Genomic DNA, 57,671 nt, shown 5'->3' with positions numbered 1-57,671 from the left:
AGCGGAGGATTAGTCAGTCAGGATTATCAGTCAGCAGCCTGGCGGGCCGACATCAGGCTGACAGAGACCCTCCTGAGCACCCTGACCCAGACCCTTTCACTGGCGAAAGACAGCCAGGAGCAAAGCGGTCACGTTAAAGGAATTAAAAACCAGGCTTCACTGGCTTATCCCGTAACCGGGTATTTATCGGCAAACGCCGTGGCAAGTTTTTACAGCCAGAATTTCCTGGAGCCGGGCAGCGCCATGCCTTATCGCCGGACCGTCGCTGAAACGGGGCAGATCAAAACGCAGTATTCCACGGGTCTGAGCTATAGCCATCCCGTACTGGGAAGCCTGTCGCTCTCTGGCACCGTAACGCACAACTACCGTTCTTCCGATGTCATCGGTTACGTGATGAATTGGGGAAAAAGCATTGACCGCACCAATATTAACGTTGGCCTGCAGAAAAACCGACTGACCACTGACGGCAGACGCTATGACAATCGTTACCTCTATCTGAACCTTTCCATCCCGCTGGGCGAAAACCTCAGCCTCAGAAGCTGGGCCAGCAATACTCACAACCAGTCTCGCTATGGTGTTGGCTTTGATCAGACGGTCAATGAAAAGCTGACCTGGAACATGAACAGCGAGAAGAGTTCACAACGCGATCCGTCCGTATCCGCCGCTGCGACCTGGACCAGTAAATACAGCAAGCTAAACGGCAGCGTATCGAAAGGCGACAGCAACAGTTATTCCCTGGGCGCGCGCGGAGGAGCGGTAGTGCACAGTGAAGGGCTCACTTTCACCCCACGCCAGGTTTCCGATACGTTTGGCATCATTTCGCTTAACAGCAATCAGGCGGATGTGGAAATCACCACACCACGGGGCAAAGTGTGGACCGACCGTCAGGGCTACGCCATCGCCTCGTGGACACCCTGGCAAAAGAATACCGTGCAAATCAACACCCGCAGCCTGAAAAAAAATGTTCAGGTGCAGAGTGGTATTGCTGAAGTTACCCCTTACCGTGGTGCCGTCCTGCCGATCAGTTTACCGGCCCACGAAGTTCGCCGCGCGCTGGTTTCATTCGTGCCGGGCGTGCAGCTGGCTCCGGGATCGCCGGTCAAAAATGACCAGGCTGAGCTGGTTGCCTTCGTGAATGAAGATAAAACCATCTTTTTTGACGATCTGCCCGAGGGTGCTCTCTTTGGCCAGACCACAACAGGCACCCGTTGCCGGATTGAACTGAACAGCCCCTGGCAATACATGCCGGATACCCTTTATGCCGCTCTGACTGCGAGATGTGAATAATGAAAATCCAGCCCGTTCGCCACTCGCTGCTCGCTCTGTTGCTGAGCATTGCCGGTTTACCGCTCGCCCATGCTGAGTGCTCAGTTCAGTTGAGCGATGCTGTAATTGATTATGGATCGCAAACCCGGGGCGATTTGCTGCAGCAAAACGGGAACGAGCTGACGTCTGCGGAATTAAGCCTGGGTGAAGAGCGGATTATTGATGTCAACATCACCTGCGATCGTCCGGCTCCGCTCAGCCTGCAGTTCATTGCGCCAGCACGGGACAGCCAGAGCTATAGTTTTGGCCCTTCAGGAAAAGCCGTACTGAAACTCTATGATGCCTCAGTGGATAATCAACCGGCAGAGATTGCCAGTAATCTCGCCGGAACAGACCGCAGCCAGGCGATAATCCTGGCTGCCGATAAGCGTCTGACCTTCTGGCGGGAAGGTACCCGCCTTTCCGGCTCCTCACTGCGGGCTAAAGTGGCCATCAGCACTTATCTGCCTGCCGGTCAGACCCGCGTCAGCGACAGGCAAAGCTGGCAGTTAAACGGCAACTTCATCGTCAGCGATACGGAATAGGCCAGCGCCATTGTTATTGACTCAGCCCGACTTTCAGCAACTTGCCGTCACTCTCGTCCGTCAGCACGTAGAGATAGCCATCCGGTCCTGTGCGCACATCGCGGATACGCTCTCCGCGATCTTTTAACAGACGCTCTTTCTCCACCAGATGCTCACCATTTACCGTCAGGTGGATCAGGCTTTTCTCTTTCAGCGCCCCGACAAACAGCGAGTTTTTCCACTCACTAAAGCGGTCGCTGTCATAAAACGCCATGCCGCTGACGGCCGGAGAAACTTTCCAGTAGAAAACGGGCTGTGCCGTTCCGGGGACTTTTCCCCCTTTTGAACCCGGCACTTTCTCACCGCTGTAATCGATCCCCCAGGTGGCGATCGGCCAGCCGTAGTTCATGCCTTTACGGGGAATATTCACCTCATCCCCACCCCGTGGACCGTGCTCCGTTTCCCACATTTCATTCGTCCAGGGATTCAGCGCCAGCCCCTGCGGATTACGCATGCCGTAGCTCCAGACTTCCGCTCTGGCATTTTTTTTACCGACAAAAGGATTATGTTTCGGAATGCTGCCATCGGCATTGAGCCGGATGATTTTGCCGGTCAGCGCCTCCGTGTTCTGCGCGCTTTCGGCCTGGAAGTTGTCACCGAAGGCTATCCACAGATAGCCCTGACGATCGAATGCCAGCCGCGACCCCAGATTTGCCCCGCTGGAGAGTTTAGGTTCCTGCGGCAGGATCACTTTAAAGTCGCTGAGCTGGCTGTTCTCTTTGTTCAGCGTACCGTATCCCACCACTTCGCCTGCCCGTCCAGCGCTGTCGGCTTCCGTATAGCTGAGATAAACATGGCGGCTTTGGGCAAAATCAGGTGCCAGAGCCACATCCAGCAGCCCTCCCTGACGGTGCGCCCAGACTTTTGGCACACCGCCGATCGGTGGCGATAGCCCTTTCCCGGCCTGCCAGCGGCGCAGCTGACCGGAACGCTCGGTGATCAGCAGCCCCTGATTATCGGGCAGAAAGGCCACTGCCCAGGGATGATCCAGCCCTTTCTGCAACTGTTCGACAGTAACACTGGCAGCCAGCGCCTGCTAACCCAGCAGAAGGCAACCAGCCAGCAAACAGCCTTTAACTAAACGGGACATATCTTCCCTCCTAAGGTTGCGCCTTCAGATACACCACGCTGTTTTGCATCCGGTGACCGGAAACCGCCATGGTGCTGGCAATCACTGCTGCAACCGGCACGACTTCGCAGAACTTCATATCCTGATTTTCAGCGCTGACCGCCGTGATTGCCGTTTTCATAATCAGCGTACACTGTCCAGCAGAGCTGACCAGCGGTTTACGCTGAGCCACCGCGGCTTTCATCCGCTTATCGGTATAATCGCGGAAAATAAGGAGAGACTTCTGAAGCATAGCGGTCAGATGAGGCTTTGCCATTCTCTCAGGGTTAAAATGTGAATGTCCGCACTCTTCATATTGCTGTATAAATTTTGCTTCGACATCGGTAAAATCCCGCGCAAATTGCTGTGCTGAACTGGAAATGAGTAATGTCGCAAAATACAACAATGGCTCCCCGCATCGGTTTCGTCTCGCTGGGCTGCCCCAAAAACCTCGTCGACTCTGAAAGGATCCTCACCGAGTTGCGTACGGAAGGATACGAAGTGGTGCCGCGTTATGATGACGCGGAAATCGTTATCGTCAACACCTGCGGCTTTATTGACAGCGCCGTGCAGGAGTCGCTGGAAGCGATTGGTGAAGCGCTGAATGAAAACGGCAAGGTAATTGTCACCGGCTGCCTGGGCGCGAAAGAGAACCAGATCCACGAAGTGCATCCTCGCGTGCTGGAGATCACCGGACCGCACAGCTACGAGCAGGTGCTGTCGCACGTGCATCAGTATGTGCCCAAGCCTCAGCACAACCCGTTCCTCAGCCTGGTGCCGGAACAGGGCGTAAAGCTGACGCCGCGTCACTATGCCTACCTGAAAATTTCTGAAGGCTGCAACCATCGCTGCACCTTCTGCATCATCCCTTCCATGCGTGGCGATCTGGACAGCCGTCCGATTGGCTCAGTACTGGATGAAGCGAAGCGCCTGGTGGAAGCCGGAGTGAAAGAGCTGCTGGTGATTTCGCAGGATACTTCGGCCTATGGCGTGGACGTGAAGCACCGCATCGGTTTCTGGAACGGATCGCCGGTAAAAACCAGCATGGTCAGCCTGTGCGAGCAGCTGGCGAAGCTGGGCGTCTGGGTGCGCCTGCACTACGTTTATCCTTATCCGCACGTGGATGACGTTATTCCGCTGATGGCGGAAGGCAAAATCCTGCCGTACCTGGATATTCCCCTGCAGCACGCCAGCCCGCGTATTCTGAAGCTGATGAAGCGTCCGGGTGCCGTTGAGCGCACGCTGGAGCGCATCAAACGCTGGCGTGAAATCTGTCCGGAGCTGACGCTGCGTTCGACCTTTATCGTCGGCTTCCCGGGCGAAACGGAAGAAGACTTCCAGATGCTGCTCGACTTCCTGCAGGAAGCCCGACTGGATCGCGTGGGCTGCTTCAAATACAGCCCGGTGGAAGGCGCCACGGCTAACGATCTGCCCGATCAGGTGCCTGAATCCGTTAAGGAAGAGCGTTATGACCGCTTTATGCAGTTGCAGCAGGCGATTTCTGCCAGCCGCCTGCAGGAGAAAGTCGGCCGCGATATTCTGGTGATCATTGATGAAGTGGATGAAGAAGGCGCTATCGGCCGCAGCATGGCGGATGCCCCGGAAATCGACGGTGCGGTTTACCTGAACGGTGAGAAAAACGTCAAACCGGGCGATGTGATCCGCGCGCACGTGGAGAATGCCGACGAGTACGACCTCTGGGCCACTAAGCTCTGATGTCCGTCCAGCCCGCTTCCTTAGCCAGCGGGCTGGTCGCTACAGATAATACCCTGAGTTTGCTCCGCAGCCTCCACTATTGGTCCGTCACCTTAACTGGCCACACCTCTTCATAACCCAGCCCCGTTAAATCCTCGACAACGGCCCGGGTTTCATCAGTGACATCTTCACGTAAACCGTGGTTTTTAAGGCGCTCCACTTCATCAACGAAGATCTTGTGCGTTCTCTTGTTCAGGTGAAATGTGAATGCCTGCCACAGTGCCAGCACCAGCAAGCCGACAGTCCCTGCAAAGAGGGTAATCGCGATGGTATTGATGGCCTCCTGCGGTTGGAACTGACTTCCCTTAATAAAACCACCAAGCTGCAGAACTAACCCAATCACAAAAGTCGCTATCGCCAGGGTCGTTTTACGGGAAAACGTCATTACTGCGGCAAAAAGCCCTTCCCTGCGCTGGCGGGTGATCATCTCATCAATATCAGGAATAAACGGAAATATGTTCCAGGGAGTAAATTCAAGGACGCATCGGCCAATCTGATAAACACAGGCAAATACGATCAGCAACAACGCATTTTCTGCTGGCGGATAGAGATAGACCATCAATAATCCCGAGAGACACAATATCATCAGAGCATAGGCAAAAATATAAAGCCGGGCAGGCCCTTATTTTATTAAAGCGAAACCAGCAATCAACGTCACCGGCAGGCCGATAATACTCATTGAAAGCAGGCTTCCCGCAAAGCTTGATGAAATATTCAGGCAGTAAACACAAAAGAAGACAAACAAGGTATTATAAATATCTTTTGCGATGAATGAGTAAAGGTAAATAGCCAGATGCTTGCGGAACGCTCTGACTTTCAGCGTTGATAAATAATCGCTAGAAAGATTTACAGCCTGTAAAATACATTGTTTAAAATTAACGGAAACCGGCCTTTTTTCCAGCTCAGCCAGCATAGCTGGCGTTAACTCTCTCTCCCATGTCACTTTCCATGAAATAAAAATACACATCATAAAAAGCACGGAAAAGAACAGTCCGTTCAGCAGATAAGCATCGGGATTATTTTCCCCATGCACGCCAATCAACACGCCGGGGATAAACGTTGCCAGAAAGGTTCCGCCAGCCGAGAGGAACATGCGGCATGTTGACAGCTTGGTGCGGGAGTTAAAATCTTTGGTCATTTCGGAAGGTAGTGTTTCCCAGGGAACAGTACCATCGCAGCGACTATTTCAAAAGCCAGATAGACCGTCAGGTAAAACCAGTAATCCATGCCGTTAAGCCAAAGCAGTGAATAAACCAGCATCAGAGGGGAACCAATCAACAGAAAAAAACGGCGGCGACCAAATTTTATGCCTAATCTTTTTTTATAGAAATGGTCGGTAAAAGTGCCCATAAAAAGACTGACGATGGCATCGACAATACGGGCGATAGCGACAATCGAAGCGGCCTCCATCGGCGAAAGCCCGACAAAAGTCGTGTAATAAAATAATAACCAGGCACCAATAACAGTAAAGGCTCCGCCCCCCATTATATCCGTGAGTCCATAATCAATACTGACGGGAATTGTGATCTTGCGTGTGACACCAGACATGATTTCATCCTTCCTGGAGAATAATTAATATATCCCTGACAACGAAATTATCTGGATCAACTTATACGCCAAAAAAAATCAAGTCTACTAGCATACATGAGCATAAATAATATTTGTGAACGGAGTCTGAAAAATACCCCATAACGAAACACTCTTCAGCCAGTCGGAAGCCGTTTTCAGCCGTATTGCGCCTGATGCTTTTTCTTACGGGCAAGATAATCTTTATCCGCGCGGATTTTGTCCCACCAGCCTTTGAAGATAGCGGCGGAAGCCGCTTTCTCCTCATTCACGCTAAACGGCAGCAGCTCGCCGTCCGGCCTATACTTTTTTCCGCCTTTATGATTGGCGTAGCGGCGCGCACGGGTATAACCCATCTGGATAAATTTGCGCGCCATATCCATGCCGACAAAGTCATCCGCTACGCGATACTGTTCAAACAACCGCATAATCTCCTGCGCTGAAGCTTCGGCCATTGCCGGTGTTTTGAAGCGCCAGTGCGGCAGGATTTCGCTCTTATAAGGTTCAACCATCAGCACGCCCTGCTCGCCCCGCCCTACCTGGTAGCGATCCGGATGCTGGCGAAAGTCAGTATTTTTGAAGTCCTGCTGGTAATCAAACGCCTTCATCCCGCTCCTCCTTAAAACCTGGCCCGGAAACGGCCAGGCGGCTACTCGTTGTCAGTCAGGTCTTCAGTTTAGGATCGAGCGCGTCGCGCAGGCCATCTCCCAGCAGATTAAATGCCAGCACGGTCAGAAAAATCGCCAGACTGGGGAAAATGGCTACGTGCGGAGCCATCACCATATCGGCCCTGGCCTCATTCAGCATCGCGCCCCATTCCGGCGTGGGCGGCTGTGCCCCCAGCCCCAGAAAGGAGAGGCTGGCTGCGGTGATAATCGAGGTGCCGATACGCATGGTGAAATAGACCACAATCGAAGAGATGGTTCCCGGAAGAATATGGCGCATGATGATAGTGAAATCAGAGGCGCCGATACTGCGGGCCGACTCGATATAGGTCAGATGCTTCAGCACCAGCGTGTTGCCACGCACCAGGCGGGCGAAGGCCGGGATGCTGAAAATCGCCACCGCAATAATCACGTTGGACATGCCGCTGCCCATAATCGCCACCACGGCAATCGCCAGCAGAATGCCCGGGAAAGCAAACAGCACGTCACTGATACGCATAATGATGCGATCCCACCAGCCTTCATAATAACCTGCCAGCAGGCCAAGAAAGGTGCCAGTCGCCGCGCCCAGCGCCACCGAGAAGAAGCCGGAGATCAACGAAAGCCGGGTTCCCAGCAGCACGCGGCTGAAGATATCGCGGCCCAGCGAATCCACGCCGAACCAGTGCATTGCCGAAGGCCCTTCGGTCAGGCGGTCATAGTCAAAATAGTTTTCAGCATCGAACGGGGCGAGCCAGGGCGCAAAGATCGCCACCACAATTAACAGCACCACAAACACACCAGCCGCCATTGCCACCGGCTGACGACGAAAACGCCGCCAGAACTCCCGCCAGGGCGTGCGCACGCGATGCTGATTAATGGTTGGCATGGCGGACAAAGCCGCTTTACGTCGCCAGTTTTTCATCGCGGGTCCTTATTTGTAGCGTAGCGCCGGGTTAATGGCGGCATACAGCATATCGACAATCAGATTGATCAGAATAAACTCCAGCGAAAACAGCAGCACTTCAGCCTGCACCACCGGGTAATCGCGCATTTCCACCGAGTCCACCAGCAGGCGACCCAATCCGGGCCAGTTGAAGACCACTTCCACCACGATCGAGCCACCCAGCAGGAAACCAAACTGCAGCCCCATCATGGTGATGACCGGGATCATCGCGTTGCGCAGGCCGTGCTTCACCACCACCAGCGACTCGCGCACTCCTTTGGCCCGCGCGGTGCGCATGTAATCTTCCTGCATCACTTCAACGAAGGAGGCTCGGGTAAAACGGGCCATCACTGCGGCTACGGCAGCCCCGAGGGTGATGGACGGTAAAATGTAGTGCTGCCAGCCATCAGCCCCGACGGTCGGCAGCCAGCCCAGCTCAACGGAGAAGACCTGCATCAGCAGCATTCCCAGCGCGAAGGCAGGAAAAGAGATCCCTGACACCGCCAGCGTCATGCCGAGGCGATCGGGCCATCGGTTGCGCCAGACAGCAGAAACGATACCGATAGCCATGCCAAAAATCACCGACCACACCATGCTGCTTAGCGTAAGCCACAGAGTGGGTAAAAAACGCTGCGCGATCTCCGAGGAAACCGGCCGTTTGGAGACCATCGACTGACCAAAATCGCCCTGTACAGCGTCACTGATAAAGTGCCAGAACTGATGGATTAATGGCTGATCCAGCCCGAGCTGCTGACGCACCAGTGCCACTACCGTGCTGTCCGCTTCCGGCCCGGCCACCAGCCTTGCCGGATCGCCCGGCAGCATATGAACAAACAGGAACACCAGCACTGCCACAATCAGCAGCGTGGGGATCAGTCCCAGCAAGCGTTTAATAAAATAGTTGAGCATAAGTTATCCTGCGCTTATCACAGCCGCGCCTCTCACAGGGAGAGGCGCGGTTGGTTTTCAGCGGGGGTTTACTCCAGATCGGCGTCATCAAAACTGAATGAGGTATCAGGCATGACGTAGAAACCGGTCAGGTTTTTGGTGTTGGCTGAAACCAGTTTCTCCACCACCAGCGGTGCCCACGGCTGATCTTTCCAGATGAGGTCCTGAGCATCTTTATACAACGCAGCTTTTTTGGTGCCATCGGTCGTTTTCAGCGCGTCGTCCAGATCTTTATCCACCTGGGTATTACTGTAGAACGCGGTGTTAAAGATGGCTGGCGGCCAGGATCCGGTGGCAAACAGCGGCGTCAGCGCCCAGTTGGCTTCGCCGGTAGAGGCTGACCAGCCGGTGTAGAACATCCGGACGCCGCTCTCTTTCTGCCCTTTGTCTTCCACTTCTGCCGCACGCTGTCCGGCATCCATCGCGGTGATCTTCACTTTGATCCCCACCTGCGCCAGCTGCTGCTGGGTAAACTGCAGCACTTTCTGCGCGGTACTGTTGTTATGTGAAGACCACAGTGTGGTGCTGAAACCGTTCGGGAAGCCTGCTTCCTTCAGCAGCTCTTTCGCCTTCGCCGGGTTATATTCCGGCACCGGGTAGCTTTGCGAATACTGAATGGAAGGCGGCACAATTCCCGTCGCCGGAGTGGCGTAACCGGCAAAGGCCACTTTCACCAGCGCCTGGCGGTTGATGGCGTAGTTGATCGCCTCACGCACTTTGGCGTTATCAAACGGCTTCTGCGTGACGTTAAAGCTGAGGTAACGCTGCATGATCGAAGGCGAAGTCACCAGCGCCAGCTTGCTGTTTTTCTCCAGCAGTTTGGCCTGCTCGTAAGGGATCGGGAACGCAAAATTCGCTTCACCGGTCTGCAACATGGCCGCACGAGTGTTGTTGTCGATCACCGGACGCCAGGTAATGGTATCGAGCTTCGGGTACCCCTTCTTCCAGTAGCCGTCGAATTTCTTCACCTTGACGTAATCGGTCTGGTTCCAGTTATCCAGCACGAACGGTCCTGTCCCCACAGGATGGAAGCCGATTTCCTTACCGTACTTTTTCAGCGCGGTCGGGGAGATCATCGCCGCCGCCGGGCTGGCCAGGGTGTTGATAAACGCGGAGAACGGCTGTTTCAGCGTGATTTTCACCGTGGTCGGATCGACCACTTCGGTGGTGGCAACGGACTTGAACAGGTTATAGCGCTTCAGGTGGTTGTCCGGATTGCTGGCACGATCGAGGTTGACCTTCACCGCCTCAGCGTTGAAATCCGTGCCGTCCTGGAACTTCACGCCGCTCTTAAGCTTAATGGTGTAGGTCAGCCCGTCTTTGCTGGCGTCATAACTGTCCGCCAGCACGTTGACCAGCTTCATGTCCTTGTCGAAACCAAACAGCCCCTGATAGAAGGACTTGGCGACTGCCTGCGACAGCGTATCATTTGCGTCGTAAGGATCGAGCGTAGTGAAATTGGAGCCGACGGCGATCACCGCGTCTTTCGCTGCCCAGGCCGGTAGGGCAGCAAAACTGCTCAGTAAGCCGGCAGTGAACAGTATGCGCTTGCTTTGATTCATCATTTTGCGTGTTTCTCCTGTCGTTCCTTGTTGTTGTTTAACAGCAATTCAGGCACCGCCAATCGCATGACGGGCAACGTAGTGTCCGGTGCTGACTTCCACCAGCTGTGCCACTTCCGGCTCGTCATCAAGCGCCCGGATCGGGCTGGGGATCTCATCCACCAACAGCGCTCTCTCCCGACGGCGATGGCGCGGATCGGCCACCGGCACGGCAGACATCAGCTTGCGCGTGTAGGGATGTTGGGGATTTTCAAATACCGACTGGCGTGGGCCAATCTCCACGATCTGGCCGAGATACATCACCGCCACGCGGTGGCTGATACGCTCCACTACTGCCATATCATGGGAAATAAACAGGAAGGCAATACCCAATTCCCGCTGCAGATCCAGCATCAGATTAACGATCTGCGCCTGGATAGAGACATCCAGCGCGGAAACCGATTCATCAGCGATCACCACCTTCGGGTTGAGGGCCAGCGCTCTGGCAATGCAGATACGCTGACGCTGGCCACCGGAAAATTCATGCGGATAACGCCGTGCATGTTCCGGCAGCAGGCCGACTTTCTCCAGCAGCCAGGCCACCCGTTCTTCCGCTTCCTGGCCTTTGGCAATACCGTGCACCAGCAGCGGCTCCATGATTGAGAACCCTACCGTCAGCCTCGGATCGAGGGACGCATAAGGGTCCTGGAAGATAAACTGAATATCGCGCCGCAGGTGAGAAAGCGCTGCGCCGGTCAGGTTGTCGATACGCTGGCCGTTAAAAGTGATGGTGCCGCCCTGACTTTCCACCAACCGCAGCAGTGACCGACCGGTGGTGGATTTTCCACAGCCGGACTCGCCAACCAGCGCCAGCGTTTCACCCGGCCACAGATCAAAACTGACCTTCTCTACCGCATGAACACGACGGGTAACGCGGTTGAAGATCCCACTGCGGATATCAAATCTGGTGACCAGATCGCGTACCTTCAGCACCGGTTCAGCATCCGCAAAGACGGTATCCTGAGGCAGCGATATCTCTTCTGCGCAGGTGTTCAGCAACGGGAAACGGGCCGGATAAGGCTTGCCGGTCATCGCCCCCAGCCTTGGCACCGCCGCCAGCAGCGCTTTCGTGTATTCCTGTTGCGGGTTGCTGAAAATAGCTTCAACCGGGCCGGTTTCCACCACATCCCCGCGATACATAACCTGCACGCGGTCGGCCATTTCCGCCACCACGCCCATATCGTGGGTGATAAAAATCACCCCCATATCCATCTCTTTTTGCAGGACGCGGATCAGCTGCAGGATTTGTGCCTGAATAGTCACGTCCAGCGCGGTGGTGGGTTCATCGGCGATCAGCAGCGCCGGACGGCAGGAGAGCGCCATCGCAATCATCACGCGCTGACGCATGCCGCCAGAAAGCTGATGTGGAAAACGTGACAGCACATTTTTGGCTTCCGGAATACGCACCAGATCCAGCATCCGTTCCGCCTCTTTCAGCGCTTCACGGTGGCTCTTTCCCTGGTGCAGCCGGATAGATTCCGCAATCTGCTCACCGACGGGAAAGACCGGGTTAAGCGAGGTCATCGGCTCCTGAAAAATCATCGCCATATCGGCACCACGGATACCCCGCAGCTGCGACTGTCTGGCCTGTGCCAGGTCGACAATCTGATTGTTGCGCCGCCGCAGCAGCATTTCACCGCTGTCGATAAGGCCACCGCCCTGCTCCACCAACCTCATTAAGGCCAGCGAGGTGACTGATTTCCCCGATCCGGATTCGCCGACAATCGCCAGGGTTTCCCCACGATTTACTGCCAGCGAGAGGTTTTTCACTGCCCGCACCACTTCTCCCTGGTGGCTGAAGCTGACGCTGAGATCTTTTATCGCTAATACCTGCCCGGCAGGCAAGTTGGACCCGTTGGTCACTGCCATCCTGCCTCCACTATTCTTCGCGGTAGATACCCACGTTTGGCGCATCGCCGACATAACCGTAGCCGCGGTACATGCCTTCACTGTTGAATGGCAGCGCCACATTGCCTTCACGATCTACCGCGATGACTCCGCCGCTGCCTCCCAGCACCACAATTTTTTCCATCACCACCCGCTCGCTGGCTTCTTTCAGCGAAAGTCCGCCATATTCCATCAGCGCGGCAATATCGTAAGCGGCCAGCGTGCGCATAAAGATCTCACCCGTGCCGGTACAGGAGACCGCCACGTTGGCATTATTGGCATAGCAACCCGCACCAATAACAGGAGAATCCCCGACCCGACCAGCCTGTTTGTTGGTCATGCCGCCCGTTGAGGTGGCTGCTGCCAGATTGCCGTTCAGATCCAGTGCCACTGCGCCGACGGTGCCAAATTTGCGATCGGGATCGAGCGGATCGCCACTGGCCTGTGCGGCCCCATCATGATCCAGTATCATCTGGTCGGCGGACAGAGCACGCTGCAGTTGGTCCCAGCGCTCCTGAGTAGAGAAGTAATCAGGTTCGACCAGCTCCAGGCCCTGAACAGCAGCAAATTTTTCTGCTCCTTCGCCAATAAACATCACATGAGGACTCACTTCCAGCACTGCACGGGCTGCAAGAACAGGATTGCGGATACGCGATACGCCGGCAATGGCGCCCGCTTCAAGTGAACGGCCATCCATGACGCTGGCGTCCAGTTCGTGGGTACCCTGATGGGTAAACACCGCCCCAAAACCTGCATTAAACAGCGGACACTCTTCCAGCAGCCGGACCGCTTCGGTCACGGCATCCAGCGCACTGCCGCCTGCGGCCAGTACCGCCTGTCCACTGGAGACAATGGAGGATAAAGCCTGAATGTACTGCTGCTCTTTTTCTGCGCTCATACTGGCACGGGCAATCGCCCCTGCACCGCCGTGAATGGCGATCACTGCTCTGACCATAACCGATTACCCTGCGTGACAAATCAGCATGAAAAACACTGGCTTAGAATGATTTTGTTCGAATTCAACCCGTTTTTGACTATAGGCAGGCTGTAAAGTGATGTAAAGCAGAATGTTCGCTGACTGATAATACCGAAATATTCTATGCCATAACGTTGCGGTGGATTTCGTGACCCTGTCGGCAAATCGCGCCATAATACCGCTAACTGACTATTTGCCTGCCCGGCATTTCGGGCACGCCGGAGACACTATGGAAGCCTTTACTACGGGACTGATCTCCCTTGATGATGCCCTCTCGACGATGCTCTCGCGCATCTCCCCCATCAGCGAAACGGAAACGGTGCCGCTGACTTCAGCCCCGGGACGAATTACTGCGGAATCAGTTATCTCCCCGATTAATGTGCCGCCATTCGATAATTCCGCAATGGACGGTTATGCCGTGCGCCTGGCGGACGTGCTGGCTGGTAAGCCGATGCCGGTTGCCGGTAAAGCCTTTGCCGGTGCACCCTTCAGCGGTGAATGGCCTGCGGGCAGTTGCATTCGCATTATGACCGGAGCGCCGGTCCCGGCAGGTACCGAAGCGGTAGTGATGCAGGAACAGACCCGTCAGGTTGGCGATGCGGTGGAGATCGCTGCTGAGGTCACGCCACACCAGAATATGCGCCTGGCCGGTGATGATATTGTACAGGGTGCCAGCGTGCTGAACGCCGGTATTCGTCTGGGCGCGGCCACGCTGCCGCTGCTGGCGTCACTGGGTATCCCGCAGGTTAAGGTGCTACGCAAACTGCGGGTGGCAATCTTCTCCACTGGAGATGAGCTGCAACCGGTCGGGCAGCCGCTGGCCGCCGGACAGATCTACGATACCAACCGCTTTGCCGTGAAGCTGATGCTGGATAAGCTCGGTTGCGAAGTGATCGACTTCGGGATTATCCGTGACGATCGCGAGGCGCTGCGTGCGGCCTTTATTAAGACAGACAGCGAGGCAGACGTGGTGATCAGCAGCGGCGGCGTTTCCGTGGGCGAAGCGGATTACACCAAAACCATGCTGGAGGAGCTGGGTGAAATCACCTTCTGGAAGCTGGCGATCAAACCCGGTAAACCGTTTGCCTTTGGCCGCCTGCATAACAGCTGGTTCTGCGGCCTGCCGGGTAACCCGGTTTCCGCGGCGCTGACCTTCTATCAGCTGGTACAGCCGCTGCTGGCAAAGCTGACCGGCCAGCAGGCTCCGGCACTGCCACCACGTCAGCGTGTGAGAGCAGCCTGCGAACTGAAGAAGACGCCGGGGCGACTGGACTTCCAGCGCGGATGGCTGGCGCGTAATGAGCAGGGTGAGCTGGAAGTGCACGGTACCGGCCATCAGGGTTCGCACGTCTTCAGCTCCTTCAGCCTGGCAAATTGCTTTATCGTGCTGGAGCGCGAACGCGGTAACGTTGCGGCCGGTGAGTGGGTCGAGGTTGAACCGTTCAACAGCCTGCTGGAGGGGTAAATGCTGTCCGAACTCAGCGATGAAGAGGCCCTGCGGTATAACCGCCAGATCGTTCTGCGCGGCTTCGACTTCGAAGGCCAGGAGAAGCTGAAAGCGTCGAAAGCGCTGATTGTCGGGCTGGGCGGGCTGGGCTGTGCCGCCAGCCCTTATCTGGCGTCTGCGGGCACCGGGCAGCTTACCCTGCTGGATTATGACCGTGTTTCCCTCTCTAACCTGCAGCGCCAGATCCTGCATCGTGACGCCGTGATTGGTCAGCCTAAAGTGGAATCCGCCCGTAAGCAGCTGCAGGCGATCAACCCGCATATTGCCGTGCAGGCGATTGATGCACAGCTGGATGATCCACAGCTGGCTGAGCTGATTGCTGCACAGGATGTGGTGCTGGACTGCACCGATAATGTCGCCACCCGCGAGCAGCTTAACCGCCTCTGTTTTGCCAGCAAAACGCCGCTGGTTTCCGGCGCGGCCATTCGCATGGAGGGGCAAATCAGCGTCTTTCGCTGGCAGGAACATGAACCCTGCTATCACTGCATCAGCCGGCTGTTTGGTGACAGTACACTGAGCTGCGTGGAAGCCGGTGTCATGGCACCCTTGGTCGGGGTGATCGGTTCTTTGCAGGCGATGGAAGCGATTCGTCTGCTGGCTGATTATGGCGGCAGCGTGGCAGGCAGGCTGCTGATGTACGACGCCATGACGCTGCAGTTCCGCGAGATGAAGCTGGCTAAAGATCCGGCCTGTGAAGTCTGCGGCGGCGGATAATCCGTTTTGCCTGTCCTTAAGGTTTCTGTACCATCGTCTGCAAAACTCATCAGCCTGATTTCATATTCCGCGCGCCATTTTTGCCTCGGCGCGCTCACTTCTGTTTATTTTAAGATTTAAAAACAATGATTTCTTGCCCCGGGCACTATAGTTATCTTTAAAACCCCTCTGCAAAATGGGGTGTTTTTCTGATGATAAGGGAGCCTCGGCCGGAGCCAGATGTCAGTATACTTAGCCTGCGCAGGATGCTGATCGTGTTTCTGCTGGTGATCGGCAGTGCAGTGATTCTGGTCAACGGCTGGTTGACAATCAACACATGGCAACGGATGGTAACCGAGAGTGAAAACGATGCGCGCAACCTGTCACAGTCGGTTTCACGCCAGTCGGAAGACTCCTTTCTGCAGGTTGAGCTGACGCTGCAGGGTTTGCGTGACCGTATCAGGCTGGTCGGGCTGGACCCGGAGCGTCAGGGTTACCTGCGCAGACTGCTCGCCGAACGCAAAGGTTCTCTGCCCCAGCTGCACGGGCTGTTTATTTACGACAGCAAAGGCAGCTGGCTGGTGACCTCTGAAGACATGTTGCAGCAGCACAGTAATAACAGCGATCGCGCTTATTTCCGCTATCACCTCCAAAATACCGATCCTGGCGTTCATATCAGTGAGGCGATCCGCAGCCGCTCAACCGGCGATCTGATCATCCCGGTCTCAATGCGGTTGAATAACAGCGACGGCTCCTTTCGTGGCGTGCTGCTGGCAACGCTGCGCATTGACTATTTCCGGCAGATGTTCGGTTACTACAACCTCGGCGATCGTGGCCTGATGGCGCTGATGAGCAGCAACGGCAGTATCCTTTATGCCCGCCCCTTTCCGGACAGCACCATTAATCAGAACATCTCCCGAAGCCCACTATTCAGCAGCCTGCTGAAAACGTCGCCCAGCGGCACGGCCATCTATAAAGCCGCGCTGGATGGCGTGGAACGGGTGTTCGGCTATGCCAGCCTGAAACGCTATCCGCCGGTGGTGACGGTCGGTTTTGACAGGCAGCAGCTGCTGCATGCCTGGTTTGCCGATCTGATGGTGTATGTGGTGCTGTGCCTGATGCTGCTGCTGGCGCTGGTCGCGCTGGGCTATCTGCTGCTGCGCAATATCGGCCAGAATATCCGCGACCAGCGGGAGTTAGCCCTTGTACTCGACCAGTTGACGACGATGAAACGCACGCTGCAAACCCTGGCGCTGGTGGACAGCCTGACCGGGCTGGCAAACCGCCGCCAGTTTGATCTCTATCTCGACCGCAGCCTTGAGCGATCCCGCAAGCTGCGCACGCCGCTGGCACTGCTGATGATCGACGTGGACTACTTTAAGCGCTTCAACAATACCTACGGCCATCTGGCCGGAGATGACTGCCTGCGACGTGTCGGCGAGGCGCTGCAGCAAGTCCCTCATCGTAGCGACGATTTGATCGCCCGCTACGGCGGTGAAGAGTTTGCGGTCATTCTTTCCGGCAGTAATAAAGAGGGGGCTTTGCGCTTCGCTCAGTCCGCGATAGAAGCCGTCGCGGCAATGCAGATCCCGCACGAAAACAGTGACAGCGATGTCAGCGTGGTGACCATCAGTGTTGGGGTGCATGTGATGCAGGGCGGGCTGAGTGAAGAGAGTCGTCAGGCGATGATTGGGCTGGCGGATAAAGCGCTGTACCAGGCTAAGGCGTCAGGGCGAAACCGGCTGGAAATGTCCTGAGGCGTTGTTATCTGGTTAAGTGAATAAATTAGCTACCTGTCTTAAAAGTATGCAAATTAAAAGGGCGGAATTTATTCCGCCCCTGCAATAATGGCAGGATCCATTACGCCGGTATCAATGCGTCGGTCATCATGACGCAACTCCTTCCGCCGTTACTTCTCCAGCGGGAAAATCGTACCGCAGTTCATAATACCTTTCGGATCGTAAGCCTTTTTCAGCGCCTGCATGATATACCACGCTGAGCCGTGCTCATCCCTGGACCAGTGCACGCGGTGTTTACCGATACCGTGATGGTGAACCATCGAGCCGCCCAGTTTGCTCGTCTCTTCCACGATGATCTTGTTCAGCGGATTATGATACTTGTCGATCTGCTCACGCCCGGCGGCAACCTTATCCGGCCCCCCGTTCAGGTTGTTGAACCAGGTTTCAATCAGCTTGCTGTCCACCGGCTGGTACTGCCAGGGCGAGTGGCAAAATGCAGCCAGCACTTATGTGGTGACCAATCCGGCCGACAACAGCGAAATAGTCCAGATCGCTTTCGCCGGAGAACAGGAAACCCGGCAGGCCATCGCCTCTGCCAGCGCGGCCTTACCTGCCTGGCGGGCGCTGGTCGCAGGCTGCACCGCCGTGATCAAACCGGCCAATGAAACGCCGCTTTCCGCCTTTGCGCTGATCGTGCTGGCAGAACAGGCTGGCGTCCCTACCGGGGTGATCAACGCCGTCACCGGCGATACCGTAGCCATTGGTAAATACGTTAATATCGATGGACTGGGTTAAATGATGATTTCCGCTCAACTTAAAGCGTGGGGAACACAGGCAGCAGTGAGATTTTAACCTTGTCAGAATTTCCCCGCGCAGGCACTGTTTTGAGATTTCAGACACCGGACTATCGGCATAAAAGTCTCCGCCATCGCCGCTTCATCCACACAGGCATAGCCCAGAATAAGGCCCCGCCGCTTCGCCTCTGCCTGGTAATACACTGACAGCGGCCGCGTCCACACCTCCTGCTGCTCCAGCTGGCTGCTCAGCGCCACATCATCCACCGTCTCCGGCAGCGCCAGAATCAGATGCAGCCCGGCATTGCTGTTCTGCCCGATAAACTCCGGCCCCAGCTCACGGCAAATCACCTCTACCAGCGCCTCGCGCCTCCGGCTGTACAACTGCCGCATCTGCCTGACATGCGCTGCATAATGCCCCTCGCGGATAAACTCCGCCAGAGTCAACTGGGTAATGCCATAGCCCCCACGGTACAGCTCGGAATGGGCTATTTTCAGCCTTTCCGCCAGCGGCTTCGGCACCACCATATAACTGGTGCGCAATCCCGGATAAAGCGTCTTGCTGAAGGTGCCCAGATAGATAACGCTGTCCGAGGCATCCAGCCCCTGCAGGGACGAGATCGGATTCTCACCGTAGCGAAACTCGCTATCGTAATCATCTTCGACGATCAGACTTCCCCAGGCTTTCGCCTGCAAAAGCAGTGCCTTACGCCGCGCCAGTCCCATCACTGCCCCCGTCGGATACTGATGCGAAGGCGTCACACAAATCAGCCCCGGCGGCACAGTCACCTCCCCGGTGGACGGCAGCTGCATCCCATCATCATCCACCGTTACCGGGACAGTCTGCAGACCGTTGATCTCCAGTACGCTACGATGCCCCCAGTAACCAGGTTCCTCCACCCAGACCCGGTCGCCCGGATTACAGAGCATCTTCGCCAGCAGATCCAGTGACTGATGAGTACCGGAAGTAATCAGGATCTGATCGGTCGTGCATCTGACTGAACGCGCCACCCGCAAATAGTCCGCCAGTGCGTGCTGCAAAGGAGCATAGCCCCCATGCTGGGAATAGCTCAGCAGCTCCACTGGCAGCCTGGCGTTCAGCCGCCGCACGATCTTTTGCCAGGTCTTGTGCGGGAAATGCCGCACGTCAGGCACGCCGGGCATAAAGGCTCCCCACTGGCGCTGACTGGCTCCGGAACGGCTCAGCAACTGCTCGCCACGCCGTGAGAGCGTGAGCTGGCCGGAAGTGTTCTGCGCACCATCAAGGCGCTCCTCACCCACCGGCATATCAGGTTCCAGCAGGCGATCGCTGATAAAGGTCCCGCTCCCCTTGCGGGTCTTCAGGTAACCCTCGGACTGCAACTGCTCATAGGCAGCAATCACCGTATTGCGCGACACCTCCAGCTCTGCCGCCAGATCTCTGGACGCGGGCAGCCGGGTGCCCGGCGCGAGAGTGCCTTCCTGAATAGATTGCTGTAACGCATCGTACAGACGCTTGCCCAGTGTGCCCGACATCACCTGCCCGAGGCGGTAAGCAACCAGGTCACCAACGAGTGTGCGCAAAGTGGCTCCCTAAAATAGTTGAAACTGGATCTGGCTAACCGCCCCCCAGAAACGCTAAAAATCATTATAAGTCAGTCATTACCATTCTGTCCGACTCTCTGTTACCCGATAAATGGAGCACACCATGCAAAATAATAATGTTCAGCAGCGCCGCCTTGACGCTACCCCTCGCGGGGTCGGCGTAATGTGTGATTTCCTGGTCAGCAAAGCCGAAAATGCGACCATCACCGATACCGAAGGCCGTGACTATATCGACTTTGCTGCGGGGATCGCCGTAGTGAATACCGGCCACCGCCACCCAAAAGTGATCTCTGCCGTAAAACAGCAGCTGGACTGCTTCACCCATACCGCTTTCCAGGTGATCCCTTATGAAAATTACCTTTCCCTGGCCGAACGCCTGAACAAGCTGGTGCCAATTGAAGGCAAAGTGAAAACCACATTTTTCACCACCGGAGCTGAAGCGGTCGAAAATGCGGTGAAAATAGCTCGCGCTGCTACCAGCCGTCCGGGCGTGATTACCTTCACCGGCTCGTTCCATGGCCGCACCATGATGACCATGGCGCTGACCGGCAAAGTCGCTCCCTACAAGACTGGCTTCGGCCCCTTCCCCGGCTCAGTGTTCCATGCCCGCTATCCCAATGCTCTGCACGGCGTCAGCACCGAAGACTCGCTGAAAAGCCTGGATGATATTTTCCACTGCGATATCGCCCCGCAGCAGGTCGCAGCCATCATCTTCGAACCGGTACAGGGCGAAGGCGGCTTTAACGTCGCGCCTCCTGAATTCGTTACCGCGCTGCGTCATCTCTGCGATCGGCACGGTATTCTGCTGGTGGCCGATGAAATTCAGACCGGTTTTGCCCGTACCGGCAAAGTGTTTGCCAGCGAATACTACCCGGATGCAAAACCAGACCTGATCACCATGGCAAAAAGCCTTGGCGGCGGCTTCCCTATCTCTGGCGTCTCTGGCCGTGCAGAGCTGATGGATGCCCCGGCACCAGGCGGGCTGGGCGGAACCTACGCCGGTAACCCGATTGCTGTAGCCGCCGCTCATGCCGTGCTCGACGTTATTGATGAAGAGCAACTGTGCAAACGTGCTAACACGCTGGGCGCTGACCTCAGCGAAACACTTAACAGTTCAGGCAACCCGGCCATCGCCCAGGTTCGCGGCCGTGGCTCGATGATCGCTGCGGAGTTTAAAGATCCGGCGACCGGCGCACCTTGCGGTGAAATTGCCCGCAGCATCCAGAAACGCGCCATGGAACAGGGCCTGATCCTGCTGACCTGCGGCGTACACGGTAACGTTATTCGTTTCCTCTATCCGTTAACCATTCCGGATGCGCAGTTCAAACAATCCCTGACTATCCTGACTAATATCCTTAAAGGATAATGTTATTAAGCAACAATCCCCGGGAAAGAGACTCTCTTCCGGGGATTTTTTTAGCTGAAATCAGGCAGGTAAATTCCCCACCTTTCGACCCTTCAGCTATTCACCACGCAGCCCGACATCCAGCTTATCGAACTGTGGCGGTGGCTGGCGAAAACTGCGGGTCAGCCACGCCAGATAAACAATGCCAATCGCCGCCCAGGAGAGCCCCATCGTCAGCGACGTTGCCTCCAGATTGAACCACAGCACGGCGACCGTGGCCGCACCCAGCAGCGGCATCACCAGATAGTTCAGTTTTTCCCGCCAGGACTTATTCAGCCCTTCACGACGGTAGAAGTGGTTAATCACCGAGAGATTCACAAACGTGAAAGCAACCAGCGCACCAAAATTAATCAGTGCCGTTGCCTTCACCAGGTCAAAGTACAGGGCAGACAGCGCCACGATGCCAACCATCATCACATTCAGTGCCGGTGTCCGCCATTTAGGGTGGACGTAACCGAAAACCTTTTCCGGAAACACGTTATCTCGCCCCATCACGTACAGCAGGCGTGAGACGCTGGCATGAGAAGCCAGCCCGGAAGCCAGGGTATTAATAAAAGTGGTGCAAAGAAAAATCGACTGGAACAGCTTGCCGCCAACATACAGTGCAATTTCCGGCAGCGCCGCATCGGGGTTTTTAAACCGGCTGATATCCGGAAAAAACAGCTGCATAAAGAAGGAGGCGGAAATAAAGATCACTCCACCATACAACGCCGTAAGAAAGATTGCCCTTGGGATAGTTTTTGCAGCATCGGGGGTTTCTTCCGACAACGTGGTCACCGCATCAAAACCCAGGAACGAGAAACAGACGATGGTCGCGCCGGTGATGATCGGGATCAGGTGAGCATTCTGGCTGACAAACGGCTGCAGCGACCAGACGGTCCCCAGCCCTTCGCCCTTATGCAGACCGTGGATCACCAGATAAATAAACACCACGATGATGGAGATCTGGATCAACACAAACAGGGTATTAAAGTTCGCCACCAGGCTGACGCTTTTCAGGTTGGCCGCAGTCATCACCGCCACAAAACCGACCACCCAGACCCACGGAGGGACTTCAGGGAACAGCACCGACAGATAGATCTTCGCCAGCAGGACGTTGATCATCGGCAGGAACAGGTAGTCCAGCAGCGACGACCAACCCACCAGAAAACCCACATGAGTATTTATCGCCTTTTGGGCATAAGTATAAGCCGACCCCGCCTGCGGGAATTTGCGCACCAGCTTGCCATAGCTGATAGCGGTAAACAGCACCCCAGCGAGCGCCAGAAGGTAGGAAGCCGGCACGTGGCCATGACTGATCCCGGAGACGATGCCGAAGGTATCAAAAACCGTCATCGGCGTGAGATACGCCAGACCCATAACCACGACCTGCCAGAGTCTGAGCGATTTCTTTAATCCCGGTTTTTCCGTTGTTTCTTCTGTAGCTATTGCCATTAACAGTCCCCTTTCTGCACACCAGGTAAAGGTGTGACAGCCCCGTCACCGCTGTTTTCTCCTCCAGCGGCTGCCGGGTAATAGCCGGAAAACTCCGGCAGAGAAGGATGCCCCGGCTCCGGCAGGACACGTTAATCCGCAGGATCGTCTTTCCCGCGAGGAGATTTTTGGACCGGTTCTGGTGGTCACCCGCTTCAGCGATGAGTCAGAAGCGCTGGCACTGGCCAATGACAGCGAATACGGCCTGGGTGCTGCAGTATGGACCGACAACCTCTCCCGTGCACACCGCGTCAGCCGACGCCTGAAAGCAGGCTCGGTGTTCGTCAATAACTACAACGACGGTGACATGACCGTGCCGTTTGGCGGCTTTAAGCAAAGCGGCAACGGGCGGGACAAATCACTGCATGCACTCGAAAAATTCACCGAACTGAAAACCATCTGGATCGCTCTGGAGTCCTGATAATGACAGAACATACGCAAAGTTATTACGCCGCAAGCGCCAATAAATACGCCCCTTTTCCGACGCTGGAAGGGTCACTCTCCTGTGACGTTTGTATTATTGGTGCCGGGTATACCGGCCTCTCCTCGGCCCTGCACCTGGCTGAAAATGGCTATAAGGTGGTGGTACTGGAAGCGGCCCGCGTGGGGTTTGGTGCCAGCGGGCGCAATGGCGGCCAGGTGGTGAACTCTTACAGCCGCGATGTGGACGTGATTGAAAGAACTTACGGCGCGGATGCCGCCCGCATGCTGGGCAGCATGATGTTTGAAGGCGGCGATATTATCCGTGAGCGCATCAAACGCTACGGAATCGACTGCGACTACCGACCGGGCGGCCTGTTTGTGGCACTTAATTCTAAGCAGTTCAGTACGCTGGAGGAGCAGAAACAGAACTGGGAGCGCTACGGCAATGACCAGCTTGAGCTGCTGGATGCCCGGCAGATCCGCAAGGAAGTCGACAGCGACCGTTACGTCGGTGCGCTGCTGGATAAGCGCGGCGGTCACCTTCACCCGCTGAATCTTGCCATTGGCGAAGCAAAGGCAGTGGAGCTGAACGGTGGCCAAATCTTCGAGCAATCGCCGGTTATTGAGATTAAACATGGCAACCCGGCGATCGTGAAAACGGCCACAGGACAGGTTGAAGCACGCTATGTAATTGTCGCGGGCAATGCCTACCTGGGCAACAAGCTGGAACCGGCACTTTCGAAACGCAGCATGCCCTGCGGCACCCAGGTACTGACCACTGAACCGCTCAGCCCGGAGCTTGCGGCATCATTGCTGCCTTCGGATTACTGTGTTGAGGACTGTAACTACCTGCTGGACTACTTCCGCCTGACCGCCGATCATCGTCTGCTGTACGGCGGCGGCGTGGTCTATGGCGCACGCGATCCGGATGATATTGAGCGGCTGCTGATGCCGAAGCTGCTGAAAACCTTCCCGCAACTTAAGGGCGTGAAAATCGGCTATCGCTGGACGGGCAACTTCCTGCTGACGCTGTCGAGGATGCCGCAGTTCGGCCGGCTGGAAAACAACATTTACTACATGCAGGGCGACAGCGGCCATGGCGTGACCTGTACCCATCTGGCAGGCCGCTTGATTTCAGAAGTGTTGCGGGGAGATGCAGAACGGTTTGATGCCTTCGCGACCCTGCCGCACTACCCGTTCCCGGGGGGCCGCAACATGCGCATCCCGCTGACGGCAATGGGCGCTGCATATTACAGCCTGCGCGATCGTCTGGGAGTTTAACAACGCAGATATCTGAAGCGCGAGAAATGAGACTTTCCCCACAAACAACGCTGAAAACTGAAATGCGCGGGGAACACAGGCCGGAATAAAGCGTCCCGCACCATGGACGGTGCGGGTCGAGCTGCCAGGGAGGGCGCTTTTTACGTCTTTATGAGCGGCCTGTGTTCCCTGCGCAGGCGCTGTCTTTAAGAGCATCATCCAGGCACAGCCTCTGTACGCGCTGCGCAAGCACTGTCTTTGTGCTCTTTCAATCTTCTGAGCTAAAACTTATTCTCAGACGATACCCTGGCTACGCAGATAATCTTCGTAGTTGCCGGTAAAGTCGTTCAGCTTGCCAGGCGTCATCTCAATCACGCGAGTCGCCAGCGAGCTGACGAATTCACGGTCGTGAGAAACGAAAATCAGCGTACCTTCGTACATCTCCAGCGCCATGTTCAGCGCCTCGATGGACTCCATATCCAGGTGGTTGGTCGGCTCATCCATAATCAGCACGTTCGGTTTTTCCATCATCAGCTTGCCGAACAGCATGCGCCCTTTCTCACCACCGGACAGCACTTTGGCTGGCTTCTTGATGTCGTCCTGACTGAACAGCAGACGCCCCAGAATGCTGCGCACCGCCTGCTCGTCATCATTTTCCTGCTTCCACTGGCTCATCCAGTCAAAGACGGTCAGATCGTTGGCAAAGTCATGCGCGTGATCCTGAGCATAGTAACCAATACGGGCGTTCTCAGACCATTTCACCGTGCCGTTATCCGGCTGCAAATCGGCCACCAGCGTTTTCAGAAAGGTGGTTTTACCGATCCCGTTCGGGCCGAGGATTGCCAGCTTTTCGCCCACTTCCAGCAGCAGATTAACGTTCTTAAACAGCGGCCCCTGGTCGAAGCCCTTAGTCACGGACTCCAGCTCAAGCGCGTTACGGAACAGCTTCTTGTCCTGATCAAAACGAATAAACGGGTTCTGACGGCTTGACGCTTTAACCTCTTCCAGCTTGATTTTATCAATCTGTTTGGCACGGGAAGTCGCCTGACGGGACTTAGAGGCGTTAGCACTGAAACGGCTGACAAAAGACTGCAGTTCGTTGATTTGCGCCTTTTTCTTGGCGTTATCAGACAGCAGACGCTCACGGGCCTGAGTGGCCGCAGTCATATACTCGTCGTAGTTGCCCGGATAAACGCGCAGTTCGCCGTAATCCAGATCCGCCATGTGGGTGCAGACCATGTTCAGGAAGTGACGGTCGTGCGAAATGATGATCATGGTGCTGTTACGCTCGTTCAGCACCTGCTCCAGCCAGCGAATGGTATCGATGTCCAGGTTGTTCGTCGGTTCATCGAGCAGCAGAATTTCCGGATTAGAGAACAGCGCCTGCGCCAGCAGCACACGCAGCTTCCAGCCTGGTGCCACTTCGCTCATCGGGCCGTAATGCTGCTCCAGCGGGATGCCCACGCCCAACAGCAGCTCGCCCGCACGCGCTTCTGCGGTGTAGCCGTCCATTTCACCGTATTTCACTTCGAGATCGGCGACTTTATAGCCGTCTTCTTCACTCATCTCCGGCAGCGCATAGATGCGGTCGCGCTCTTCTTTCACTTCCCACAGCTCGCCGTGGCCCATGATCACCGTATCCAGCACGGTGAACTGCTCGAAGGCAAACTGATCCTGGCGCAGTTTACCAATGCGCTCGTTAGGATCGATCGACACGTTCCCGCCTGACGGGACCAGGTCGCCGCCCAGAATTTTCATAAAGGTGGACTTGCCGCTACCGTTGGCACCGATCAGGCCATAGCGGTTACCGCCGCCAAATTTGACAGAGATGTTTTCGAACAGTGGCTTACTGCCAAACTGCATGGTGACGTTGCTGGAAACTAGCACAGGATTGCCTTTCGTTTGCGATGTGAGAATGTGAACCAGCGCGCATTATGCCAAAAAAAAGGGGCGGCGAATACACCGCCCCCCCGTTGAGAGACACTGGTTCTATTCAGGGGGTCTCTGCGGGACCAAAGACTGAATAATCGGGAAGCTTAACGTCCTGATAAAGCTCCCAGCCGCCGCCCAGCGCTTTATACAACGCCACAAGGTCAAGACTGCTCTGCACTTTTGCCGAAGCGGCCTGCTGCACGGCCTGAGCCAGCTGGCGCTGTGCATCCAGCGCATCAATAAACGATGACAGACCTTTGGTATAGCTGTCATTAGCCAGGTTGAATGCGTTTTGCAGCGCATCAACCGTCTCGTTCAGGCCATCCACCTGCTGCTGATCGGTGCGGTAGCTGACCAGCGCATTCTCCACGTCCTGCAGGGCGGTCAATACTGTCTGGCGGTAACCCAGCGCTGCGCTGGCCTGCTCGGCCCTGGCCAGTTTGACGCTGGAAACCAGCTGCCCACCCTGGAAGAGAGGAATCGAGATTGACGGCCCGAAGCTGTAGAAATGGCTGCTCCAGTTGTCCAGATAACTGATATCGGTGTTACGCATGCCAAACTGACCGGTCAGCGAGATGTCCGGGAACAGTTGAGCGACGGAGACGCCAATATTCGCTGTAGCTTCATGGAGTTTCGCTTCGGCCTGGCGCACATCCGGGCGACGACGCGCCAGCGTGGATGGCAGACCGACCGGCACCTCTTTCGGTAACGCAGGCAATGGCTTAGTGGCCATCAGTTCACCATCCAGCGCACCCGGAGGTTTGCCAGTCAGCACCGCCAGGCCATTCATCGCCTGATGGACCTGGGACTGATACTGCGGCAGCTGAGCGCGCAGGGAATTAAGCTGGGCGCGGGCATTTTCGACGTCCATCTGCGGAGCCAGGCCGTTACGCTGCTGGCTCTGCGTCAGCTCCAGCGTCTGCTGCGCCACATCAATCTGGGTTTGCAGCGTCTGGCTGATCGACTGCGCTCCGCGCAACTGCAGATAGGTCCGCGCCACTTCCGCTTCCAGCGAGACCAGCGCATCGTTGCGGCTTTCCAGCGACTCCTGCTGCCGGGCATCGGCGGCTTCAACCTGACGGCGCACCTTGCCCCACAGATCCAGCTCCCAGGAAGCATCAAAACTGCCCTGATACAGGGCAACCGGCCTGGTTAACCCGCTGAGTGCAGACTTCAGATCCGGATCGGTTTGATCGATCTGATCGTAAACACCGTTAGACTCCAGCTCGCCTTTCACCCCCAACTGCTGACGCTGGGCGGAGAGCTTGCCGTTTACTGAAGGGAACCAGGCCCCGCGCGCCTGATTCAGCTGCTGACGCGAACCGGCAATACGCAGAACCGCTTGTTGCAGGCTCAGGTTCCCGGCAATGGCACGTTCAATCAGGCTGTCCAGCTGAGGGTCATTAAACGACTTCCACCAGCCGGGATTGGTCACCGCCGCCTGTGGCCGGGAACCTGCTTCCGACTGCAGCGAGTTAAAGGTCGCCGGGGTGGACGGCTTCGGCGACTGGTAATCAGGGCCGACCGAACAGGCCGACAGCGCCAGGGTGGCGACCAGCAGCACGCTGAATCGCGAACGTGCGAAATAGGGGAAAACGTTCATGTCAGTGTGCTCCTGCACTGCCCTCGCTCTTAATCGGCGCGAGCAGTAAACATAAGGGAATAAGGACCAGGGCAACAATACTGAGGCCCATAAAGACGTCGATATAGGCCAGAATGCGGGCCTGAGCAATCATCTCTTTATACAGCTGGCCGGTGGCGATGGTCACCGGATCGCCCACCGCCGAGGTGAAGTCCCTCACCCCCTGCGCCCAGCGCTCTACCGTCAGGTTGAACGGTTCATTCAGCGGGGTCATGTTGTGCACCATATTCGCACTGCGAACCTGCTCTCGCTCGGTGATCATCGCGGTGGAAAGCGAAATCCCTATCGACCCGGCCACGTTACGGCACATGGTGAACAGCGCCGAGGCATCGGCGTTCAGCCGCTGCGGAATGGTGACGAACGCGATGGTGGTCAGCGGCACAAACAGGAAACCCAGTCCGATAGTTTGTGCGCTGCGCATCAGCACCAGCGTGGTGAAATCGACATTTGGCGTCAGCGTCGCTGAATAAATGAACGACACAAACAGGCAGGTGAAGCCAAAGGCGATCAGCCAGCGCGTCTGTACAATCGGCATCAGCTTCAACACCAGCGGGATCGACAACACAATCAGCACCGCGCCCGGCGACAGCACCAGTCCCGACCAGGTGGCGGTATAACCCAGGTCCTGCTGCGCCAGTTGAGGGATAACCACCGAGCTGCCGTAGAGGATCGCCGCCATCCCGGCCATCAAAATGCTGGCGACCCAGAAATTTCGATCCTTAAGCACATGCAGATCGACCACTGGCTTCCTCGCGTACAGCAGCCAGTAAACGGCTCCGACCAGCCCAATCACAGTAAGGATGGCAAAGGTGACTATAAAGCTGGAGCTGAACCAGTCATCGTCCTCTCCCCTGTCCAGCATCACCTGCAGACAACCCAGACCCAGGGTGATCAGACTGATGCCAATGTAATCGATCTTGAGTTTACCCTTCGCCCACTTGCGCTCCCACGGCGGATCTTCCAGCAACTGATAGATCGCCAGCACGCTGAAAATCCCCACCGGGATATTGATAAAGAACACCCAGCGCCAGCTGTAGTTATCGGTGATCCAGCCACCGAGGGTCGGACCCAGCACCGGTGCCACGATGATGGCAATCGAAGAGAGGCCAAACGCTTTGCCACGATCGGCTGGCTTGAAGTAGTCAAGCAGAACAGACTGCTGCACCGGCTGCAAGCCCCCCCCAAAGAAACCCTGCAGAACCCTGAACAGGATGATTTGCCACAGCTCGGTGGCGATACCGCAGAGGAAAGAGCAGATCGTGAACATCACAATACAAATCAGGAAGAATTGTTTGCGGCCAAACAGGCGGCTGAGAAACGCCGAAATGGGCAGAACGATGCCGTTTGCCACCAGGTAGGAGGTCAGCACCCAGGTGGATTCGTCATAGCTGGAAGAGAGCGAACCGGCGACGTGCGGCAGCGCCACGTTAACAATGGTGGTGTCCAGGATCTCCATAAACACCGCCAGCGTAACCGTCATGGCGACCAGCCAGGGATTGCTGGCCGGTTTCCAGTTCTCGCTGTGACTCATTCAACCGTCACCTTAGGCTCGACCGACAGCCCCAGCGGCAGAGGTTTGTCCGGATCCAGCCCTTTGTCGATAACGATTTTCACCGGGACACGCTGCACAATCTTCACGTAGTTGCCGGTAGCATTCTCGGACGGGAAGGTGGAGAAGCGCGAACCAGACCCCATCTGCACGCTGTCCACATGTCCCTGCAGCTTCAGGTCCGGCCATGCATCAACGGAGATATCCACTTTATCACCCGGCTTCATCCGGTTCAGCTGCGACTCTTTGAAGTTAGCGGTGATCCACACGTCCGGCGAAACCAGTGAGAACAGCGAGCTGCCTGCCTGCACCAGTGTGCCGACCTGCACATTACGCTTGGTGACAAAGCCATCGTAAGGCGCACGCACTTCGGTATAGGAGAGATTCAGATTGGCGGTATTCAGCTGGGCCTGAGCCTGCTGCACCTGCGACTGACGGGCTTCCACATTGGTTTCCTGCTGTCGAATCTGCAGCTGGATTTGTGAAGCCACTTCAACCTGCGCTTTGGCACTTTCCAGCTCGGCTTTGGCGCTTCTTAACTGCGCGCTGGCCGCGTCGATATTCCGCTGAGAGGTGGCTCGGGGATCGACGCCGCGCTGGCGTTTGTAATCTTCCTGGGCGTTGAGCAAGTTGGCTTCCGCTTTCGCCTGCTGGGCCAGAGCCTGATCTTTCTGCGCCGGATACTGAACTTTAGACAGCGCCAGCGAGGCCTGAGCCTGATGCAGCTGAGCGACAGCCAGGCCAAGCTGAGCCTGCGCCTGATCGCGCTGGGCTGTATTGTCACGGGGATCGATCAGCACCAGCAGATCGCCCTTCTTCACGCGCTGGTTATCACGCACCAGAAGTTTGGTGACATAACCAGAAGCTTTCGGCGCGATGGTGACCGCATCCGATTCGGTAAAGGCATCATCGGTGGTTTCGATATTGCGGGTGCTCAACCAGAACCACAGCGCCACAATCAGCGCAATTACCACCACTATCCCGAGGATAATCAGCGGTTTCTTGCCGGGACGCTTGTGTTCAGACTGGTCGTTGTTGTCCTGCTGCTGGGTGTCATCCTGATGACGCTGGTCATCATCTGACGGAGAAGTTGATTGATTAGCCATAGTTCTCATCAGTTTACAGCGGACCCAAACCAGGTCCGCAAGAGTACGCTGCTATAACAATAGAACGTAAACTGACAAATACCAGCGTTTCTTTACCAAGTCAGATTAGACTGAGGTCAGGCCGCATTTATTACTAAATAAAGCCCCCAGCCAACCGCTACAGCCCACGCCAGCATCGGCACAGAATAGAGATGAAAATGCCACCAGATACGGCGATCTTTCGCCATGCGCAGGGCAATCAGGTTAGCCAGCGAGCCCGGCAGTAGCCCAAAGCCGCCAATATTTACCGCCCAGGCAAGCAGCGTGCTCGCGGGCAGGCTGCTGAGCAGCAGAATAGTGGCAGGCACATTACTGATCGCCTGAGATAAACCAATCGCCACCAGGAACTGCCCTCCACCCGGCAATTGTGTCATCTGATGAAGAACGTGCTGCAGAGCGGGCAACTGTGTCAGCAGGAAAACATCAATAAACATGGCGATAAATACGGCCAGCAGACTCCAGTCAATGCTCAGCAGAATGCGGCGGGCCATCACCAGCAGCACCAAAAACACCACCAGCAGACCCCAGACGGCAAAGTCCAGCTCCAGCGCAACGATAAACAACAGATAAAGCACGGCGCTGGCAATCAGTAATGGACGCTGCCAGCTTTTCTCCTGCTGATGGGAAGAGTGCTCAATCCGGCGACGGGGGAAACAGATTGCCGTCAGGATCAGCAAACTGGCTACCAGCACGGCAGCCAGCGGCAACATCTGCCAGACAAAACCGCCAAAGCCTGCCTCCCCGTGACGCCACAGCAGAATATTTTGCGGGTTCCCGATGGGAGTCAACAGCGAACCGGCGTTAACCGCCAGCGCTTCAAAGATGATCAACCGGGCAATGGGCAGTGCAGAATACTGGCGTAGCGACAACGTCAACGGCACCAGAATAAACAGCGCCACATCGTTGGTCAGAAAGGTGGACAACAGTGCGGAAGCGGCGACAAAGAACAGCGCCAGCGCCCGCTGATGGTGAAAACGCCGCACCAGCCGCCGTCCCAGTACGTCAAAGTAGCCGCTGGCTTCAATACCTTTGGTCAGCATCAGCAGACCACAGAGCGTGGTCAGCGTGGGCCTGTCAACCGCGGCAGGCAGCTGCCGCAGGCTGAAGGGAACAAAGCAGGCCAGCAGCAGGCCCAGAACAACTAACAGATGCAAGAAGCGATCGTGCAGAAAAGGCCTGAGCAGCGTTGCCATGCGGACTCACAGAATGGGTTATTGACGGCTTTCGTAAAATTTCTGGAAAATGGCCAGCGTTTCATCACTGACGTGGTGCTCCAGCCCTTCTGCATCGCGGCGTGCGGTATCAGGACTGATCCCCAGCGCCAGCAGGAATGTTTCCACAATATGGTGCCGCTTACGGCTCTCTTCAGCCAGCGCTTCACCCTCTGCAGTCAGGAAAACGCCCCGGTAAGGAACCTGCTCTACAAGCCCCCCGCCAGCCAGCCTTTTCAGCATCTTGGCGACGGTGGGTTGAGACACGCCCAGACGTGCCGCCATATCCACCTGACGCGCTTCGCCAAACTCACGGATCAGATCGGAAATCAGCTCAACATAGTCATCAATAAGCTCACGGCGATGGGCTTCCCGCACCTGACGGAAGCCTTCGACATGCTCTTCGATATCTTTCAGTGGCGTGGGCACTGCTGTTTTTGCGCGACGACTCATTCAGCTTCCTCATTATTATCACTGATGCCCGATAACGGCCGCATCAGCCTGTTGGTGCCACATTGTAAACGAAGCTCTCGACAGCTCAAAATTTCGCGCAATAGCACTGGCTACAAAAGATAGCTTGTGCTATACCTGATGATAAAACGAACGGGAGGAACGTCGGATGAACAAGCCACTTTTATTGCAGCTACTCTGTCGCTCACCGTTTACGTTGCGGCTTCAGCTGCTGGAAATGCTGACCAGTAAGCCAGCAGAACCGAGCTCTGAGCATAAAAAAATCCGCCACTGAGGGCGGATTTTTTATTGCCAGCCGGAACCGGCAAGGCGGTGACAACTTAGAAGCTGTAACCTACGCCAGCAATCCAGGTGCCAACGTCAACGCTGCGGATACGGCTCTGCTCGTAGCCCACGTCCAGTGCAACGTTTTCGATGCCTGGGTTGAACTGCATACCTGCACCGTAAGAAAAGCCTACATCGCTTGAATCAGTTTTGTTACGATCCACGCCGTTGTGCTGGAATTTACCGTAACCGATACCTACAACACCGTAGATGCTTGCCCAGTCGTTCAGACGGTAAGCAGGACCACCGGTCAGGCCGTAGTACTGGCCTTTGTTGTAAACGCCCGCTTCGGAGTCATTTTTAGCGGTATAAGTCAAAGAACCGATCCACCCCAGTGGGTTACTGCCATCTTCGTAACGGTACTTCAGGTTGAAGCCGTTAGCTTTGTTCATTACGCCCTGCATATCGCTTTGTGCGTAACCGCCGGAAACAGTGCTTTGTGCCATTGCTGAACCAGCAGATACTGCCAGTACGCAAGCCAGTGCTGAAAGACATGCAATTTTTTTCATAACCACCTCAAATGTGAAAATACTTATCTCCTGACAACGCTGAAAATATAACAAAACTCAGGAAGAAACTCTGCCCCGAAATTGTTGTCCAACACAAATTTTGGTGTAACAGGACGTTAATGAAGTTTTGCATGTCATTCTTTTTCCTTATAATTTAGGAGTTCCCTCACCTCCGTCATCAGAATGTAAAAAAATGTTCATTAAGGCTATTCTTAATTAATCCTGACGTTTCTTTACCGTTCTAGCCCTGTTTTTAGCGTTTCGCTGACATTTTTTTCAGCCTTTCTACCCGTTTGATTGGGCGTTCCATTACACTGTGGGGAACTTTTTCTCACTTTGATGGACAAATAAGGCTGGTCTACAGGATGTCCTCTTCCTCTGCTGCATCATCTTCACACACTCCCATCTGGCTACCCGTTCTGGTTCTGCTGATTGCCATGATCTCTATTCAGGGCGGGGCGGCGCTGGCAAAAACCCTGTTCCCGGTAGTTGGTGCGCCGGGTATTACCGCTCTGCGTCTTTCGCTGGGAACGGTGATCCTCTGCATTATCTTTAAACCCTGGCGTTTACGCTTCAGCCGTCAGCAGCTCCTGCCACTGGTGCTGTATGGCATTGCTCTGGGCGGCATGAACTACTCCTTCTATCTGGCGTTACGCACCGTCCCGTTGGGTATTGCGGTGGCGCTGGAGTTCACCGGCCCACTGGCACTGGCACTGGCCGGTTCACGCCGCCCGCTGGACTTCGTCTGGGTGCTGCTGGCACTGTTGGGCCTGTGGCTCCTGTTACCCATCGGGCAGAGTATTTCCGGTGTGGATCCTAAAGGTGCCCTGCTGGCAGTGCTGGCCGGTGCCTTCTGGGCAGTCTATATCCTCAGCGGCCAATGTGCCGGCGCTGAGCATGGCCCGGCCACCGTGGCGATGGGGTCCCTGATTGCTTCGCTGATTTTTGTGCCGATAGGTCTGGCTTATGCCAGCAGCGACATCTGGAGCCTGTCGCTAATCCCCGTCGCACTGGCCATTGCGGTGCTTTCCAGTGCGTTGCCCTACTCGCTGGAGATGGTGGCACTGACCCGTCTGCCAGCGAAAACTTTCGGCACGCTGATGAGCCTTGAACCGGCAATGGCAGCACTCTCCGGAATGTTGTTCCTGAGCGAGGAGCTGACGCTGGTGCAGTGGCTGGGACTGCTGGCAATTATCTTGGCCTCAGCAGGGTCGACGCTGACCATGCGACCCAGAAAGAAGAAAATCGATCCGGTAAGCGAGCTGCGGGAATGATTGCCACCCTGCCCCGCTCCCGGATGTCGGGGCAAACTGACAGTTGATTGCCCGCGATTCCCCAGTCTATATTCGCCCCAACCGATGGGGCGAAGTTATTTTAACTTTTGCGCCATTACACCTGTTATATTTTGGTGACATCAATGTGAAATTTCCGCTCAGAAATATCCGACAACAGATAATCATTAAAAATAACACCCTCATTTAAACCCTTCTCTTTCAATAAAAAAATAAGAATTATATCAGTAAGTTAACTAATTAAAGCTGACTGATAATATTTATTAATCTCATTTAACTCGCTGAATATGCTCAATTAACCGGCAACTTCAACCTTAAGGTTCCGGCTATTAGACTGACAGGCAGTAACTTTCCGGCAGAGTTAAAAAGCGGTGCTATACTTAATCTCGTAACTTTCAGGACAACCCCATTAAGAGGATATTAATGATGAGTACCGCTAAACTGGTAAAAACGAAATCTTCTGATCTGATTTACACCCGTAACAACGTGGCTGACGACGAGAAAAAAGCCACCATTGAGGTGCTGAATCGTCTGGTAACGGAATTCATTGATTTGTCCCTGATAACCAAGCAGGCGCACTGGAATATGCGTGGCGCTAACTTTATTGGCGTGCATGAGATGCTGGACGGTTTCCGTACCGTTATCACCGAGCATCAGGATACTATCGCTGAGCGTGTTGTTCAGCTAGGCGGCGTGGCACTGGGGACAACTCAGATCGTTAACGATAAAACACCGTTAAAAAGCTACCCGCTGAATATCCACAGCGTTCAGGATCACCTTAAAGCACTGGCTGAACGCTATGCTGTCGTCGCAAATGACACCCGTAAAGCGATCACCGAAGTGGAAGATGAAGATACGGCGGATATTTTCACCGCTGCCTCGCGTGACCTGGATAAATTCCTGTGGTTCATCGAGTCTAACATCGAGTAACACGACGGCAGGCTTCCCCACAGCCTGCCATTTACTGAACGGTAAAGAGCAGATGAATTTCATCTGCTCTTTTTTTAAGCCTCGCCAGTTTCAGCCATTTCAGGAAAATTCAGACTCTCTTAACAATTCTCCTCCTCCCTGCTCCTTGCAGGTTGTTTTTATGCCCTTTTTTGCTACAACTGATCTGCACCACAATGAACATCACGCCCTGTTTTGGTGCGCACTTTTGGTGCACCCCACCATCAATGACTGCTCAGGTCCGGAAAAATTGACTTAAAGTGCTGTTTTTCATATATTCCGAAAAAGTGGCATAATTTTTTCATATGGATGCTGGCATTCAATCGGGCATAGACCTTGCCTGACTGCATAAGGATAAAAAAATGAAGTCGATTGTTAAGTTTTCCCTGGCTGCGCTGACGCTGGCGTTTGCCGTCTCTTCAACTGCCGCAGAAAAAAAACTGGTTGTCGCTACTGACACCGCCTTCGTTCCTTTCGAGTTTAAACAGGGTGACAAATATGTGGGCTTCGATGTGGACCTGTGGGCCGCTATCGCCAGACAGCTGAACATTGATTATACCCTGAAGCCAATGGACTTCAGCGGCATCATCCCTGCCCTGCAGACCCGTAACATCGACCTGGCGCTGGCCGGTATCACCATTACCGATGAACGTAAGAAAGCCATTGAGTTCTCCGACGGCTACTACAAAAGCGGCCTACAGGTAATGGTCAAAGCCAATAATGATTCGATCAAAGGTATCGACGATCTGAACGGCAAAGTGGTGGCAGTGAAGAGCGGCACCGGTTCGGTGGACTACGCTAAACAGCACATCAAGGCCAAAGACCTGCGTCAGTTCCCGAATATCGACAACGCCTATATGGAGCTTGGCACCGGCCGTGCTGATGCAGTGCTGCACGACACGCCAAACATCCTGTACTTCATCCATACCGCTGGCAAAGGCCAGTTCAAAGCGGTAGGCGACTCTCTCGAAGCTCAGCAGTACGGCATCGCCTTCCCGAAAGGCAGCGACGAGCTGCGTGAGAAAGTGAACGGTGCCCTGAAAACACTGCGTGAAAACGGGACTTACAACACGCTGTATAAAAAATGGTTCGGTACCGAACCTAAATAAGACATTTTGATTTACTTTTCGCAGGCGCACTCGCCTGCGTTTTCCACGACCCAGATAAAAATGGTTTTGAACCGGAGAAGAGATAATGCAGTTTGACTGGAGCGCCATCTGGCCATCAATTCCGGCCCTGCTTGAAGGTGCCAGGCTGACCCTGTGGATTTCGGTCCTCGGGCTGGTCGGCGGCCTGATTATCGGCCTGGTGGCCGGTTTTGCCCGCGCTTATGGCGGCTGGCTGTCACGCAACATCGCCCTGGTATTTATCGAATTGATCCGCGGCACACCGATTGTCGTGCAGGTTATGTTTATCTATTTCGCCCTGCCGATGGCCTTTAACGACCTACGCATCGATCCATTCAGCGCTGCGGTCGTCACCATTATGATTAACTCCGGTGCTTACATCGCGGAAATCACCCGTGGTGCCGTACTGTCAATTAACAAAGGCTTTCGTGAAGCCGGTCTGGCGCTTGGCCTTTCGAGCCGTGAAACGCTGCGCTACGTGATCATGCCGCTGGCGCTGCGCCGTATGCTGCCACCGCTGGGCAACCAGTGGATCGTCAGCATCAAGGATACCTCGCTGTTTATCGTGATCGGCGTGGCCGAGCTGACCCGTCAGGGCCAGGAAATTATTGCCGGAAACTTCCGCGCGCTGGAAATCTGGAGCGCCGTGGCCGTTATCTATCTGATTATTACGCTGGTGCTGAGCTTTGTTCTGCGTCGCATTGAAAAAAGGATGAAAATCCTGTGATTGAATTTAAAAACGTCTGCAAGCATTTTGGCCAGACTCAGGTTCTGCACGACATCAATCTGACCATCACACAGGGAGAAGTGGTGGTGATTATCGGCCCTTCCGGTTCCGGTAAATCCACCCTGTTACGCTGCATCAACAAGCTGGAAGAGATCACCACCGGCGAACTGATTGTTGACGGGCTGAAAGTGAACGATCCAAAGGTTGACGACCGTCTGATTCGACAGGAAGCGGGCATGGTATTCCAGCAGTTCCACCTGTTCCCGCAGATGACTGCGCTGGACAACGTCGCCTTTGGCCCCATCCGCGTACGTGGCGCGAAGAAGGAAGAAGCTCATCGTCTGGCAAAAGAGCTGTTGGGCAAAGTGGGCCTCGCCGAGCGCGCCCACCACTTCCCTTCCGAGCTGTCAGGTGGACAACAGCAGCGCGTGGCGATAGCACGTGCGCTGGCGGTGAAGCCGAAAATGATGCTGTTTGATGAACCAACTTCCGCGCTGGACCCGGAGCTGCGTCATGAAGTGCTCAAGGTGATGCAGGATCTGGCAGAAGAAGGCATGACTATGGTGATCGTGACTCACGAAGTGGGCTTCGCCAAGAAAGTGGCCTCGCGGCTGATCTTTATCGACAAGGGACGCATTGCCGAAGATGGCAACCCTGACGAGCTGATCGATAACCCGCCAAGCGCTCGCCTGCAGGAATTTTTACAGCACGTGTCGTAAGACCGTGAATTTTCGGTACCCGCACTTGTTTCAGGCTTCCTCACGATAAAGAGGAAGCCTGTTTAAAACAAAATCAGACTCGCGTTTCTAAAACAGCATTAATATCTTCCAGGGACAACAATGACAAACGTCGTTCCAATCGAATGTTGTCAGTGATTTGTGGCGTCGAAAAATCGTAATTCTGTTTCTGATATTGCCATCCCTTCCAGATAGAAACAGAACTTGCTGTCAGGCCAACAGTACTAGTCCCTAATGAGAACCACCCCAGAATTTCTGCCGTTCTTTCATCAACAAATTCTGAAGCGATACTACTGCCAATTCCGAGAACGCCGGTTGCGACTCCAGTCCCGGCCAGAATAATGTCAAGCTTAGTAAGATCCCCTGTTAAGCTGGTGAATCCATTAAGATTAGCATTAGTGTTTCTAGCCACAGTGGCCGCGCCCTGCACTGTCTGACTTTTTGATACAAACGAAGATATCGTTGAAGTCAACCCTGAAATTATGCTTGCCGCGCCAAACCCTGTACTGATCCAGCCAAGGATTGATGATGCCTCCGAATTTTTTTCCGACAATGCTAATGATGCTATTGTCAAAACATCACTGACTGCTCCCAGCGCAACCGAAATGGCCGCGACCTTTGAACTCACAGCAATAGAAGCGAGTAACGAGGAGCTTGCCGCAACAGCCGGAATAGCTGCACCAAATGACAGTATCGCCAACAATAAACTAACAGAGGCGAGTGTGATACCAATAATACTTGCAGTGCTGAGATGCCCATTCAGATCCATGCGATTAACAGGATCGCCCAGAGAATAAATATAAGGGTTAATGCCGCCTTCACCAAAGGGACTCCAGCTATCCGGACTGTGAAAGCGCATCAAGACAGGATTGAATACGCGGTAACCATTACCCAGGAAATACCAGCCGGTAACCGGATCAATCTGTGCACCAGCCATGCCAGGAGACGCTGAAAGTAAGCTGCGGAAACCATAAGGCGTATGGCTGAGATGGAGAACGTCATTGCCAGACTGAGCAAGATAGGGAGTGCCGTTAGTCAGCAAACCGTATTGATAATCCTTTTTCTGCTGGCCAGTAACACTGGTATGCCCAAGACGCTGATGCGTGTTGTCATCCAGCCATGTCAGTTTTTCATCACCGATTTCGGCATTGGAAATACGTTGATTAGCATAATGAGAGCGATTAGTTTTACCGTCAGGAAGTATCTGAGCAATCAGCTTATCCTGCGCATCATACTGATAGCGACAAACCAGTTCATTACGCTGACTCCAGACCTCTGTCAGTCTGTTTTTGCTGTCATAAACCAGCGTTTGCTTTTTTTCATCCCTGACCAGGTTTCCATTATCATCATAACGGAGTTCAGCAATCAGAGTGTTACTGCTCAAAAATCGCAATTGTGTGGGATCGGTCTGGCTATATTCATAGAAAACCGATTCGGTCATTGAGCCATAGGAGCTGTCCAGCCGTACGATATTCCCCCACTGATCATAATGATAAAGTTGACCTGAAAGTATTCGACCTGTGCTGTCAGCCGGTGCCTCGATACCGGCACAATGATAATTGTGCAGACGGCCATGACTGTCATAGTCAAATCGTTCATTGTTCAGAACAAGGCTGTCCCTGAGCAACAGTCGCTGACTGAGTCTGCCTTCTGGCGTATATGATTGTGTCAGAATTTCGGTTGAGGTATGGGTGCTGTATACCCGACGTATTTCACGGCTGAACTCATCATAATCGATGGTTGTCGTCAGTCTGGAGTGCCCGCCCTGCACTTCCGTTCTGATCAGGCGGCCAAACCCATCATAGCCATAAGTCGCTGACTGTTCTCCCTGCCGGGATCGCTGTAATCTCCCGTAAGTATCATAATCATAGAAATGCTCATTTCCCAATGCATCACGATAATATTGCAAAGCGCCGGACATGGAGTAACGATAATCGCTGGATGAAATAACCTGATGGTTCTCAGTCAATTCTTCTTTTTTAACTGCCCCCGAAGGATAGTATTCATACTGATTGTTGACATTGCCCTCTGAGGCATTTTGCAACTTTGCCGTTTTAGAGAAATAAGAGAAATTTTGATTAAGTTGTGGTGTCTGAATACGGTTTAGTACACCGCCCAACTGAAACTGATAGCCCCGGGACTGGTTACTCATGGAAGGAGTCGTGATTCTTTCCGGTAAAGACTCTCCCTGGTTATAACCATATTGCGTTAACCGACCGCCGATCGTGTCGCGCACCACCCGTCCCAGGCCATCATAGGAGGCTTCTCCAAACTGCCTGTTATTCACTGAAACAGAGGCAATATACTCAGCAGCAGAAAAAGGAGCGTAAGCAGAATCCAGCTGGGTACCATCAGGCAGAATTTTACGAATCAACCGGTCAAAGATGTCCCACTCATAGCGAATGACGGCGCCATTATTGTCAGTTTCTGAAATTTTACGACCAAATCCGTCATACTCAACCACTGTTCGCGCATAGACCGTCTCATTTTGCTTAAGGATGCGAATAGTTTCAGGCTTACCAAACAGATTCTTTTGACTGGTGACATTCCCCAACCCCTGTAAACCCTGCCGGGAAACCATGGTAACGGGATCATAACTGTCTTTCTCCACCCGGCCATCATTATATGATGTAGTGATCAATCCTCCCCATCCGTCATACAGATGATGCTTCGTCTGGCGATACGGCTGCGCCAGACGCCGCGAAGAAGCAGAAGAGAGATCCCATAACCAGTCAGTGTCCGTTTCAGTCACGACCAGACCCTGAACATTAAACTGTCGGGAAAACGTTTCCCGATAGGTGCCGGTGTAACTGCCGGAAGAGAGGACTGCATCGTCATCCTGTTCAGCAATTGAAACAACCCTGCCCATCCCGTCATAGTAAATTTGTCGGTTGACACCATCCGGTGTGGTTTCGGTCATAACAGGCCAGTAATTGCCTTGCCCGGCCGCGGGGTACTGATAAGAATAGTGACGCTTAACTTCCTGCGATGTTCCGGCGGAAATAATCTCCTCACTCAACTGCCCTTCCGGCGTATAACGGTAATCAACAGTCGTGCCATTTTCATCCACCGTGCGCAGTTGCCGTCCGGAAAGTAACGCTGTAATTTCTGAGGTTTGCTTCCGCGCGTTATCATGACCAGTTACGGTTTCGGTGCGTGTGACGCTTGCCGTTGTAAACTGGTAGCCGAAGGTCGATGTGGTGGCCAGATTATTCATCGAAGAATCAATACGGGCCAGCAGACTATGTTGACGCTGTGTGGGGGAGTTCGTATAGCCGTATCTTTTAGTCAGGAGTCCGGAAACCTCTTCCTGGGCCAGGCAAACGTATCCACTCAGCAACGACGCCCCACTGAATGCAGGCAGATTCTGCCAGCTGTAGCGGGTGACTTTATCTGCTGCGGTTCCATAAGCCGCTTTCCTGACTGTGGATTTTAAAAAACGTGAGAAGCCGAGCGGATCGGCAGGACAATTATTTCCCTCGCCCGTGGCAGGATAATACTCATTGATCTCTTGGGTGCCATCAACATGAGTGGTACGTAATGTATTCCCCCACTGATCGGTCTGGTAGATCTCCTGCTCCTGCCGGGAAGCCCCTGAACTTAAATCAGTATAAATAGTCTCTATCCGAGCCAGCAACTGCAAGTTGGCAGGCTGCTGATAATAATTAACGCCAGCTATTTCGTTATAAGTTAAATTTCGTGTGAGCCGTTTACCCCCCTCGGTTTTCTCTTCCTTAATTAACAGGTGAAAACGATTAAAAGTTCGTTCTGTACTGGAAATAACATTACCATTTTCCACCAACCGCTCAGTTGATGAGTAATTGTACGTGCCACTGACCAGATATAGATTATCCTGATCGCGATCGATCTGGTTTTTCCCAGAAAAAAAACCTGTAAAATTATTGGTCGCGCTATATTGATAATTTTTCAGGATGGCTGGCTGCCCATTGCCCGGAAATGCATTTAATGCCACTACACACGGAATGGTGCTGGTATTGGTGGTCCTCATACCTGTGGCATTATACTGAATCTGTTCAATATAACCAGAAGGCTTCCGGTACCGTTCAATTGCAAGGAATGAATTTTGTAACGTCAGATAGTTAAAAACATAACCAGCCGAAGGGCGAACAGATGAAGAGAAGGGAATGCTGATACCTGTGAGTCGGTTATTACTATAATCCAGCACAATCCTCTGCATAACACCAAGGTCATCGGGATATTCAATCTGACTACAGGTCACACCAAAATAGGATAACCGCAGTATGACAGTATTTGTCTGACGATGCCGGACCTCCGTCAGGCAGTGATTTCCCCCTATGATCGGGCCATAGGTGAAATCATATATTTCACCATTTTCAAATGTGACTGACGTGGTGAGTGCCAGCTGGCTGCTCAAGTTCGTTCTTTGTAAAGTCTCGACCGTGCCATCTTTATTATAGACATAATAAAGATTAGTATTTTGCGAAACCAGCCTGACGTTTTTTAATTTTCCGTCCCGCAAAACCACTTCTCTGCCTGCAACAACAGGCTCACTTTTGAAACTTTCCCCACCGTGCGTTGTGAACAGACGATTTTGCAAATCATAGCGTGTAGAAGACAGAGTCCAGCCGGTACCAAATCCATTATTCAGACTGTTAAACATTGAGAAGGATAAGGTAAGTGGATAGGTAGCCCCTTCCATATTGAAAGGACTCAGAGAAATCAGCTCCAGCGAAGCTGAATATTGTCCGGTTCTTGGATCCACTCCGGTAGAAAGAGAGGAACCAAAATTAAAAGCATTAGAATATAATTCATTCATATTCATTAACCTTAAAAAATTCTAATATTGAAAATCATTATCACCATTGGTGACAATGGCTTCCATGTTCATATTGAGATTTTTAATTACCTATACGATGTAAAGTTAACGTTTTACCCGTATCCATCGGCGAAACTCTGAAGCGATGTTCCGTTCCAAAGTTATCAATCATTGTCATATCATGCGTACCACTGTGCATCGAAGTCGACCATGAACATCCAGTAACCTGTAGAACATCAGCACAAATTTGCCGATCCGAAACATCTACGCTATAGCCGAAATCCCAGACGCAACCGCCCCCCATATTATCCCGGGCATTCACATTAGATCTTCCCTGAGCATAAAACCTTCCTCTTGTCAGAAACCTATTGCTCTCATGAGTATTGCCAAGATTATAAAATCGCCGCGTAGTGTTACCTAAAGTTCGAGATACTGATCGAAGATTATAAGGTAACTGCCAAGTATACAGCGTTATCGTTTGATGATGTACATCCCACTTGTTCATATCTTCCTGACGATTCTGTATTGTTCTTAGTACCGGTGAAATACTATTAATAATGACTGGTTGAATCGCGGTCAGACGAATTGAACTGTTAAAAATATTGTTGTTACTATCTGACATGTTCGTTGTCAGCGTCATTGTATTTATCAGCAGACCCAGATCGTTCATAACATCAAATTGCATAGTCGCCATCAATTGCTGCGTACCTGTCGCTGAACTGCTGATATAAAAGTCAAAGGTATCCGGCACGATATTGGTGTTATAGGGTTCTGCCATCCCGGTTATCTGAATTTCAGATGATGATTTTTCGCTCACCAGACATTCCATGCAAAGCCCCTGGAGCTCTTCATGCTGATTTTCAGTTACTCCGCTGTGCTCCCCTTCTAATTCAGAAACGGGATCGGCTGGCATCCAGCGTGCTGCTGGCTGCAACAGCGAAGAAGTAATCGTTCCAAGATCGTAAATATTACGAGTATTGGTATAAGTCCAGCCACCAGGTAACCAAAGATTATTAACATCCAGAGATGATGAAAAAGCAACCGGCCGGAGTGAAAATTTCTCACGGGTACTCAATGGAACTTTGACCATCTGACCACTGCTGTCTCTTCCCTGCTTAAGTACAGAGATACGAATTTGACATTGATGTCTGTCGTTCGCATAAAAACGATCGTTTATTTCTTCAATAGTAAAAGAAACTACCCGTACATTAGAGATACCACTCGCATTGCTAATCATATCGCCTCCTTACCATAATCATTTGTTAAAGAAAGAATATCCAGTTCAAAACCATAATAAGGTGCTATCAGTTCAGGAATAGTGTTAATTCGATACTTACTTCCAATTTCATCTTCACGATTCGTCAGTGCACTGGATATAAAATTACCGTACATTCCTTCAGCCTGGAAAATGAATTGCGTTGTGGATGGATTTTTGGAAACATAATGGCAAAGTGCGTTCCTAATCGTTGAGATAAACAGAGGCCCAGCTTCCGAAGACGGAAATGCCAATTCATCCCCTCGCATCATTCCCATATAATTATTTTTACTCAATTTATAAATATTAATTTCACGATAATCTCTTCTCATAAGAAAATGATTACCATCATCAATAAAATAATATTTTGGTGTCTTTTCACTATTCAAGAGATGCTCTGGCATAACAAACTCAAGAATGAGCCTTTCCTCACCCACGATAAAAGGAAGAAATTCCTTTCCTCTTAGAAAATAACTGAGTCGTCCAATCCATCCCGAACCATGGGAATCTTTATAAAGGGCACAGGCATGCCCCTGGTCTAATATATTCATATTAACCTCTTGGTGTTTGAGTTGTCGTTAACTTATTGGTTGATATTAGATGTTACATATTTTACCAGCTGTTCTAAGGTGGCAATTTCATGATGAGCGAAAAGTTCATCGCTGATACTGACACGATAAGAATCGAGAATAAAAACCTGTATTTCTACATAATCCAGACTATCAAAACTCAAAAATGAAAATGAAGAATCCATCGATACACTCTCAGAATCAATATCTTTCATGGATAATATTCTCATTTTTATCGATTCAAAAATCTCCTGACCGATCATCACCCCACTCCTCTTTTAAATATTTAGTAATCACTGTTGTTCTACATTGCAGAATTAACACCTCATCCAAATAACAATTATAATTAAATAACCTGACATATTTTCGGCCTTCTCCATTAACAGGCTGGCATACCGATAAAAAAACCGTAACGTTTCCTGGATCATTCATCACCCTGTACCATACAGAAGGCTCAGTTAACCAGGATGCAGACTGACTGACTTGCAGTGTATGAGTTTCTCTCAGATAATCATCCAGGCTGGGAAAATGGAAGTTTAAAAAATTAAGAAAAGTGCTGCAGTGAATAATTTTTCGAAATGCTAACGCACAGATAAAAGTACGACAGTCATGTTCTTTATTAATCATCGAGTGGAACTTCGTATAATAGCTATTTATTTCAGCACGGGTAATAATCAGTTTTTCAGCAACCTGCTCCTTCCTTTGGTATTGCGAAAGTAAAGCTCCTTCACCAAAGCTAAGACATCCCGTGACAATATCCAGTCCCTGGAGATCACTCATCTTTAGCTTCCCCTTTCCAGCATCAAATGTAAGAAAGTGTTCCTTTTCGGTATAAACATGTTTGCGGAACTGCATTTCAATCCCCGTAACTGTCTTCACATTGTGAGATTCAGTGGCTAACAACCCCCTCATAATAACAACAAAAATAAGCATTCCCTGAACGGGATTTTCATATTCGATATTACTGTAATGCATGGGATTATTGTCTCCGGAAAAAGATGACCAGTTGACAATATCTTTCTGATTAAACCTGAGCATAAATCACCCCACCTTAGCAATAACGAGCGCAGCATTTTGCCCACCAAATCCTGCGCTAATATTCAATGCAACACTGGGTGATATACCTGTAAGATGTTCATTCGGTAGATAATTAAGATCACACTCAGGATCTGACCGATGTAGATTGAGGGTAGCAGGCAGCATATTATCATTAATAGCTTTTACACAGACTATCGTTTCAAAACTTCCGGCCGCGCCAACCAGATGTCCCGTGTAAGATTTTGTGCTGGAGACAGGGACTTCAAAAGCCTGCTTTCCAAATACACTTTTGATCGCTCTGGTTTCATATAAATCATTCAACTGGGTAGATGTACCATGTGCATTAATATAATCCACGTCCATGACAGAAAAACCGGAACGATCAACAGCCATTTTTATCGTATTAATAAGAGAGGCCATATCTTCGGCAGGGCGCGTAATATTCATGCCATCGCCATACTGCGCATAACTTTTCACTTCAGCCAAAATTGTAGCACCGCGGGCAACGGCCGAGTCATACTCTTCCAGGCAAACCACGGCGCTGCCTTCAGCCAGCACAAAGCCGGAACGATCCAGACTGAATGGGCAGGATGCTTTATCATGATTCATCGTTTCTTTAGATAAGGCTTTCAGTATATCAATACTCCATATACTGAATGCCGTTCTTAATGACTCGGCACCTCCCGCAAGCATGCACGTTGCACGTCCTGATCGGATAATTTCAAAGGCATCCCCAATAGCCATCGACCCGGTAGCACAGGCAGCCATGATAGTATTCTGATAACCTTTCAGCTCATACATCATGGCGCAGGCCGCCGTCATTGAACCAGCCATCGTGATCAAATTACTTTTGGGATGGGTCATACCTGTTTTAGCAAATTGAGCGGAAAAATCATTTGCTGAATCTAAACCACCCCATCCACTCCCCAGAATGACACCGCATTCAAAATTATCGTAATAATCTGTCGGCTTACCTTCAGTACCAAAAGCCTGAGCAACTGCTTGCCTGCAGCTTTCCAGAGCTAATTTTCCACATTCAGGTAAATAGTGTGTCAGCACCTTTGGTAGCAGTCTGTACCGATTTTCATTTTTTTCCAGGAATGAAAAAAAACGGGCCGTTATATTTTTGTTTTCAAATTCAACAGGAGAAAAAAACAATTTTTTTTTCGTTATACTTTCCCAGCATGCATCCACAGTTTCGCCACCTGCATTGATGGCGCCCATTCCGGTTATTACTACTCTTTTTTTACCCATTTTTTTCACCTGGAAATGTTAATTTTATACTTTGCCAATTCGCTCCCATATAAAAACCTCGTCACCGGACAGTACTTTATCAGAAAGTAAATATCCCTTTTAAAGGCTTTACACTATCAATTACTCTTCCTATTAAAATCATTATTAATCCTATATTTCACAGCATATCTTCATCCTGTTCAAATGCACTCTCAAAAAATAGCCTCTCCTGAGTAATTATTGATAAGTTAATGAGTCGCAATGCTAAATACATCTGAAATGTCTGATACTTTGAAAGATATCTGCAACAATAAATCCTGCGTTATCTCTTTCAGTTTTATATATTCCTGGTCTAAAAAAAGCCCTCTTTACCTTCCACTTACACTTAGCAGACTATACTTTCTGGTCGACGCTGACTTTGCGCCGCAATGGGAGAATATGATGTTGGGAACCCTTCCACCCTGGCGTTTCGCCTTACGGTGGCTAATGTTTACGTTTTTTTTGATTTTTGCCGAACAAAGCCAGGCAGTATCGCTTCCTGCCGCTGCAGTGGCCGCTTCGCAGTCACAGTCTGCCGCAACCTCCACCCAGAGTGGTGAACCCAGCGTTGAAGAGAAAAAAGCCGCCTACGCCGCACTGGCGAATATTCTGCAAAACGATCAGTCTCGCCAGGAGTTAATCGATCAGCTACGCTCCGCCTCCGAAAGCCCCTCAACCACCAAAGCGCCAGTGCTGACGCCACCCGGTGAGGATGAAGATAAAACGGTGCTGGAAAGCGTGACCGATGTCAGCCGTCATTTTGGCGGGGAGTTTCTCACCCGGGTGGAGAAACTTCAGCGCAACATCGCTGATGCCCCGCATAAACCTTTCAATCAAAATACCTTTTTCAACGCACTCAGCCACTTCGCGATGCTCGCTATCGCGCTGTTTGCCTTCTACTGGCTGATCAGTTGGGCAATGAGTCCAATTTATCGCCGGATGGGTCAGTGGGGACGGCAGAAAAACAGCGACCGGACTAACTGGCTGCACCTGCCTTCGGTGATCCTCGGCGCGTTTATTATCGACCTGCTGCTGCTCGGTCTGGCGCTGTTCGTCGGGCAGATCCTGAGTGATTCCCTGAATGCCGGCAGCCGCACCATCGCCTATCAGCAGGGGTTGTTCCTGAATGCTTTTGCGCTGATCGAATTTTTCAAAGCCATCCTGCGGCTGATGTTCAGCCCGCGTTTTCCACAGCTGCGCTTTTTCCATTTGCCGGACGATCGCGCCGCCTACTGGAATACCCGTCTGAGCTGGCTGAGCGGCGTGATTGGCTACGGGCTGCTGGTGATTGTGCCGATTGTCTCCAACCAGGTGAATGTGCAGGTGGCTGCGCTGGTCAACGTGGTGCTGATGGGGCTGATCACCCTCTGGGCGCTGTATCTGATCTTCCACAATCGCCACAACATTCAGATCGAACTGAACCGTGTCGCCGATCGTTCAATGACCTTCTTTTCGCTGTTTATCCGCGCTTTTGCCTTGATTTGGCACTGGCTGGCCAGCGCCTATTTTATCGCGCTGTTCCTGTTCTCAATGTTCAACCCCGGCGACAGCCTTAAGTTTATGATGTCCGCCTCTGTTCGCACGCTGGCAATTATCGGCATTGGTGCGCTGATCTCCGGCATTCTGACCCGCTGGATTTCCAAGACCATCATCCTGTCCCCCGACCTGCGCCGTAACTATCCTGAGCTGCAGCAGCGGGTTAATGGCTGGATTTCGGTGATGCTGAAACTGGCAAGAACGCTGACCGTGTTTGCCGTCAGCCTGCTGCTGCTCAATGCGTGGAACCTGTTTGACCTGTGGCACTGGCTGACGGTGGGCGCAGGCGTGAAGATGGTCGATGTGATTATCCGTATCGTGATGATCCTGTTCTTCTCGGCAGTGGGCTGGACGCTGCTTGCCAGCCTGATTGAAAGCCGCCTGGCTTCCGACTCGCACGGCAGGCCAATGCCCAGCGCCAGAACCCGCACGCTGCTGACACTGTTCCGTAACGCGCTGGCGGTGGTGATCAGCACCATCACCATCATGATTTTGCTGTCGGAAATTGGGGTGAATATCGCGCCGCTGCTGGCCGGTGCCGGGGCACTGGGTCTGGCTGTGTCATTCGGTTCACAGACCCTGGTGAAAGATATTATCACCGGTATCTTCATCCAGTTTGAGAACGGTATGAATACCGGCGACCTGGTCACAATTGGCACCATTACCGGCACGGTGGAGCGGATGTCGATCCGTTCGGTTGGCGTCCGCCAGGACACCGGCGCTTACCATATTATTCCATGGTCATCGATTACCACCTTCGCCAACTTCGTGCGAGGTATCGGTTCGTTTGTCGCCAACTATGATGTTGACAGGCGTGAGGACAGCGAGCGGGTAAATGCCACTCTGCAGGCGGCCGTTGAGGAGCTGATGCAGGATAAGGATATTCGTGGAATGGTGATTGGCGAGCCATCTTTTGCCGGGCTGGTCGGCTTGACTAACCAGGGCTTTACCGTGCGGGTCTCCTTCACCACCCAGCCACTGAAGCAGTGGACCGTGCGTTTCGCCCTGGACAATATGGTGAAGAAGCACTTTGATGCTGCAGGGATCAAGGCCCCGCATCAGACGGTTCAGGTGATGCAGACCGGCACCGAAATCGACGGTGCTGCCAGCTTCCAGTCGCTGCCTGCGCCCGATTAAACGCGGGACATCTGGCGTTCACGCACCGGTTTTTCCATAAAGGTCCAGGCGATAAAGCGACTCTGCTTCTGACCCTGGGCCATTTCAACAGTGCGTACGGCAACGGCTCCGGCCTGCTCCAGCGCGCGCCAGATGTCCGGCAGGTTTTCCTTGCGGGAGACCAGCGAAGTGAACCAGATGCACTGGCGGGAAAACATCACGCTTTCGTCGATGATCCGGGCGATAAAGGCTTTTTCACCGCCTTCGCACCACAGCTCATCCCGCTGACCGCCAAAGTTAAGCGGCGAGCTTTTTGCCAGCCCGAGGTTGCGCACTTTTCGCTGGCTGCCCTGCTGCGCCTCACTGGCTGAGGCATGGAACGGTGGGTTACAGATTACTGCATGATACTGTTCGTTTTTATGGATGATGCCGCTGAAAATCGCCTGATGATCTTTCTGCCTGCGCAAACGAACGCCACGGTTCAGGCTGGGGTTAGCCGCAATGATAGCGTTGGCAGAACGCATAGCCTCTTCATTGATTTCGCTGCCGGTAAAGCGCCAGTCGTATTCGCGATTGCCGATCAGCGGATAGATGCAGTTTGCGCCACATCCGATGTCCAGCACGTTGATATTGCGCGGCACCACGGACTTATTATCTTCCGCCAGCAAATCCGCCAGATGGTGAACATAGTCGGCGCGGCCGGGCACAGGCGGGCAGAGAAAGCCATCCGGAATAGTCCAGTGTTCAATCTGGTAAAAATGGTGCAGCAGCGCCTGGTTCAGCATTCTGACCGCCGCAGGATCGGCAAAGTCGACCGACTCATCGCCGTACTGATTCACAGCCACAAACTCCGCCAGAGGCGGATGGCTGGCAATAAGCGCGGGAAAGTCATAACGGCCACGATGGCGGTTGCGGGGATGAAGCTGAGTTTTTTCGGCGGTATTTTTCATATTCGGCTCTCTTGTCTGAGGCGCGTAAGATACCTTCTGTGGTAAAGATCGTAAACAATTGCCGCCTTTTTTCCCCTTGCAGACCAGCTACTATAGGGTAATTCTGCGAATTTTAAGGAGTTCTGATGACACGTTCCCGCCACTCTTATCAACCCCGTCTGGGCCACGGTCTGCCACATGACCCACTGAATGCGATCGTTGGTCCCCGGCCGATAGGCTGGATTAGCTCGCAGAGTGCCAGAGGCGAGCGCAATCTGGCACCGTACAGCTTCTTTAACTGCTTCAATTATCAGCCTCCGATCATTGGTTTTTCCAGTCAGGGCTGGAAAGACAGCGTGGCCAATATTGCTGAGACCGGAGAATTCGTCTGGAATCTGGCCACGCGCGAGCTGGCAGTAGCAATGAATGAGAGTTCTGCTTCGGTACCGCACGGTGAAGATGAATTTACCCTGACGGGGCTGACCGCCCTGCCCGGCACGCAGGTTAACGTCAGTATGGTGGCGGAAAGCCCGGTAAACTTCGAATGCAAGCTGACTCAGTTAATTCAGTTGCAGGGAGCAGATGGCGGCAAGATCGACCAGTGGCTGGTGCTGGGCGAAGCAGTAGCGATCCATATCGACCAGGCACTGCTGGAAGAGGGCATTTACCAGACGGCCAGAGCCAACCCGATTTTGCGCGCGGGCGGCCCAAGCGCTTATTATGCTATCAGCGATGAGTTGCGGTTTGATTTGATCCGGCCGGATGCACGGAAGATTTAGTCAGTAGTGGCTCCGGGTGCAGGTGTTGCGTCTTGATTATCCCTGCGGCTTTCTCAATCTCCGGGGCCAGCCAGCGATCTTCCTGCCAGGTTGCCACCTGCGCACGCAGCAATGCCCAGGCTTCACGTGTTCCGCTTCCCGCCTTATCTGCGTCATGGAAGTCCAGCGCCTGAGCCGCGAGTAAATACTCAATCGCGAGGATCTGATAAGTATTTTCCGCCAGCTTCAGCAACTTCAGCGCCGCACTGGTTCCCATACTCAGATGATCTTCCTGCAGCCCGGAGGTCACGTAGTTGTCCAGTACCGCGGGCTGGGCCAGCTGCCGGTTTTCACCGCAGAGCGAAGCCGCCACGTACTGGGCGATCATCATGCCGGAGTTCACCCCCGGCTGCGCCACCAGAAACGCCGGAAGCCCGCTGACCAGTGGGTTGATAAGCCTGTCGAGACGGCGCTCCGCCACGCTGCCGATCTCAGCCAGCGCAATGGCCAGCACGTCAGCCGCCATCGCCACTGATTCACCATGCGGATTCGCCTGCGAAACCACCCGCCAGTTATCCACCGTGCCCAGCACCAGCGGATTATCCGTTGCGGCGTTGAGCTCGGTTTCGATCAGCTTCTCGGCGTGCCCGAACTGATCGCGGCAGGCTCCATGGATCTGTGGCATTGAACGCAAACTCAGCGCATCCTGCGTTCGCACGCCTTTACTCTGCGCAATAATCTCGCTGCCGTTCAGCAAATGCCGCAGCCTTTCACCCACTGTCTGCACGCTCGCGCTGCCCTTCAGGGCGAGGATCTCTGCATCGAAGGCATCCATCTGGCCGCGCAACGCTTCAAAACTCATCGCGCCGGTTACGTCTGCCCACGCCAGCAGCTGGCTGGCTTCACCCAGCGCCAGGCAGGAGAGCCCGGTCATACAGGGCGTGCCGTTCACCAGGCTCAGACCGTCCTTTGCACCTAACGGACAGGGCTGCAACCCTTCAGACTCCAGCGCCACGGCAGCCGGAACACGCTCTCCGCGATAGCTGACGTTGCCGATACCAATCAGCGCCAGCCCGACATGGGCCATATGAGTCAGATATCCTACCGATCCCTGCGCAGGGATTTGCGGCGTGATGCCGTGATTCAGCAGCGCCAGCAAACTTTTCACCACCTGCGGAGATATGCCAGACTTGCCGTGGCTGTAATTTGCCACTGCCGCGCAGATAATGGCGCGAGCCTGGACATTATCCAGCGCAGGCCCAACGCCGCAGGCATGGCTCATTAACGTATTGCGCGACAGCTGGCTGAGCTGATCTTCTGCCAGAGTGATATTGCACAACGCGCCCAGCCCGGTATTGATGCCGTAGGCAATCTGCCCTTCCGCCACAATAAGCCTGACGATCTCCCGCGCGGCATGAATGCGCTGCCAGGCACCCTCACTGAGCTGCAACTGAGTGCCCGTTTTTGCCACCCGCACCACATCCTGCCAGCGCAGACGAGCATCGCCCCAGACTATCTGTTCTTTATCTGTCATCTCAGCTGGCCCGGTGGCTGGAAATGAACTGCTGGAAGCGTGGCGAGCCGCTGTCACCAAACATCTCCTCCGGCGCACCTTCACAGTCAATCATCCCCTGGTGCATAAACACCACGCGGTTCGATACCGTTCGGGCAAAACCCATCTCATGTGTCACCACCAGCATGGTTCTTCCCTCTTCCGCCAGGCTGCGCATCACCTTGAGTACATCCCCCACCAGCTCCGGGTCCAGCGCGGAAGTCGGCTCATCAAACAGCATCACTTCCGGCTCCATCGCCAGTGCACGGGCAATCGCCACTCGCTGCTGCTGGCCGCCGGAAAGCTGCGAAGGAAAGAAATCTTTGCGGTTCAGTAATCCCACCCGGTTCAGGATCTGTTCAGCCTGCTCAATGCACTCTTTCCGGTTGCGCTTCAGCACGTAAAGCGGCCCCTCAATCACGTTCTGCAAGACGGTCATATGCGACCACAGGTTGAAGCTCTGGAATACCATTCCCAGCCGCGAGCGCAGCGTCTCCACCTGTTTGTGATTGGCTGCCAACTGGTGCCCCCGCGCATGGCGTTTCATCTCGATAGTTTCACCGGCAACGCTTACCATGCCTGAATCCGGTGTCTCCAGCAGGTTAATGCAGCGCAGAAAGGTACTCTTACCCGAACCACTGGCCCCCAGAATGGAGATCACGTCACCTTTACAGGCCTCCAGCGAAATGCCCTTTAGCACCTCCAGCGAGCCAAAAGACTTGCGAATGTCACTCATCGAGAGCGTTACAGGGGCGGAATCACTCATTTTTCTCTCCGGCAATCACAGGGGGAACAGGCAGGGACGGCGCGGTCTCAACCGGCCGCAGCTGCGGCGAAAGGCGGCGCTCAACCCAGGCATAAATCTGCACGATAATAAAATTCAGGATCAGGTAAATCAGCGCGGCGCAGACGAACACTTCCATCGTGCGGTAGGTACGCTGAATAATCTGCTGGGCGACCCCGGTCACATCCCACACCGTCACCAGGCTTGCCAGCGCGGTGGATTTCACCAGCAGGATCGCCTCGGTGGAATAGGCCGGTAAGGCGTAACGCAGCATTACTGGCACAATAATCCGGCGCAGCAGCAACCAGCGCGACATGCCACAAGCCATCCCCGCTTCTATTTGTCCGCCAGGGATGGCCAGCAGGCCACCACGAAAAATCTCCGCCGTATAGGATGCGGTACAAAGTGCCAGAGCCACCACCGCACAGAAGAACGGCTCACGCAGCACCGGCCAGACAAAACTGTGGCGGATCACTTCAAACTGCCCCAACCCGTAGTAGATCAGGAACAGCTGGATCATCAGCGGCGAGCCGCGAAACACCAGGATATAGAAGTGGGCAAAGCCGCTAAGGATCCGGTTACGGCTCATACGCAGGGCAAGGATCCCCATCGCCAGCACGCCGCCCAGCACAAAGGAAGCAAAGAACAATCCCAGCGTCACCGGCAGCGCGGCGGCAAGCCTGAGGAAGGTTTCGCTCAGAAACGGAAAATCAATCATCGGCTGCTCCTTTAGCTGTGCGCCGCAGTGCGGCTTTGATGCGCGCGTCCGAGGCGTTTTTCAGCCCGTTTAAACGCGGTATTAGAGAGCACCGTCAGCACCAGATAGCAGGTGCCGCCAATCAGGTAGAAGGTGAAATATTGCCGGGTTGAACCAGCCGCCACCTGACTGGCGCGCATCAGTTCAACAATGCCGGTGACCGAAATAAGCGCCGAGTCTTTCAGGCTCATCTGCCAGACATTTGCCAGACCAGGGAGCGCGTAGCGCACCACCTGCGGCAGAATAATGCGCTGCAGAATACGCCACTTCGGCATACCGATCGCCTGGGCGGCCTCGATCTCTCCGCTGTTCAGTGCCAGCCTGCCAGCGCGAAACACTTCAGCCTGATAGGAGCCGGAGATCAGCCCAATCGCCAGCGCGCCAATCAGGAAAGGCGGTACTTCGATAAAGCCGTCCGCACCGAACAACTGACCAATCTGGGTAATCAGACCTGAGCCGCCGAAATAAAACAGATAGATGATCAGCAGCTCCGGAATACCGCGGAAAATCACCGAGTAGCCATCACCCAGCCAGCGAACTGGTCTGCGTGGCGACAGCTTGGCTGCGGCCACGCCGCTTCCCACCACGGCCCCGACCGCCATCGCCGCCAGCGACAGCAGCAGCGTGGTCATTGCGGCGCTGAGGATCAGAAATCCCCAGCCATTTTCACCAAACCCAGGAATGGCCATTTTCACTGTTCCCCGCTTACGGTGTTACGTTAGTTTTAAACCATTTCTCGCTTAGTTTTTTCACCGTGCCATCGGCCAGCGCGGCTTTGATCGCTTCATCCAGCTTCGCTTTCAGATCGCCATCAGACTTGCGGATCCCCAGCGCTTCGCCCTCACCCCAGATCGGGCCGCCCAGTTGCGGACCGGACAGTTGCAGATCTTTGTTTTCCGGTTTACTGAGAATGGAATTGGCAAAAGTCACGTCATCAAATACTGCGTCAATACGCTCGGCCTGGAGATCAAGGATTGCATCGGCAGAAGCGTTGTATTCGCGCACTGTCGCCACGTCTTTAAAGTATTTGTCGATAAATGGCGTGTAGACCGTACCGGAAGCAATACCGATGGTTTTGCCTTTCAGCGCCGCCTTCAGGCTGGCAATTGCCGGCTCAATCTCTTTCGGGTCGTCATGCAGCCTGACGATGTTATCTGCTCCGGTCCCTTTCGGCAGGACATTCCCGTCCTTCGTGGTGATAAAGCTGGCAGGCGTGGCTGCATAAGGCACGGTGAAGTCGATCACCTGGCGGCGCTCCGGCGTGATCACAATGGCGTCCATGATCACATCGTATTTACCGGCCTGCATCCCGGCGATCATCCCGTCCCAGTTCTGCACCACCAGCTTGCAGCTGATTTTCATGCGTTCACAAAGGTTGGTCATCAGCTCCGGCTCAAACCCGCTGAGTTTGCCGCCCGGCAGCGTTATGTTCCACGGCTCGTAGCTCCCCTCGGTGGCGATGGTGATGGATTTCCACTCTTTCGCCTGGGAAGGCAGCGCGCAGAGCAGTGCGGAAGTCACAAGGGTGGTAGCCAGAACCCGGCGAAATAACAGATGTTTCATCTAACGCTCCTGGAGGGGTGAAGGCCGGTTGCCCGATGGCAGCAGACCGAATGAATGACGGACCGTCAGGGACGGCAAGAGCTGAGTAGTTATGTCATGTATATACAACTAAATATCTGACAATTCCCGCAGCGCAAGACAAAACTGTGACGCACTCTATGTTAATGGATTGTAGCGCCAGGTTGTTATGTCTTGTACATACAACCAGAGCAAATGTTGTGCCACTGTTTTCAGGGGAATGAATAAGCGGACAGAGAGGACGTTTTCAGCCCGTTTTCGTCAGCAAGCCGTCAGAGAATTTGCGTTAAGTTGCACCATGAAGAGGCGTTGCGCACTAAAACAGGTCAGAAAAAATGCACCAAAACTCCCGAAAATACCGTTATTGTATAAACAGATACAGCCCCCTGAATCACGGTACTCCCCTCTTAATCCCTGCAAAAGGTGACAGCAGTGTCAGACTATAAAACGCTTACGGAAACCATCGCTTCGCTCAGTCATGAACCTGCCCCGCTCTATCAACAGGTCAAACAGGGGATCGTGACTCTGATCCGCTCCGGACAGTGGCAGCCCCTTCAGCGAGTACCGTCCGAAAGCGAGCTGGTCAGCGAACTCGGCGTCAGCAGAATGACCATTAACCGCGCACTGCGGGAACTGACCAGCGAAGGATTTTTGTTGCGTCTGCAGGGCGTGGGCACCTTCGTGGCGGAGATGAAAGCCTTCACGCCGATGCTGGAAGTCCATAATATCGCGGACGAGATTGCCAGTCGTGGCCACCGTCATGCCAGCGAAGTGCTGTTCCTGCGTGCTGAGCGGGCCGGAGTAAACGATGCCAGAGCGCTGGGGCTGCCGCCGGGTGCGACGTTATTCCACTCGCGTATTATCCATTTTGATAATCAGGTGCCGGTACAGCTGGAAGATCGCCAGGTTAATCCGCTGATTGCGCCTGACTATCTGCAACAGGATTTCACCAAACTGACCCCGCACGCCTGGCTGACCAGAGTGGCCCCACTGACGGCGGGTGAGCATGTAGTGGAAGCGGTCAGCACCAGCGAAGAAGAGCGCCAGCTGCTGCAAATTAGCGCTGGCGAACCGTGCCTGCAGATCCAGCGCCGTACCTGGCATCAGCAGTCGGTTGTCACCTGCGCCCGCCTGCTCTACCCCGGCGCCCGCTACAAAATGTTTGGCCGCTTTCAGAGTTCATCCTGAGCCTGATTCCACAAAGCTCAGCCTTTTATTTGTTATCATGTCCCTCCTTTCCCCTCAATCATGGAGCGATAAATGAAAAGAATTGCCATCGATATGGATGAAGTCATCGCGGACTTCCACCCGAAAATGGTCGAGACCTTTAACCGCCACTTTGCACTGGATCTGGGCAACGACGATCTGAACCTGTTCAGCCTGCGTCACGAAAAGCCAGAAATGCTGCAGCAGATCATGACGCTGGTCAGCGATCCGGATTTCTTTGGCGATCTGGCAGTGATCGCCGACAGTCAGCGGGTTATTGAAGAACTGAGCAAGAAATATGAGGTGTTTATCACCACGGCGGCAATGGAAGTTCCGACCTCATTTAACGCGAAATTCAGCTGGCTGAAGGCCCACTTCCCGGCGATTAAACCCAGCAATATCGTGTTCTGCGGCAATAAAGGGATCATCAACGCTGACTACATGATTGACGACAATGCCATCAACTTTGCGCATTTTCGTGGGGAAGGCATTCTTTACAGCGCACCACATAACATGAATGTGACCGGTTATCGACGGGTGAAAAACTGGCTGGAAATTGAGATGTTACTGCTATAGACAGGCCGTTTCACTGAAAGGCAGCGCGGAGTCAAAGCGGTAAGAAATGAGGCCTGATGCCTGTTCAGCCAGGCCTCTTCACCTGAGGATTGCGATCAGCGCTGCAGAATGGTTTCGATAATTTTTTTCAAC

At 53.6% G+C, this 57,671-nt stretch carries 48 protein-coding genes and 4 pseudogenes (2 of these 52 only partly in view); 20 read left to right on the top strand and 32 right to left on the bottom strand.

Annotation, left to right across the window (positions count from 1 at the left end; all coding sequences use genetic code 11):
• Both AC3Y5R_RS06590 and AC3Y5R_RS06585 read left to right on the top strand, forming a co-directional pair.
• Nucleotides 1-1,287: the 3' portion of a fimbria/pilus outer membrane usher protein gene (locus AC3Y5R_RS06590; RefSeq protein ID WP_489920670.1), read on the top strand. Its footprint begins 993 nt before the window's first position; the window shows 1,287 of its 2,280 coding nt (coding positions 994-2,280); its start codon lies beyond the left edge, outside the window; it ends in the stop codon at nt 1,285-1,287.
• Nucleotides 1,287-1,850, top strand: a complete 564-nt coding sequence (locus tag AC3Y5R_RS06585) for a DUF1120 domain-containing protein (RefSeq protein WP_489920669.1) — start codon at nt 1,287-1,289, stop codon at nt 1,848-1,850. Before AC3Y5R_RS06590 ends, AC3Y5R_RS06585 begins: the two co-directional genes overlap by 1 nt.
• 13 nt (nt 1,851-1,863) lie before the next feature.
• Here the strand turns inward: AC3Y5R_RS06585 and AC3Y5R_RS06580 are convergent, their stop codons facing one another.
• Nucleotides 1,864-2,919: a PQQ-dependent sugar dehydrogenase gene (locus tag AC3Y5R_RS06580; RefSeq protein WP_489920784.1), complete on the bottom strand. Its 1,056-nt coding sequence runs from the start codon at nt 2,917-2,919 to the stop codon at nt 1,864-1,866.
• Nucleotides 2,920-2,989: 70 nt separating this feature from the next.
• Complete coding sequence (locus tag AC3Y5R_RS06575; RefSeq protein ID WP_489920668.1) at nt 2,990-3,274, bottom strand: DUF3313 family protein; 285 nt, start codon at nt 3,272-3,274, stop codon at nt 2,990-2,992.
• Nucleotides 3,275-3,384: 110 nt separating this feature from the next.
• Here AC3Y5R_RS06575 and rimO point away from each other — a divergent pair, with 110 nt between their 5' ends.
• The gene (gene rimO / locus AC3Y5R_RS06570; protein WP_489920667.1) at nt 3,385-4,713 is read left to right on the top strand and encodes a 30S ribosomal protein S12 methylthiotransferase RimO; all 1,329 of its coding nucleotides are present in this window, start codon (nt 3,385-3,387) and stop codon (nt 4,711-4,713) included.
• Nucleotides 4,714-4,789: 76 nt separating this feature from the next.
• Here rimO and AC3Y5R_RS06565 read toward each other — a convergent pair.
• The 7 genes and pseudogenes from AC3Y5R_RS06565 to AC3Y5R_RS06535 form a co-directional block, all read right to left on the bottom strand.
• A pseudogene (locus tag AC3Y5R_RS06565) lies at nt 4,790-6,300 on the bottom strand (MFS transporter).
• 176 nt (nt 6,301-6,476) lie between these two features.
• A complete protein-coding gene (locus tag AC3Y5R_RS06560; protein ID WP_489920666.1) occupies nt 6,477-6,926 on the bottom strand; it encodes a DUF4385 domain-containing protein in 450 nt (149 codons plus the stop codon).
• Nucleotides 6,927-6,981: 55 nt separating this feature from the next.
• Nucleotides 6,982-7,887, bottom strand: coding sequence for a glutathione ABC transporter permease GsiD (gsiD, locus tag AC3Y5R_RS06555; RefSeq protein ID WP_489920665.1), 906 nt, complete (start codon nt 7,885-7,887; stop codon nt 6,982-6,984).
• 9 nt (nt 7,888-7,896) lie between these two features.
• The gene (gene gsiC / locus AC3Y5R_RS06550; protein WP_489920664.1) at nt 7,897-8,817 is read right to left on the bottom strand and encodes a glutathione ABC transporter permease GsiC; all 921 of its coding nucleotides are present in this window, start codon (nt 8,815-8,817) and stop codon (nt 7,897-7,899) included.
• A 68-nt stretch (nt 8,818-8,885) separates the two neighbouring features.
• Nucleotides 8,886-10,421 (bottom strand): glutathione ABC transporter substrate-binding protein GsiB, encoded by a 1,536-nt coding sequence (gene gsiB / locus AC3Y5R_RS06545; RefSeq protein WP_489920663.1) that lies wholly within the window; start codon nt 10,419-10,421, stop codon nt 8,886-8,888.
• A 45-nt stretch (nt 10,422-10,466) separates the two neighbouring features.
• Nucleotides 10,467-12,326, bottom strand: a complete 1,860-nt coding sequence (gene gsiA, locus AC3Y5R_RS06540) for a glutathione ABC transporter ATP-binding protein GsiA (protein ID WP_489920662.1) — start codon at nt 12,324-12,326, stop codon at nt 10,467-10,469.
• A gap of 10 nt (nt 12,327-12,336) precedes the next feature.
• The gene (locus AC3Y5R_RS06535; protein ID WP_489920661.1) at nt 12,337-13,299 is read right to left on the bottom strand and encodes an isoaspartyl peptidase/L-asparaginase; all 963 of its coding nucleotides are present in this window, start codon (nt 13,297-13,299) and stop codon (nt 12,337-12,339) included.
• Nucleotides 13,300-13,549: 250 nt separating this feature from the next.
• On the opposite strand from AC3Y5R_RS06535, the gene moeA reads away from it, so the two are divergent.
• The 3 genes from moeA (at nt 13,550) to AC3Y5R_RS06520 (ending at nt 17,277) form a co-directional block, all read left to right on the top strand.
• Nucleotides 13,550-14,785, top strand: a complete 1,236-nt coding sequence (moeA, locus tag AC3Y5R_RS06530; RefSeq protein ID WP_489920660.1) for a molybdopterin molybdotransferase MoeA — start codon at nt 13,550-13,552, stop codon at nt 14,783-14,785.
• Entirely contained in the window at nt 14,786-15,541 is a 756-nt protein-coding gene (moeB, locus tag AC3Y5R_RS06525) for a molybdopterin-synthase adenylyltransferase MoeB (protein WP_489920659.1), read from the top strand. It begins immediately after the preceding gene.
• A gap of 191 nt (nt 15,542-15,732) precedes the next feature.
• Nucleotides 15,733-17,277, top strand: coding sequence for a sensor domain-containing diguanylate cyclase (locus AC3Y5R_RS06520; protein WP_489920658.1), 1,545 nt, complete (start codon nt 15,733-15,735; stop codon nt 17,275-17,277).
• A gap of 152 nt (nt 17,278-17,429) precedes the next feature.
• Here AC3Y5R_RS06520 and AC3Y5R_RS06515 read toward each other — a convergent pair.
• A pseudogene (locus tag AC3Y5R_RS06515) lies at nt 17,430-17,735 on the bottom strand (FAD-binding oxidoreductase); the annotation flags it as partial.
• Here AC3Y5R_RS06515 and AC3Y5R_RS06510 point away from each other — a divergent pair.
• A pseudogene (locus AC3Y5R_RS06510) lies at nt 17,689-18,024 on the top strand (aldehyde dehydrogenase family protein); the annotation flags it as partial. The pseudogenes AC3Y5R_RS06515 and AC3Y5R_RS06510 sit on opposite strands and share 47 nt — an antisense overlap.
• Nucleotides 18,025-18,116: 92 nt before the next feature.
• Here the strand turns inward: AC3Y5R_RS06510 and pdxR are convergent.
• Entirely contained in the window at nt 18,117-19,616 is a 1,500-nt protein-coding gene (gene pdxR, locus AC3Y5R_RS06505; RefSeq protein WP_489920657.1) for a MocR-like pyridoxine biosynthesis transcription factor PdxR, read from the bottom strand.
• Between the two features lie 124 nt (nt 19,617-19,740).
• On the opposite strand from pdxR, the gene AC3Y5R_RS06500 reads away from it, so the two are divergent.
• Entirely contained in the window at nt 19,741-21,003 is a 1,263-nt protein-coding gene (locus AC3Y5R_RS06500; protein WP_489920656.1) for a 4-aminobutyrate--2-oxoglutarate transaminase, read from the top strand.
• 96 nt (nt 21,004-21,099) lie between these two features.
• Here AC3Y5R_RS06500 and AC3Y5R_RS06495 read toward each other — a convergent pair whose 3' ends face one another.
• Complete coding sequence (locus AC3Y5R_RS06495) at nt 21,100-22,476, bottom strand: APC family permease (protein WP_489920655.1); 1,377 nt, start codon at nt 22,474-22,476, stop codon at nt 21,100-21,102.
• Between the two features lie 130 nt (nt 22,477-22,606).
• On the opposite strand from AC3Y5R_RS06495, the pseudogene AC3Y5R_RS06490 reads away from it, so the two are divergent.
• Together AC3Y5R_RS06490 and AC3Y5R_RS06485 are read left to right on the top strand one after the other, a co-directional pair.
• A pseudogene (locus AC3Y5R_RS06490) lies at nt 22,607-22,936 on the top strand (aldehyde dehydrogenase family protein); the annotation flags it as partial.
• 2 nt (nt 22,937-22,938) lie between these two features.
• Complete coding sequence (locus AC3Y5R_RS06485; RefSeq protein ID WP_489920654.1) at nt 22,939-24,219, top strand: NAD(P)/FAD-dependent oxidoreductase; 1,281 nt, start codon at nt 22,939-22,941, stop codon at nt 24,217-24,219.
• Between the two features lie 273 nt (nt 24,220-24,492).
• Here AC3Y5R_RS06485 and AC3Y5R_RS06480 read toward each other — a convergent pair whose 3' ends face one another.
• The 6 genes from AC3Y5R_RS06480 to mntR all read right to left on the bottom strand — a co-directional run bounded on the left by AC3Y5R_RS06480 (nt 24,493) and on the right by mntR (nt 32,130).
• Nucleotides 24,493-26,085 (bottom strand): ABC-F family ATPase, encoded by a 1,593-nt coding sequence (locus tag AC3Y5R_RS06480; RefSeq protein ID WP_489920653.1) that lies wholly within the window; start codon nt 26,083-26,085, stop codon nt 24,493-24,495.
• 106 nt (nt 26,086-26,191) lie between these two features.
• On the bottom strand, nt 26,192-27,733 hold the full coding sequence (locus AC3Y5R_RS06475; protein WP_489920652.1) for an efflux transporter outer membrane subunit: 1,542 nt from the start codon (nt 27,731-27,733) through the stop codon (nt 26,192-26,194).
• A 1-nt stretch (nt 27,734) separates the two neighbouring features.
• Nucleotides 27,735-29,303: a DHA2 family efflux MFS transporter permease subunit gene (locus AC3Y5R_RS06470; protein ID WP_489920651.1), complete on the bottom strand. Its 1,569-nt coding sequence runs from the start codon at nt 29,301-29,303 to the stop codon at nt 27,735-27,737.
• Nucleotides 29,300-30,427: an HlyD family secretion protein gene (locus tag AC3Y5R_RS06465; protein ID WP_489920650.1), complete on the bottom strand. Its 1,128-nt coding sequence runs from the start codon at nt 30,425-30,427 to the stop codon at nt 29,300-29,302. The genes AC3Y5R_RS06470 and AC3Y5R_RS06465 overlap by 4 nt, the downstream gene beginning before the upstream one ends.
• Nucleotides 30,428-30,543: 116 nt before the next feature.
• Nucleotides 30,544-31,659 (bottom strand): SLC13 family permease, encoded by a 1,116-nt coding sequence (locus AC3Y5R_RS06460; RefSeq protein WP_489920649.1) that lies wholly within the window; start codon nt 31,657-31,659, stop codon nt 30,544-30,546.
• An 18-nt stretch (nt 31,660-31,677) separates the two neighbouring features.
• Nucleotides 31,678-32,130, bottom strand: a complete 453-nt coding sequence (gene mntR / locus AC3Y5R_RS06455) for a manganese-binding transcriptional regulator MntR (protein WP_489920648.1) — start codon at nt 32,128-32,130, stop codon at nt 31,678-31,680.
• Nucleotides 32,131-32,296: 166 nt separating this feature from the next.
• On the opposite strand from mntR, the gene AC3Y5R_RS06450 reads away from it, so the two are divergent.
• Entirely contained in the window at nt 32,297-32,422 is a 126-nt protein-coding gene (locus AC3Y5R_RS06450; RefSeq protein WP_489920647.1) for a hypothetical protein, read from the top strand.
• 46 nt (nt 32,423-32,468) lie between these two features.
• Here the strand turns inward: AC3Y5R_RS06450 and ompX are convergent, their stop codons facing one another.
• Complete coding sequence (gene ompX / locus AC3Y5R_RS06445) at nt 32,469-32,981, bottom strand: outer membrane protein OmpX (RefSeq protein WP_158783195.1); 513 nt, start codon at nt 32,979-32,981, stop codon at nt 32,469-32,471.
• A gap of 365 nt (nt 32,982-33,346) precedes the next feature.
• Here ompX and rhtA point away from each other — a divergent pair, with 365 nt between their 5' ends.
• The 5 genes from rhtA to glnQ all read left to right on the top strand — a co-directional run bounded on the left by rhtA (nt 33,347) and on the right by glnQ (nt 37,794).
• Nucleotides 33,347-34,255 (top strand): threonine/homoserine exporter RhtA, encoded by a 909-nt coding sequence (gene rhtA, locus AC3Y5R_RS06440; RefSeq protein ID WP_489920646.1) that lies wholly within the window; start codon nt 33,347-33,349, stop codon nt 34,253-34,255.
• 444 nt (nt 34,256-34,699) lie between these two features.
• On the top strand, nt 34,700-35,203 hold the full coding sequence (gene dps, locus AC3Y5R_RS06435; protein ID WP_489920783.1) for a DNA starvation/stationary phase protection protein Dps: 504 nt from the start codon (nt 34,700-34,702) through the stop codon (nt 35,201-35,203).
• A 380-nt stretch (nt 35,204-35,583) separates the two neighbouring features.
• On the top strand, nt 35,584-36,330 hold the full coding sequence (gene glnH, locus AC3Y5R_RS06430) for a glutamine ABC transporter substrate-binding protein GlnH (protein ID WP_489920645.1): 747 nt from the start codon (nt 35,584-35,586) through the stop codon (nt 36,328-36,330).
• Between the two features lie 85 nt (nt 36,331-36,415).
• Nucleotides 36,416-37,075 carry a glutamine ABC transporter permease GlnP gene (glnP, locus tag AC3Y5R_RS06425; RefSeq protein WP_158783198.1) on the top strand — a complete coding sequence of 220 codons (660 nt, stop codon included), beginning with the start codon at nt 36,416-36,418 and terminating at the stop codon, nt 37,073-37,075.
• Nucleotides 37,072-37,794 carry a glutamine ABC transporter ATP-binding protein GlnQ gene (gene glnQ / locus AC3Y5R_RS06420; protein WP_489920644.1) on the top strand — a complete coding sequence of 241 codons (723 nt, stop codon included), beginning with the start codon at nt 37,072-37,074 and terminating at the stop codon, nt 37,792-37,794. Before glnP ends, glnQ begins: the two co-directional genes overlap by 4 nt.
• A gap of 73 nt (nt 37,795-37,867) precedes the next feature.
• On the opposite strand, the gene AC3Y5R_RS06415 is transcribed toward glnQ, so the two are convergent.
• The 6 genes from AC3Y5R_RS06415 to AC3Y5R_RS06390 all read right to left on the bottom strand — a co-directional run bounded on the left by AC3Y5R_RS06415 (nt 37,868) and on the right by AC3Y5R_RS06390 (nt 46,726).
• Nucleotides 37,868-42,616, bottom strand: coding sequence for an RHS repeat-associated core domain-containing protein (locus tag AC3Y5R_RS06415; RefSeq protein ID WP_489920643.1), 4,749 nt, complete (start codon nt 42,614-42,616; stop codon nt 37,868-37,870).
• Nucleotides 42,617-42,692: 76 nt separating this feature from the next.
• Nucleotides 42,693-43,847, bottom strand: coding sequence for a hypothetical protein (locus AC3Y5R_RS06410; RefSeq protein WP_489920642.1), 1,155 nt, complete (start codon nt 43,845-43,847; stop codon nt 42,693-42,695).
• Nucleotides 43,844-44,416, bottom strand: a complete 573-nt coding sequence (locus AC3Y5R_RS06405; RefSeq protein WP_489920641.1) for a hypothetical protein — start codon at nt 44,414-44,416, stop codon at nt 43,844-43,846. Before AC3Y5R_RS06405 ends, AC3Y5R_RS06410 begins: the two co-directional genes overlap by 4 nt.
• Before the next feature lie 32 nt (nt 44,417-44,448).
• On the bottom strand, nt 44,449-44,649 hold the full coding sequence (locus AC3Y5R_RS06400) for a hypothetical protein (protein WP_489920640.1): 201 nt from the start codon (nt 44,647-44,649) through the stop codon (nt 44,449-44,451).
• A gap of 25 nt (nt 44,650-44,674) precedes the next feature.
• Entirely contained in the window at nt 44,675-45,472 is a 798-nt protein-coding gene (locus AC3Y5R_RS06395; protein ID WP_489920639.1) for a hotdog family protein, read from the bottom strand.
• A gap of 3 nt (nt 45,473-45,475) precedes the next feature.
• A complete protein-coding gene (locus AC3Y5R_RS06390) occupies nt 45,476-46,726 on the bottom strand; it encodes a beta-ketoacyl-[acyl-carrier-protein] synthase family protein (protein ID WP_489920638.1) in 1,251 nt (416 codons plus the stop codon).
• Between the two features lie 465 nt (nt 46,727-47,191).
• On the opposite strand from AC3Y5R_RS06390, the gene ybiO reads away from it, so the two are divergent.
• Nucleotides 47,192-49,417 carry a mechanosensitive channel protein gene (ybiO, locus tag AC3Y5R_RS06385; protein ID WP_489920637.1) on the top strand — a complete coding sequence of 742 codons (2,226 nt, stop codon included), beginning with the start codon at nt 47,192-47,194 and terminating at the stop codon, nt 49,415-49,417.
• Here ybiO and rlmF read toward each other — a convergent pair.
• Nucleotides 49,414-50,346 (bottom strand): 23S rRNA (adenine(1618)-N(6))-methyltransferase RlmF, encoded by a 933-nt coding sequence (rlmF, locus tag AC3Y5R_RS06380; protein ID WP_489920636.1) that lies wholly within the window; start codon nt 50,344-50,346, stop codon nt 49,414-49,416. The genes ybiO and rlmF overlap by 4 nt on opposite strands.
• Before the next feature lie 125 nt (nt 50,347-50,471).
• On the opposite strand from rlmF, the gene AC3Y5R_RS06375 reads away from it, so the two are divergent.
• The gene (locus tag AC3Y5R_RS06375) at nt 50,472-51,104 is read left to right on the top strand and encodes a flavin reductase family protein (protein WP_489920635.1); all 633 of its coding nucleotides are present in this window, start codon (nt 50,472-50,474) and stop codon (nt 51,102-51,104) included.
• On the opposite strand, the gene AC3Y5R_RS06370 is transcribed toward AC3Y5R_RS06375, so the two are convergent.
• The 5 genes from AC3Y5R_RS06370 to AC3Y5R_RS06350 are packed head-to-tail and all read right to left on the bottom strand — an operon-like array spanning nt 51,052 to nt 55,739.
• Nucleotides 51,052-52,617 carry an HAL/PAL/TAL family ammonia-lyase gene (locus tag AC3Y5R_RS06370; protein ID WP_489920634.1) on the bottom strand — a complete coding sequence of 522 codons (1,566 nt, stop codon included), beginning with the start codon at nt 52,615-52,617 and terminating at the stop codon, nt 51,052-51,054. The genes AC3Y5R_RS06375 and AC3Y5R_RS06370 overlap by 53 nt on opposite strands.
• 1 nt (nt 52,618) lies before the next feature.
• Nucleotides 52,619-53,401, bottom strand: a complete 783-nt coding sequence (locus tag AC3Y5R_RS06365) for an ABC transporter ATP-binding protein (RefSeq protein WP_489920633.1) — start codon at nt 53,399-53,401, stop codon at nt 52,619-52,621.
• Entirely contained in the window at nt 53,394-54,137 is a 744-nt protein-coding gene (locus AC3Y5R_RS06360; protein WP_489920632.1) for an ABC transporter permease, read from the bottom strand. The genes AC3Y5R_RS06365 and AC3Y5R_RS06360 overlap by 8 nt, the downstream gene beginning before the upstream one ends.
• A gap of 11 nt (nt 54,138-54,148) precedes the next feature.
• Nucleotides 54,149-54,865 carry an ABC transporter permease gene (locus AC3Y5R_RS06355; RefSeq protein WP_158783205.1) on the bottom strand — a complete coding sequence of 239 codons (717 nt, stop codon included), beginning with the start codon at nt 54,863-54,865 and terminating at the stop codon, nt 54,149-54,151.
• A gap of 16 nt (nt 54,866-54,881) precedes the next feature.
• Nucleotides 54,882-55,739 carry a transporter substrate-binding domain-containing protein gene (locus tag AC3Y5R_RS06350; protein WP_489920631.1) on the bottom strand — a complete coding sequence of 286 codons (858 nt, stop codon included), beginning with the start codon at nt 55,737-55,739 and terminating at the stop codon, nt 54,882-54,884.
• Nucleotides 55,740-56,189: 450 nt separating this feature from the next.
• Between AC3Y5R_RS06350 and hutC the strand changes: the two genes are divergently transcribed.
• Both hutC and AC3Y5R_RS06340 read left to right on the top strand, forming a co-directional pair.
• Nucleotides 56,190-56,945: a histidine utilization transcriptional repressor HutC gene (gene hutC / locus AC3Y5R_RS06345; RefSeq protein ID WP_489920630.1), complete on the top strand. Its 756-nt coding sequence runs from the start codon at nt 56,190-56,192 to the stop codon at nt 56,943-56,945.
• A gap of 72 nt (nt 56,946-57,017) precedes the next feature.
• Nucleotides 57,018-57,539 (top strand): 5' nucleotidase, NT5C type, encoded by a 522-nt coding sequence (locus AC3Y5R_RS06340; protein ID WP_489920629.1) that lies wholly within the window; start codon nt 57,018-57,020, stop codon nt 57,537-57,539.
• A 95-nt stretch (nt 57,540-57,634) separates the two neighbouring features.
• On the opposite strand, the gene hutG is transcribed toward AC3Y5R_RS06340, so the two are convergent.
• A protein-coding gene (gene hutG / locus AC3Y5R_RS06335; protein WP_489920628.1) for an N-formylglutamate deformylase crosses the window boundary here: on the bottom strand, nt 57,635-57,671 show its 3' portion. Its footprint extends 743 nt past the window's final position; the window shows 37 of its 780 coding nt (coding positions 744-780); the start codon falls outside the window, past its right edge; its stop codon occupies nt 57,635-57,637.

The sequence above is a fragment of the Erwinia sp. 009765445 genome (assembly GCF_058137865.1).
The sequence above is the reverse complement of the archived record's forward strand: the minus strand, read 5'-3'. Positions and strand labels throughout refer to the sequence as shown.

Bases quoted from the DNA above. Each gene is read 5' to 3' on its own strand.
- AC3Y5R_RS06585 (WP_489920669.1), top strand. From the start codon at position 1,287: ATGAAAATCCAGCCCGTTCGCCACTCGCTGCTCGCTCTGTTGCTGAGC.
- AC3Y5R_RS06575 (WP_489920668.1), bottom strand. From the start codon at position 3,274: ATGGCAAAGCCTCATCTGACCGCTATGCTTCAGAAGTCTCTCCTTATT.
- rimO (WP_489920667.1), top strand. From the start codon at position 3,385: ATGTCGCAAAATACAACAATGGCTCCCCGCATCGGTTTCGTCTCGCTG.
- AC3Y5R_RS06560 (WP_489920666.1), bottom strand. From the start codon at position 6,926: ATGAAGGCGTTTGATTACCAGCAGGACTTCAAAAATACTGACTTTCGC.
- gsiD (WP_489920665.1), bottom strand. From the start codon at position 7,887: ATGAAAAACTGGCGACGTAAAGCGGCTTTGTCCGCCATGCCAACCATT.
- gsiC (WP_489920664.1), bottom strand. From the start codon at position 8,817: ATGCTCAACTATTTTATTAAACGCTTGCTGGGACTGATCCCCACGCTG.
- gsiB (WP_489920663.1), bottom strand. From the start codon at position 10,421: ATGATGAATCAAAGCAAGCGCATACTGTTCACTGCCGGCTTACTGAGC.
- gsiA (WP_489920662.1), bottom strand. From the start codon at position 12,326: ATGGCAGTGACCAACGGGTCCAACTTGCCTGCCGGGCAGGTATTAGCG.
- AC3Y5R_RS06535 (WP_489920661.1), bottom strand. From the start codon at position 13,299: ATGGTCAGAGCAGTGATCGCCATTCACGGCGGTGCAGGGGCGATTGCC.
- moeA (WP_489920660.1), top strand. From the start codon at position 13,550: ATGGAAGCCTTTACTACGGGACTGATCTCCCTTGATGATGCCCTCTCG.
- moeB (WP_489920659.1), top strand. From the start codon at position 14,786: ATGCTGTCCGAACTCAGCGATGAAGAGGCCCTGCGGTATAACCGCCAG.
- AC3Y5R_RS06520 (WP_489920658.1), top strand. From the start codon at position 15,733: ATGATAAGGGAGCCTCGGCCGGAGCCAGATGTCAGTATACTTAGCCTG.
- AC3Y5R_RS06500 (WP_489920656.1), top strand. From the start codon at position 19,741: ATGCAAAATAATAATGTTCAGCAGCGCCGCCTTGACGCTACCCCTCGC.
- AC3Y5R_RS06495 (WP_489920655.1), bottom strand. From the start codon at position 22,476: ATGGCAATAGCTACAGAAGAAACAACGGAAAAACCGGGATTAAAGAAA.
- AC3Y5R_RS06485 (WP_489920654.1), top strand. From the start codon at position 22,939: ATGACAGAACATACGCAAAGTTATTACGCCGCAAGCGCCAATAAATAC.
- AC3Y5R_RS06475 (WP_489920652.1), bottom strand. From the start codon at position 27,733: ATGAACGTTTTCCCCTATTTCGCACGTTCGCGATTCAGCGTGCTGCTG.
- AC3Y5R_RS06470 (WP_489920651.1), bottom strand. From the start codon at position 29,303: ATGAGTCACAGCGAGAACTGGAAACCGGCCAGCAATCCCTGGCTGGTC.
- AC3Y5R_RS06465 (WP_489920650.1), bottom strand. From the start codon at position 30,427: ATGGCTAATCAATCAACTTCTCCGTCAGATGATGACCAGCGTCATCAG.
- AC3Y5R_RS06460 (WP_489920649.1), bottom strand. From the start codon at position 31,659: ATGGCAACGCTGCTCAGGCCTTTTCTGCACGATCGCTTCTTGCATCTG.
- mntR (WP_489920648.1), bottom strand. From the start codon at position 32,130: ATGAGTCGTCGCGCAAAAACAGCAGTGCCCACGCCACTGAAAGATATC.
- AC3Y5R_RS06450 (WP_489920647.1), top strand. From the start codon at position 32,297: ATGAACAAGCCACTTTTATTGCAGCTACTCTGTCGCTCACCGTTTACG.
- ompX (WP_158783195.1), bottom strand. From the start codon at position 32,981: ATGAAAAAAATTGCATGTCTTTCAGCACTGGCTTGCGTACTGGCAGTA.
- rhtA (WP_489920646.1), top strand. From the start codon at position 33,347: ATGTCCTCTTCCTCTGCTGCATCATCTTCACACACTCCCATCTGGCTA.
- dps (WP_489920783.1), top strand. From the start codon at position 34,700: ATGAGTACCGCTAAACTGGTAAAAACGAAATCTTCTGATCTGATTTAC.
- glnH (WP_489920645.1), top strand. From the start codon at position 35,584: ATGAAGTCGATTGTTAAGTTTTCCCTGGCTGCGCTGACGCTGGCGTTT.
- glnP (WP_158783198.1), top strand. From the start codon at position 36,416: ATGCAGTTTGACTGGAGCGCCATCTGGCCATCAATTCCGGCCCTGCTT.
- AC3Y5R_RS06415 (WP_489920643.1), bottom strand. From the start codon at position 42,616: ATGAATATGAATGAATTATATTCTAATGCTTTTAATTTTGGTTCCTCT.
- AC3Y5R_RS06410 (WP_489920642.1), bottom strand. From the start codon at position 43,847: ATGATTAGCAATGCGAGTGGTATCTCTAATGTACGGGTAGTTTCTTTT.
- AC3Y5R_RS06405 (WP_489920641.1), bottom strand. From the start codon at position 44,416: ATGAATATATTAGACCAGGGGCATGCCTGTGCCCTTTATAAAGATTCC.
- AC3Y5R_RS06400 (WP_489920640.1), bottom strand. From the start codon at position 44,649: ATGAAAGATATTGATTCTGAGAGTGTATCGATGGATTCTTCATTTTCA.
- AC3Y5R_RS06395 (WP_489920639.1), bottom strand. From the start codon at position 45,472: ATGCTCAGGTTTAATCAGAAAGATATTGTCAACTGGTCATCTTTTTCC.
- AC3Y5R_RS06390 (WP_489920638.1), bottom strand. From the start codon at position 46,726: ATGGGTAAAAAAAGAGTAGTAATAACCGGAATGGGCGCCATCAATGCA.
- ybiO (WP_489920637.1), top strand. From the start codon at position 47,192: ATGTTTACGTTTTTTTTGATTTTTGCCGAACAAAGCCAGGCAGTATCG.
- rlmF (WP_489920636.1), bottom strand. From the start codon at position 50,346: ATGAAAAATACCGCCGAAAAAACTCAGCTTCATCCCCGCAACCGCCAT.
- AC3Y5R_RS06375 (WP_489920635.1), top strand. From the start codon at position 50,472: ATGACACGTTCCCGCCACTCTTATCAACCCCGTCTGGGCCACGGTCTG.
- AC3Y5R_RS06370 (WP_489920634.1), bottom strand. From the start codon at position 52,617: ATGACAGATAAAGAACAGATAGTCTGGGGCGATGCTCGTCTGCGCTGG.
- AC3Y5R_RS06365 (WP_489920633.1), bottom strand. From the start codon at position 53,401: ATGAGTGATTCCGCCCCTGTAACGCTCTCGATGAGTGACATTCGCAAG.
- AC3Y5R_RS06360 (WP_489920632.1), bottom strand. From the start codon at position 54,137: ATGATTGATTTTCCGTTTCTGAGCGAAACCTTCCTCAGGCTTGCCGCC.
- AC3Y5R_RS06355 (WP_158783205.1), bottom strand. From the start codon at position 54,865: ATGGCCATTCCTGGGTTTGGTGAAAATGGCTGGGGATTTCTGATCCTC.
- AC3Y5R_RS06350 (WP_489920631.1), bottom strand. From the start codon at position 55,739: ATGAAACATCTGTTATTTCGCCGGGTTCTGGCTACCACCCTTGTGACT.
- AC3Y5R_RS06340 (WP_489920629.1), top strand. From the start codon at position 57,018: ATGAAAAGAATTGCCATCGATATGGATGAAGTCATCGCGGACTTCCAC.